Origin of the sequence: Chryseobacterium sp. ERMR1:04 (assembly GCF_001297705.1) — a bacterium.
In the GTDB taxonomy this organism is placed as follows: domain Bacteria; phylum Bacteroidota; class Bacteroidia; order Flavobacteriales; family Weeksellaceae; genus Chryseobacterium.
Map to the genome: position 1 here is coordinate 115,344 of NZ_LIRF01000003.1, position 57,671 is coordinate 173,014.

A 57,671-nucleotide genomic window follows, 5' to 3' on the forward strand; every position below is an offset into this window, starting at 1 on the left:
TTTAATTACGGGAAGCTCGATTCAATCTAAAAAACTTTCTACGGATAACAAACAAAACAACGGTTACGATTTCCATTTGGTTAAACTTAACCAACAAGGGGAAGAAGTCTGGGAAAAGTTCTTTGTCGGAAACAATCATGATTTCCTTTCTGCAACGGTATCAACGCAAGATGGTGGATTTCTTTTAGCAGGAACTTCTTACTCGGGAAAAGGTCTGGACAAAAAAGACGATTCTAAAGGAGGTTCAGATTTCTGGTTGATCAGATTAAATGAATTTGGAGACGAATTATTTCAAAAAACGTTAGGCAGTTCAGCAGATGAAGAAGCACGAGCTGTCATTCAAACAACTGATCTGGGATTTTTTGTAGCAGGAAATGTTCAAAATTCCGCAAAAGGACACGGAGCTAAGGATGTTTTGATCATTAAACTGGATAAGAACGGAAAAGAACTCTCGCAATCTATTTTTGGTGGAAAAGGATTAGATGAAGTAGAGAAAATGATTCCTACAAAAGATGGAGGTGTATTGCTAGGGATATATTCGCGTAGCGGAGCTACAATCATGAGTAATGAGCAATTGGTAATGGATAATGCCAATTCGGCTGCTTTAAAAATTACTGATTACTCATTACCGATTACTTATTATTCCAAAACGACTCATAATGAAGGCGAGGGAGATTATTGGATTATCAAACTCGATAAAAATGGAAAGACTGAATGGGAAAGGAACTTCGGAGGTAAAGGAGACGATCATTTAAGAACATTAGCATTGACTTCAACAGGGTTTTTAATTGGAGGAGAATCAAGATCTGAAAGATCCGGAAATAAAACAGTAGGAATTGAAGAAGGAACTGATCTTTGGTTAATTTCATCGAATGAAAGAGGCGAAGAAATCTGGCAAAAATCCTACAATGTTGGAAACCGAGATGTACTCATGGGAATGAGTGTTTTACGTGGTTCCGATGATAAAACTTCAAAAGGGATTCTACTAGGTGGATATACTCAGGCAGAAGGAAGGATCGAAAATGATGATGAAACATTCTGGATGCTTTATTTAGATCAAAATGGAAATGAGCAATGGCGTAAGCATGTCAAAGGTGAATCTCGAAAGAAAGAAGAAAGATTAGCTGATATTAAGCTCAACAGAGATGGGAGTATTGTTCTAGCAGGAACCAGTGCCGAAGAACTTGGTAAAGAAAACTGGAAGATCATTAAGCTGGGGGACAAACAAATCGATCAGTTAATCGTAAAACAAGACATCAAAATTTACCCAAATCCTGTATCAGATTATGCGTATGTGGAGATTGGGTTTGAATTTAAGGAAGCTGATATTACTTTGTATGATATGTCAGGAAGACAATTGCAAAGTTTGAAAACTAAGAATAAAGTGACAAAGATAAATACTCAGAACTTGATTCAGGGAGCTTATTTGATTACGATTAAAACGGATACTAATAAAACGGCTAATGCAAAACTTATAAAAAATTAACACATGAAGAAAAAGATACTCTTCTCATTTTTAATACTCAGTGCCTTTTACAAAGGACAATCAAATCTTGGGGAGCAGCCCAAGCAATTGGTACCTTTTCCTACAAGTGCAGAAACTTACAGTCTTTCAAAGATTGAAAAAATACCAATGGATTATTTCAGAGGGAAAGCCAATATCAGTATTCCCATTTATAACATTAGTATAGGAGGAATAAGCATCCCTATCTCTTTGTCATACAATACGGGAGGTATTAAGCTTAATGAAGTTTCAAGTAGTGTAGGATTAGGTTGGTCATTAAATATTCCTGGAAATATTTCCCATAATATGATAGGGTTAGATGATTTGTCATCACCATTTTTCTCTAAAAATATGGCTGACTATGGGGCTTATAGTGGGCTGTATGATGAGCAGGCCAGTAATAATCAGATGCGTATAAATCTGGCCAGTTTGTATGATAATCTTTATGATACGAAAAAAGATATTTTTGATTATAATCTACCTACTGCATCAGGATCTTTTCTCTTAAAGGATAATAATCAAACGTTTTTGATTCCTAATGATGATGTTATCATTACCCGAAATGGGAGTAAGTTTTATGTAAAAGATACACAAGGGACTGAATATTGGTTGTCTCCAAGAAATACAGCAGAATCAATGTATATTGGAGGCTCCTCTTCTCACGTATCTCTCTATAATTTAGACAGTGTTAAAGTCAATAATAATGTGGTTCAGTTTTCTTACTATAAAGGTAATATGTATACGGAAAGAAACATCAATCAGGTAGCAAATTTCAAAATAACGCCTAATTTAAGTGGTAATTTTGAACAACTGCCTCCTTTTCCCAAATATGAAAAAACAGAATCAACTTCAGGTTTTTCAGAATCTTTAATCAGTAAAATTCAGTTTGATGGTGGAGAAGTTACCTTCCTATATTCTAATGATGCTAATAATGCATTCTCTGATGGACTAACTTACAGAAAAGATCTCAATAATAACAATACAGGAATTGCGCTGCGAAGAATTATCGTAACGAATAGGTCAGGAAGTACAATAAAAGATATAACCCTTAATTACAGTTATTTTGAAAGTAACAGAGCCAATAAAACCTATGAAGATTACAGGCTTAAATTAATTAATGTACATGATAATCTTCAGAATTCAGATTACAGATTTGAATACAACGAGCAATTGAACCTTCCTAAAAGGAATACAAGCAATGACGACTATTGGGGATATATCAACGCTACTAATAATAATGAAGGAACTAATATACCCAATAATATTTCTGTGGAATATGGAATTCCTGCAGACGTATTAAATGCTGTTCAGAAAAGAGACAGAGAGCCAAATGAGACGTATGCTATTTTAGGCAGTTTAAAATCAATTCAATATCCTACCGGAGCAAAGAAAAATTTCGAATATGAGCTTCCTTACAATACAGAGAAACAATCTACCGGCTATACTTGGGGACATGTGGAGATTGGCAACATAGAAATGGATGAATCTGGGGATCCTATTTCTATTGCTCAAACATTCCCTATCACTGCTGCGCATATGCAGCAAATTGCCAATATTCCTGGTGCGCAACCTGAAAAATTAGAAGTCATTTTTAATAATATTTGTGATAATGCGAATAATTCGGGTCATAATAATGAAATTGAGCCGGGCGATGAAACCAGTTGTACAGGAACTGCTAGGTATAAAGATAATTTTTTTTCTCACTTTAATCCTAAGCAGGTTGATTGGAACATTACAGGACCAGCCCCTATAACATTAACATTAGACAGACTGGGAGCTTGTAGATGTAGTATGTATACCAGTATAAGATACAGGTATCCTACTTACACAGAAAATACGAAAAAATTTGGTAGTCTTCGTCTTCGAAAGATGGAAGATGTTGATGAAAATAACATTTCAAATGTATATCAATATGCATACGGAAAATACGAAAACGGAACATTTATTCCTGATTTTAGCTTGAACCAGCCTTATAATTTCTCTTCAGTTATTCAAAGATATGTAAGAGAATTCATGCAATTAGGAACTACCGGAAGCGTTCAGATAGGCTCAGCGTTAGAGAAATATTACCGTATTCATAATTCCAGTCAGGCAGGTAGTAGTTATGGAAGTTCTGATATTATGACGTATCCATCTGTAGTAGAAATAACAGGCAAAGGGAAAATCATTAGAGAATTTGATAATAATGCAGATTTAAACTATATGTACAACAAGTGGAAAAGGGGAAATCTGAAAAGAGAGATTTATCTGAATCAAAATAATGATACTTTGAGGATTGTGAATAATACTTATAAATTAAACACCTTAAAAAATAGCTTATCTGAATTTACAACCGCTATCCCTGAAGTAGTAGCTTTTTCTACAGATTTTAATATTACAAAAGGAAGTAAACAAGTACTACAAACACCAGTAGATATTTACTATGTTGACCACCTTATGTATCTCATAGAATCTGCTAAAGTTGAAAAAGACAAGACTGAAACCACAGAATACTTTAACGGTAAAAAGATCACTTCCAAAACAAAGTATGAATATTATGATACGGATATAAACAAACCGATTAACTTAAAAAATACAAAAAGTATTTTCCCTTCCGGAGAAATTCAGCAGACAGATTATAGTTATGCCCACGAAAAAGGCAACCAACTCATGATCACCAAAAACATGATCGCCATCCCACTGGAAACCACTTCCACTCAAACCATCGGAACTATAACCAAGACATTGGGAAAAACGGAAACTATGTATCCAACCGCTTTGCCTACTTCACAAGCAGGAAATTTAGTATTGCCATTATCTGTAAAATCTTATGATACGCTGAATCCAAGTACAGCTTCTACAGAGGTGAGTTATGATAAGTATGATGAAAAAGGAAACCTACTTCAATACACCACAAAACTGGGAACTCCTGTGACCATTGTTTGGGGCTATAATAAAACTCAGCCCATTACGCAGATTGAAGGGATGACGTATGATCAGTTGACGGGACAGGTTTCCCCATCGGCTATAGTTTCAGCTTCAGATGAAGATGCGACTGACCCAAGTAAAGAAGGATTGCTGCTCGATGCCCTAACTGCCTTCAGGAAAAATTCGTTTTTTGCAGACAAGAAAATAACAACTTATACGTATGATCCACTGATTGGGGTAACGAGTATTACGGCACCTACAGGAGTGAGAGAAATTTATCTCTATGATTCTGCCAACAGGTTAAAAGAAGTAAAGGTGAGAGAAAAAGACAGCGCAGGAAACTACGTGCTGAGAACAGTGAAGCAGTTCAATTACAACTATAAACCTTAAATGCACACATCATGAAAAAACAATTCATAAGAAAAGCACTTTCGATATTAGGCTTGATGGTCGCAGGAATATCGTATGCACAATCTAATACCGAAAATTATGTGCAGTCTAAAAACTGCTTAAATAATGATTGCAGCAAAATATCAGAAACGATTACCTATTTTGACGGATTAGGGAGGGCAAAACAAATTATCAATGTAAAAGCAAGTCCTACGGGAAAAGATTTGGTAACCCCTGTTACGTATGACGGATTCGGAAGACAAACAAAAAATATCCTGCCTACTCCTGTAGCTACTCAAAATTCACTGATTCATTCCGGAATTACGAATGAAAGTACAGCGAATTCATATTATGGTGTCACCAACGCATTTGCAGAAACAGAAATTGAAAACTCACCATTAGACAGGGTTTTACAACAGGCGAACGCAGGTGATGCATGGAAACTCAGTTCAGGACATACTCAGAAATTCAAGTATGAAGCCAATACAGAGGGTGAAGTGAGAAAATTTGTCACCAATACATCAACCCATATGGTAAACAATATTTCAAATACCGTTTCTTCTTTGTTTATTCCTTCTGATGGTTCAGGATATTACCCTGCAAGTGTACTGTATAAAAATACGGTAACGGATGAGGATGGAAATCCTGTGGTACAGTTTGAAAATGGACAAGGTCAAGTTGTTTTGATTCGCAGAACAGACGGTTCGCAGAATATTGATACGTATTATGTGTATAATGAATATAATCAGAAGGCATTCATTATTACTCCAAAAGCCGTAAAACAAATTGAGCAAAACAATAAGGTGATCACGGAGGGTATCTTAAATGACCTCTGTTATCAATATAGATATGACGGACAGGGTCGTGAAGTAGAAAAGAAACTGCCCGGAAAAGACTGGGAATTTACGGTATATGACAAACAGGACAGACCCGTTTTGGCACAGGACGGAATACTTAGAACCGTAAACAATAATTTCGGCAGCAAAGGCTGGATGTTTACCAAATATGATCAGTTCAACAGAGTGGTTTATACCGGTTTCTTCTCCAATGCGGCAACAAGACAGGTGATGCAGAATGCTTTAAACAGCATGACTGACAATGCCTCGAATAATGAAAAGAGAAGTTCAGCCTTTTTTACCTTACAAGGCATGGAGGTGTATTATGACAAACGGGCTTTCCCTACAGGGAGCATGACGCTGCTGACCGTAAATTATTATGATACCTATCCTCAAGGTGCACCCGCTGTTCCTTCCACTATTTTAGGGCAACATACTTTGTCACAAACATTGGGGTCAAATGATGATGCGTCTACCAATAACCTCCAAACGGCTTACTATATAAAAAACATTGAGGATAATAACTGGACCAAAAATTACAATTATTTTGATTCTAAAGGAAGACTTATTTCAACCAACACAGTCAATCATTTAGGAGGTTTTACCAAAACAGAATCGGAACTTGATTTTACGGGAGCTCCAAAAAACACAGTTACGAAGCATGCAAGAAGAGCTGATGAAGCAGGAATAACGGTAAAAGAACGTTTTGTCTATGATGATCAAAAAAGATTGGTTCAGCATTATCATCAGGTAGACAACAATGTTGAGCAATTGCTGGCAGACAATTCTTACAATGATATTTCTCAGCTGATTAATAAAAAAGTAGGTAACAATTTACAGAGTATTGATTACGATTACAATATCAGAGGATGGTTGACCAATATCAATAAAAACCAAATGAATACGCCAGATCTGGGTGGGAAATTGTTTTCTTATAAAGCAAAATACACAAGCAGAGACGGAATTGACAATCCTGATACCGGATTATTTTCAGGAAAAAATGTAGTTCCAAGATTTAATGGTAATGTTGCAGAGACAGATTGGAGAAGCTTTGAAACATTAGGTGCAAACCCTTTGCTTAGTCCAAAAAGATATGGATTTGCATATGATAAATTAAATCAGCTAACGGCAGGTTATTATCAGAATCCTAACAATCCTTACAGCAAAGAGAATACGGAATCACTAACCTATGATCTTAACGGAAATGTAACTGCTCTTTACAGAACCTCCGTAATGGAGTATGGAAGCGGTATTGCAACTGTTATTGATAATCTTGACTATACTTATGCAGGAAATCAGGCAATAAAGATCAAAGATAACAGCGGAAACCGTACAGGATATGAAGGAACGACAGGTTTCCCGATAGATTATGATGCTAATGGGAATATGAAAAATATGATGGATAAGCAAATTACAAAGATTGCTTATAACCATTTGAACCTTCCCAATACAGTAAACATTGGTTTTGATCAGGTTTATTCCCAAATTTTAACCAAATACAGGGCTGATGGTATAAAAGTAAGAAAGGAAAATACTAAAACGTCTGTTGGTGTAGCAGGGACAATTACCACAAAAGAAACTACAGATTATTTAGATGGTTTTTTGAACCTTCCCAATACAGTAAACATTGGTTTTGATCAGGTTTATTCCCAAATTTTAACCAAATACAGGGCTGATGGTATAAAAGTAAGAAAGGAAAATACTAAAACGTCTGTTGGTGTAGCAGGGACAATTACCACAAAAGAAACTACAGATTATTTAGATGGTTTTCAGTATTTTAACACAATGACTTCTGGCAGCGGTGGAGAAAGTTCAGAGATGATGGTGCAGTTAAAACGTGCTTTTGAACCACAGGCATTTACACCGATTGGAATTATTGAACCAACAATAGATCCTCCTTTTGGTAGCGGTGTGATCGCTGATCTTAAAACTCCCGATTTACAGTTTTTCCCGACAGCTGAAGGATTTTATGATTATACAAAAAATCAATATATTTACAACTACTCAGATCATTTAGGAAATGTAAGGGTAAGTTTCGCAAGAAATAGCGCAGGTGTTCTGGAAATTGTAGATGGTAATGATTATTATCCTTTTGGGATGAACCATCTGAAAACGGGTAACGCTTTCTTCGGACAAGGCAGTTTTAAAAATTACAAATTCGGTAAAAAAGAATTGCAGGAAACAGGTTTCTATGATTTCGGAAGCCGAATGTACATGAATGACGGAGTACGATGGATGAGCCCGGATCCTTTAAGCGAAGAGTTTTCTGATTGGTCTCCATATAATTACGCATTCAATAATCCAATAAGGTTTACTGATCCTGATGGTAATGCTCCTGAAGATGTAGTTCGCGAATGTTGTGCCCATTTAAAAGGTTTTGCCCTTACAATGGCAGACAATGTTATGGGAACAAATTTCCGTAATACGTATGCCACAAACTCTCAGGACTATAGAAATGGAGTGAGTAATGGTCATGGAGCTTCTATGATTTTGAGTGCTGCAATGGCACTAGATGGTGGAGGAAGCATTGGAGGGGGAACAATGGGATTGGTAGCTTCGGCTTCAGCATCGGGTTCGGGTGTAGGAACTTTACCCGGAGCAGCTGGTGCACTAGTTAGTGGTGCAGCCCTCGCAAAAGGAACGGTAGAACTTGCGGGTGCCGGTGTTATTATGAAGAATACCGTTGATAATATGAAGAGTGATAAAGATCTAAAAAATACAAAACATACGGACAATAGACATGTTGATAGATCGAAATATCCTGAAAAAAGTAAATATGCAAAACCCTCTCAATTAGAAAAACTTCAAAATAGAACTGTTAAAAATCCAGATAAGATTACAGAACAAGGAAGAAGAACTCGATATGATAAAGACTTTAAAAGAGTTATTGGTACAAAAGGAGAAACTTCTCATAGAGTAATCGTAGAGAAAAAAACAGGAAAAGTTGTAACTTCATTCCCTCAAAAAACTAACTAAGCATGGCAATTAATTTTTTAGATATTGAAAATAGGAATATAATTTTATTTAGTATAGCAGATTCTGATAATTTATATTATAATGATCTTATAGAATCATTTAATAAAAAATATAATAACTTATTTGATATATATAATGATTTTAGATTTTACAAAAATCATATTAATGAACTAATTGAGTTAATCGAAATTGAAAGAAAAAAGGAAAATTTTAATCTTGAAAAATTCTATAATTTTCTATTAAATATTCAACAAAATAATAAAACATTATTAATAATTGGAAACTAAAATTAAAATAGGACAGATATGGTCTGTCAAAAATGAAGAAAATGGAAAAGCATTCATTTTTGATTTAGATAAAGAAAATGAGATTGTTCATTTTGCTTATCTAAAAAATGACGAAGCTATTATTTTTCATATTCCTATTAATTATTCTCTGTTTATTCAATCAATTTTTGAATATACAGGAGATAAGAAAATTACCCCAGATTTTTTTGATGCAAAGAGAGTTTGGGAAGAAAATTCTGGAGGAGTTTGGGATATAGGAATTCAAAAAATAATAGATATGACTTTAAAAGATATTTAAAAAATATCTATAATCTTAAAATATAGCTGCCATTTGGTAGCTATATTTGAATATTATGAAAACGTTTAGAAAAAATGTTTAACGTAGATAACGTTCCAAAGGTTAGTGATATGAAAAATTTCAAACATGAACTTATTGAAAATATAAAATACCCTGATAATGCGTTAATCCTACATAGCTCTCCAAAAACTTTTATCCGCATTGCAAATATTGTATTATAGTACAAGTCAAGGTGGTATTATTGGAGGTATTAAAAGAAATGGAGCTCTTCCAAAAATTGGAAATTAATGATACAACATAAGAAAATTGTAATAAAAGTAATTGATAATTACATATATACAGAAGGTTTGATAGCCTATATTAATAAAGAAGTAAGATTAATTAAAGGAGATTTTCAAGAGATAGATTATATTGATGTTATTAAATATATCATTGATTATGTTGTTGATAATCAACCTGTAATTTCTGAAAATCAAAAAATTGGTTATTATTCATGGGCTTTACAATTTAAGATAGTTGACTCAAATTTCTTTGATTTATATGAAGCAAATATTAATGGTGAAGATATTAAGGAAGGTTGTGAGTTTGCAATTAGTCTTACTAAAGATCAATCAGAAATATGTGCAGAATATGGGCTGATTCCATTATTTCCAAATTTCAGTCAAATGATTGTTATATCAAAAGGTGTATACGAAGGAAAAGACATTGAAGCAATTAGATATGACTCACCTGAACATATGTCAGGATGGTGGTTAATTACAGATGATTATGATGATGATATCAAATCTTTAATGACCGTTCACTTTTACCATGTTGCTTTTAAACGTCCAGATATTTTGAAATATTTAGCTTTACCATTTGGATATAGATTTTTAATGGAAAACAATGAAATAGAAGTAACAAAAGATGAGGATGAATAATCTTTTTTTAATGTACTGTTGCTAACTTTTTAAGACAAAGTGTTTGCAATTCTATATTTTTCAAGTTTAAATAAATTATTTCGCAAGAAATAGTATAGGTGTTTTGGAAATTAACAAAGTAAAATATATGAATACACAGGATCCAAAAGAATTATTTAACATTCGAGAGGCAAAAGGAGAAGACTTTTATAAAATAATGATTGTAAATGAATCATTAAAAGACTTTAAAGAGAAAAAAAAATCCCTTGGTTTTTGCTAATTACTATTGATTTAGTAGATGTGATTGAACCATTTAGTCTTCCAACTGATAAAGAAGCAGAAATACTTAATTTAGTAGAAGATAATTTTACATCATTAATCAATAGAATTGTACCTTATCAATATATTGGTAGGATTACTGATAATGGTAAAAGAGAACTTTATTACTATGTGGAAACTCCTCAAGATATTCATGAAAAGCTAAACGAGCTTATTGAACAAAATACTTATACAAGAGAGTTTCAATATGATATTTCACAGGACACTGGTTGGGAAAATGTTTCTTACTTTTTTAATTATTAATCATAATATTGGCGCATTCACATTTAATGCGCCGATCTCTAAAGAAAAAAAATGCATATGGAAGATTTAGCTGTTATAAGCACAAAATTTGTTTTAGAAGATAATTCACCAATTATTTCTGTATTTAAAGATAATGAAGGAGATTGGCAATTTTTTGGAAAAGAAAAAGACATTACAGAAGAAGATGCAAGAGTAATAAGTTTAGGGGAAGTATTAAAAATTGATCAAAGTATTAAAGATATTTTAACTTTAAATAATGGAAGCCACGCGTGGCGAGAAGCAGTTGGCGAGGAATGGAAAATTGAAAAGTATGATGAATAAATAGTCAGATATATATATAATTTAAGAATTAGCGTATCTAATTATACGCTAGTTCTTAACTAACGCAATATAAATGAACAATAAAGAAGAGTTTTTCAATAAAATTAAAAATAATATTGAAAGAGATAATTTTCATATCACTGTAGTCCAAACAAGTGAGAATCCAAGATTTGCATATACAATTGGAAATTTAGAAAGGCTGCAATTTGAATTAGTCCTTGCCGGAAATGTAAACTATCTCTATGAAGATATTTTAAGAATTTTTAATTCCATCGTTCCTAAATTAACTGCAGACTTAAACATAAGAGAATTTTCTGTAGAAATAGAAGGACAGGGAGTATTTAAACTTATACAAGTTGATGAATCATGGAGCAAATTAATGATGCTTGGGGTTTATGACTATTTTAAAGTTGAAACTTTTAAGGCATATCAAATTTTATCTGACAATGATCATTATACATTAGATATTCCAAATATGTCGGAAAGATGGGACGCTAAAAATATAATCTGGAAGTGGTTGGATGATAAAGTTAAATGGGACTTGGACGTGCCTAGAGATTCGCAAGTAACAACCGAATTAAATGCTTTATTTGGTGAAAAAATAACTGAAGTAACAAGGTGGGAAGAAAATGAATGGGAAGCATTTACTCAAAATGGCGAAGATGTAGATAAAGATAATTTAAGAGTGGTTCCAATAGCTACTTTATTGGGGATCGATGATTCATTGAAAGCTATTTTAAAATTAAATATCGAAGATGGATTATGGAGAGAAGATGAGAATTCAGAATGGAACAATTGGGAATAAGATGAACCAAAAAGAAATTGAAAACGTAGTGTCATTAGAACCTATCGAAAGGTATAAATACTTTATCAAAAAGGTAGCAGATTGGGAAACATTTTTCACAATACTTGATGAAGATGGAGAATATGTACTTTCAGAATTAGATGACTACAAATTGCTTCCTTTATGGAGTGCAAAAGAATATGCCGAGTTGTGTAAAATTGGTGGTTGGGAGAAATATACAATTAAAGAGCTTAGTCTTGATGATTTAGAAGATGAAATTATGGATTTTATTACTGAAAGGGATTGTTTAATCAATGTTTTTCCAATTTACGATATGACAGGCTTTGTAGTAAATCTCCAAGAATTTACGCGAGATTTAAATGAAGAACTTGAAAAGATACAGTAAAAACATTACCAGGAAAGCCACAAATTATGGCTTTTTTAAAGCATTCATTAGATGAAGGTAGTAGAACATTTAGAAAAGTACATTGGTACAATATCCAGAGCTACAGATATTGTAGATAAAAAATATAATCTTACAATTTCAGTATATGATAATATTCCTTTCGAAGAGATTAGGACATATTCTACACTTGGAATGAATCGATATTTTATAGATTATTATTATGAATTTATTTTTGTCTGTATGGCAAAATATAATGAAAATGAAATAGCCTCATTTCTAACCAGCTTTGCTGAATATTTAATTGATGCAGGAAACGGTGTGCGTAGGGGTGACGTTTTATCATTTGATTTTACAATGACTTCACAAACTCAAATGAATTCATTATACTTTACTTTACCATTTTATTTTGATGATAATTTACAGCAACTAAAATTAGAAAACAAAAATGTAATTTTTCCTCTTATAATTCCTATTTATAATGAAGAAGCCCAATTGATAAAAGAGAAAGGATGGAATAGTTTTGAAGAATTTCTTGAGGAGAACGAAGTAGATAATTTATGGGATTTAAATAGGGATAAGTACTTTTGGTAAATCAATTTATATTAAAATTAGCATATCAAAATGATGTGCTAATTTTTAAAAATAAGAATGATGGAATATTAACTATTTATATACTGAAGGTTTGCACCACGGTGGTGCGAGGATCTTCCTCGTATCCCACTGTACATTAATTATACTTTATCAAAAATAGTATTAATACGATTGAGGTTGCTGGTTTTAATTCTTTATGGTTATTAATTGTGGATTAATACAAACATATTATATAAAAAATTAAGTTATGTCTCAACAAACTTCTGAAGAAAACAAAAAATTATCTGATTATATAACAAATATTGTCGGTATTAATAAAATGATTGATCGTCATTATGACAAAGAAAAAAAACAAATTATTGATATTTTCACATGTGATGATCCACTTTATCCAAAAATAAAAATTTGTGGTACGATAGGTGTTTCCGATTACCCCAATAAAATTGAAATGAATGATAATAGCTTTAAAGATATTCCAATAGAGCTTTTAATTGGCGGATACACCGAATTTAACATGTTGGCTAATATTCTTTCCACATCAGGGTTTTATATTATTAATAAGGGGTGGGAATGTCAACCAGGTTCAGTGTTCATGAGAATTGTTGAAATGTACTGTGAAACTTCTGAGATGAAACATATTATGTTTGTATCACCCTTTTTATGGGAGGATAAATTAGAACCATTGCAGCTTGAAAAGAAAACTGTACATTGGCTTTTGTGTATTCCGATTTCTGATAAAGAACTCGAATATAAAATGGAAAATGGTGCATCAGCATTAGAAGACATGTTTCAGGAAAAAGATATTGACATATTTGATATTAATAGAAAATCGGCTATTTAAGAAGCTATATTTTGGTGAGGGTATCAAAACCCACTTTTTAGATGATATTCGATTAAGAAAAATGATAACATACAAAGGAGTTCAAATAAATGTAGTAGATAATCTTTATGTGGAAACAAAAGGGTTAGAGTCTTACTGCCCAAGAGTTAGAAGTTCTAATTATTAAAGATATTGTGGAAAGATGCGGTAAGGATCCTGATAAAGTAAATGAAATTTTAAATCCAGAATGAGGTTTCGAACACTTATGGCGATATGCTCGCACCAGCGTAAAAAAAATAGAAATTTTAAAAGTTGAATAAAACAAAAACCACTGAACACTCAGTGGTTTTCCTATATCTTACCAATTCTTATCAATCATATAAATCAACTGCGTCATGGCCACTGCTCCTAAAAGAAGCTCTCGGCGGTTAACCTTTTCAAACGTATCTTCTTCGGTATGGTGAATGTCGAAATAACGTTGGGAATCGGGAACCAGCTCAGCGGTGGGAACTCCCATGTCATGAAGCGGATAGATATCTGTCCCAGAATATTTTCCTTGAAAATCATAGACTCCGTAGGGTAAAAATAAACCAGACCAGCTTTTAATCTGATTTCTTTTGGTATCATCCATTTCCAAGGCAATTCCTCGTGGCGTAAAACCTCCGGCATCTGTTTCTATCGCAAACAGGTGTTTTTCATTATTTTCTTTGGCTGTTTTACCATATTGAATTCCTCCTTTTACCCCGTTTTCTTCATTCGCGAAGCAAACTACTCGTATCGTATGGTTATTTTGAATTCCTAATTTTTTGAAGGTTCTTAAGACTTCAATACTTTGCACGATTCCGGCACCGTCATCATGGGCACCTTCACCTACGTCCCAAGAATCTAAATGTCCACCCACAACGATTACACTTTTATCTTTTTTACCTGTGATTTCACCGATAACAGAGTGGGAGAGTTTGTCGGCTTTCATTCCGCAATTGGAATTAAGTTTCGCAGAAATGGTTTGACTTTTTAGAAGTTTTTCCAATTCATCTGCTGTGGTATTTCCGATGGCAACGGCAGGGATTTTATTGATTTTATCCTCGTAGCGCATGGCACCTGTATGAGGCACGTCATCAAAAGCAGAAGAAAGTGAGCGGATAATTGCAAATTTACCTCCTTTTTTAGCGGTTAATGTAGCAGCATTCACTCGGTATTTAGCGGCATCACTATATCCTTTAAAAGTCTCTACAAAAGACTGGCTGAAAGGGTAGTTGAAGAAAACGATTTTATCTTTCACTTTTTCAGCAGGAAGACTTTCGTATTCTGCCATAGATTTCACCATGATAATGTCTCCGGAAATATCTTTTCCACCTGTTCCTTCAGAATTTCCTAAAGACAGCATTTTAAGGCTTTTCCATGTTCCGTTGGAGGTTTTTATCTGTAAAGATTCTTTCCCTCTTTCCCAGACCGGGATCATCACTTCCTGAAGCCAGACTTTATCAGCGCCTGCTTCTTTTAATTTTTGTACTGCCCATTTTACGGCCTTTTCATAAGATTCGGAGCCGCTTAAACGGTGACCAATATTTTTAGTTAAATCTCTTAATTCTGTATAGCCTTTTCCGTTGTTTAAAATCTCTACAGAGATCTTACTGAATTGTATTGAGTCTTCTTTTACCTGACCAAAAACGGTCAAGCTAAGAAGTAATAATGATGTTCCTAATAGTTTTTTCATTTTACCAGTTTTTATCAATCATAAAAATCATTTGAGTCATGGCCACTGCGCCTAAAAGAAGTTCTCTTTTGTTTACTTTATCGAAGGTATCTTCAACCGAATGATGATAATCGAAATATCTTTGGGTGTCTACCACCATTTCTGCCAAGGGAATATCCAGTTTTTTCAAAGGAGAAATATCCTGAATAGCATCCGTTTGATCAAAATCATAAATGCCATACGGGAGAAAATAGTTTTTCCAGTCAAATATCAACCTTCTTCTTTGAGGAGACATATCTAATGCAAAACCTCTTGGCGAATAACCTCCTGCATCGGTTCCTAACGCGAAAATGTGCTTTTCGTCTCTCTTTTTAACGTAAGCTGCGTACATTTCACGGCCTTGTCCGCCATTTTCACTATTTGCATACAATACCACTCGGATCGTATGGTTATTTTCAAAGCCTAAGGCTTTTAATGTTCTCAATACTTCAATACACTGAACCACTCCGGTTCCGTCATCATGAGCCCCTTCAGCAAAATCCCAGGAATCTAGCTGAGCTCCCAAAACAATCACCTTAGAATCTTTTTTACCTTGAATTTCAGCAATGATATTCGGATTGGTGGTGTCGCCTTTTGATTCGGCAGACATATTGAGTTTTGCCGTTATTTTCTGTTTCTTTAATAATTTTTCCAGTTCATCTGCTGATTTTACGCCGATAGATAGCGCAGGAATTTTCACCTTGTCGTCCGGTTCGTAATACACCATTTTTGCATGTGGAGTATCATTAGATGCGGTGGTTAATGATCTTATAATTAAAGCTTTTGCACCAGTTTTAGAAATAACAGAAGCGGAAATTAACTTTGATTTTGCGGTAATTAAATACGAATCACTTGTATTAATGATTTTAGGATCTATCGGAAGGTTTACGAAAACAATTTTGTCTTTTAATTGTCCGATCGATAAAGCGTTAAGCTCAGAAGTGGTGTTGATTTGAACAATCTCACCCACAAGATCTCTTCCTCCGGTTCCTTCAGAATTCCCAAAAGAAAGCATTTGAATGTTTTTCCAATCTCCATTCGCTGCTTTTATTTGCAGAGATTCTTTTCCTCTTATCCAAACCGGAACTTTTACTTCCTGTCTCCAGATCATTTCAATACCGGCCTCTTTAAGCTTTTTTTCTGCCCATTCTACCGCCTTTATATAACCGGGAGTCGCACTAAAACGAGATCCTACTCCTTTGGTAAGTTCGCCAAGATTTTCATAGGCAGCGCCGTTGGTCATGATTTCATCAGAGATCTTTTTAAACTCATCATGATAGTTTAATTTGGTAACGATTCCTTTTTTGACAGGCTTTTTCTGAGGTTTTTTTTGAGAAAATAAAAATCCACTCAAAAAGAGTGGAAGTATGATAATGAATATTCTTTTCATTTGTTGGGTACCTTTTCTTTTCCGTGCATAAAAGTAGGAAAAAATTAAGAATATATTATTGTTTCATGTCGTACATTAAAAGGGCTGTAACCAATTTAGGTTCAATGAATGTACATTTTGGAGGCATGCTTAATTTCAGATCTGAAATTTTGATCATATCATTAAAACTTACCGGATAAATTCCAAAGCCAACACGACCCTCACCATTGTCTATTTTATCTTTTAAAATATTGATTCCCTGAATGTTTGAAGTCCCTTTTACATAAGAGATTTTATCTGAACTGTCCGGATCATCAATTTTTAAAATACTCTTAAAGATATATTTATCAATAAGATGGTGGTCTAGATTATCCAATGACATCTCTTGAGAACGAAGCTCATGTTTTACGTGAAGAGAATAGAATTTACCATCCAGATACATCGAAATGTGAAACTTTTGAGAAGGATAATATGCCGTTCCATCTTTCTCGTGAATTAGAAAATATTGATCTAACTGTGCTAAAAAATCCGCTGTTTCTAAATTATTAAGATCGCTTACAATTCTGTTGTAATCGTGAATTTTAATAGACTGGTTGGAAACTATAAAACTGTACACGAAGTTATACGCTTCTGTACCGTTGTGTCTTTTGTTCTTGTCTTTATGAAACTTAGCATTCAATGCAGTGGAACCAATTCTGTGGTGCCCGTCCGCAATATAAAATGCGTCGATCTGATCGATAACTTCTTTAAACTGTTGTAATTTCAAACGGTTATCAATTCTCCAGATCTTGTGTCTAATGCCTATGGTATCCACATGATTGAAAATCGGAACATTTTTCTCCTCGTGATTCATTAATAATTCTATCTTTGAATTGGAAGGGTAGGTAAGCAATACAGGTTCTGCCTGCAGGTTTACTTTTTCAAGATAATGTGCCAGTTTCTCCTTTTTCTGAGGAATGGTACTTTCATGTCTTTTGATCTTTCCGCTCCAGAAATCCTCTATACTTGCTAAACCAAGCAATCCTCTAAAGATCTGTTTATTAGGGTAAATTTGTTCATAAAGGTAATATGCCGAACTATCCTGAACCAATTTTTTATCTTCCAGTAATTCTTCAAAAGTAGATCGAATCTTCCTTAGATTTCGGTCAATATCTTTAGATTTACTTACAACATAAGGTTTAATCATGTTGATGTAAGTATTTTCAACTTGAGCTTTCTCTGCGATTTCTTCCTGCGTAAAATTATCAAGAGGATGCGTAGGGAAAGTGCTCTCAAAGTCTTTGTGAGGTCTTATTCCGCGAAATGGTTTAAAAATAGGCATATTTTATTTTATAGTTTCTTTTTGTAGCTTAATAATTTGTTCTGCAAGTTCCAGTCCGATTTTTTCCTGAGCATCTATGGTGTTTCCTCCAACATGAGGAGAAAGAGATAATGCAGGATTCATCAATAAAGGCAACTCGGGGGTAGGTTCGTTTTCAAAAACGTCTAAGGCTGCACCAGCTACTTTTTCTGATTCAATAAAATCAATTAAAGCAACTTCATTCATAACGCCACCTCTTGCAGTATTCACAATATAAACACCGTCTTTCATTTTCTCAAACTGTTCGGTGTCTATGATATATTCGTTTGTTTTTGACGTGTTAATGCTAATGAAATCAGTGTCTTTGTAGAAAGCATCTGAGTCATTTGTTGAAGTGATTTCAAAGTTAACCGTCTGTCCGTCAAAAAAGTCTAAGGTAACAACTTTTGTTTTGGGTTTTCTGGTTAATACTTTAATTTTCATTCCCAATGCAATTCCCATCTTCACCACTTCCTGACCAATACTTCCGAAGCCGATAACCCCTAAAGTTTTACCGGAAAGTTCATACGCATTGCTGAAAGATTTTTTCATTGCATTGAAATGCGTTTCTCCTTCCAATGGCATCAGTCTGTTGGATTCGTGAAGGAATCTTGCCAGTGAAAAGAAATGGCCAAAAACCAATTCTGCCACCGATTTTGAAGAGGCATCCGGCGTATTGATTACTTTAATGCCTTTACTTTGGGCATATTCAACATCAATATTATCCATCCCGATACCGCCTCTTCCAATGATTTGAAGATTCGGACAGGCATCGATCATATCTTGCTTTACTTTCGTTACACTTCTTACCAAAAGGACATCCACATTATTTTCGTTGATAAAATTAATAACGTGATCTTGGGCAACACGGTTGTCCAAAATTTCAATTCCGGCATCTTGCAATGCTTTTCGTCCTGCTTCGGAAATTCCGTCGTTAGCTAAAACTTTCATATGATTAGTTTCTCAATGTGCAAATGTAACAATTTAGCATGTATATAAAATTCAATGATAAATTGTTACAATGCTATATTTTTTAAATTTATATAGATTTCATTACGTCTACCAATACCTGTACACTTTCAATAGGTAAGGCATTGTATAAACTCGCTCTGTATCCTCCTAAGCTTCTGTGTCCGTTTAATCCACTGATTCCGGCAGTTTTCCAGGCATTATCGAACGCTTCTTTTTTGCTTTCGTCTGTTATCTTGAAAGAAACATTCATCAAAGAACGGTCTTCTTTTACACAAAACGTCTCAAATAACGGATTCGTATCAATCTCATCGTATAAAAGTTTTGCTTTTGCTTCGTTTCTTGCCTCAGCAGCAGCAATTCCTCCATGTTTTTCTAAATACTGTAAAGTCAATAAAGACGCATACACAGGGAAAACCGGTGGGGTATTATACATTGATTCTTTTGAAATATGCTGAGAGTAATCTAAAATAGACAACATATTTTCTCTTCCTGTTTTTCCAAGGATCTCTTTTTTGATGATCACTAAAGTAACACCTGCCGGACCCATGTTTTTCTGAGCTCCTGCATAGATCAAATCAAATTTAGAGAAATCTAGCTGTCTGGAGAAAATGTCAGAACTCATGTCGCAAACCATCAAAGTATCTACTTCCGGGAAAGATTTCATTTGAGTTCCGTAAATGGTATTGTTTGAAGTACAGTGGAAATAATCGTATTCTGAACCTACTGTATAATCTTTAGGAACGAAAGAGTAGTTTTCTTCTTTTGAAGAACCTACAACATCCACATCACCTAATTTTTTTGCTTCCTTGATGGCTCCTGCAGCCCAAGTTCCTGTGTTTAGGTAAGCCGCTTTTCCTCCAACTTTCAATAAATTGTAAGGAACCATTGCAAATTGCAGACTGGCGCCACCTCCTAAATACAAAACCTCATACTCGTCACCAAGGTTCATTAATCTTTTTACAATCGCACGCGCTTCGTCCATTACCGCTACGAAATCTTTGCTTCTGTGAGAGATCTCAAGAAGAGATAAACCAATACCGTTAAAATCCAAAATAGCTTCTGCCGATTTTTCGAATACCTCTTGTGGTAAGATACATGGTCCTGCGCTGAAGTTGTGCTTTTTGCTCATATTTTTATTTTTTTTGGTTTTTACAAGAACTTTCGTGCTTGCACTTTGATTTTTACTATCTTAATTTAGATTTTTGAAATATATGCTTAAAAAAACCGTCTCATACTGGCTGAGACGGCGTTTTTTATTCACCGTGTAAAAATGCTTTCTTATTAAGCAGGGCTTCTTCAGATTCTACATGATCCTCATCAGGAACACAGCAATCTACTGGGCAAACCGCTGCACACTGTGGCTCTTCATGGAATCCTTTGCATTCCGTACACTTATCTGTTACAATAAAATAAACATCATCATTCACAGGCTCTTGTGGTGCATCTGCATCCACTGTAAGTCCTGATGGCAATGTGACAGTACCTTTAAGCTCAGTACCCTCGGAAGCTTTCCAATCTACTGCTCCTTCATATATTGCATTATTAGGACACTCTGGTTCACAGGCCCCGCAATTAATGCATTCATCAGTTATTTTAATAGCCATCGCTAATTTTTTTTAAATTTGCACAAAATTACAAAATATTCCCCAATTTTACAGTAATTATGAATATCGAAAATCAAGTTTTAGGACTTATTAACCTAAGTAATTGGATAAAAGAGTTTTTAGCAAAAAATTCAGCAGACTATAATGAGAATGATTCTGATTTTGAATTATTATTAAGAAAGTCTGAAATGGAAAACCCGTGGTTTACCATTGATAATCAGAAATTTGCTTTACAGCAATGGTCGGATCTCCTCACGGAAGAAAATATAAAGAATTGGCTTAAGGAATATTCTGTCTCTAAAACAACAAAAAGAGTAGGGTTGATCTTAGCTGGAAACATTCCTTTGGTAGGATTGCATGATGTGATTTCTGTAGTGTTGAGCAACCATATTCCGGTTATTAAATTGTCTTCAAAAGACAAATTGATGGTTCCTTTTTTATTAAAAAAATGGAAAGAGCTTTCTGATAATAACGTTGAATATGAGTTTATTGAAAGGTTAGAAAACTTTGATGCGGTGATTGCAACAGGAAGCAATAATACGGCAAGGTATCTAGAGTATTATTTTAAAAAGCATCTGAATATTATCCGTAAAAACAGAACGTCAATTGCTGTTTTAAAAGGTGATGAAACGGTGGAAGAATTGAAGCTTTTGGCCAATGATATTTTCCAGTATTTCGGGTTGGGTTGCAGAAATGTAACAAGAATTTTAATTCCACAGGATTTTGTAATCGACAGATTATTTGAAAGTTTTGTAGGCTTTCAGGATGTCATCAATCATAATAAATATGCAAACAATTATGAATACAACAGAGCGGTTTATCTTTTAAATCAGGATAAATTCTGGGATAATAATTTTGTGATGATGAAGGAGGATGATAAATTATTCAGTCCACTTTCTGTGATTAATTTCAGCAGATATTCTTCTTTGGATGATGTTAAAAGTTTTATTGCTGAAAATGAAGAAAATATTCAGTGTATTGTGGCTAAAGAAGAACTTGGCTTAGATTCTGTATATTTTGGTCAAGCACAAAATCCAGGTTTGGATACCTATGCAGACAATGTAGATACGATGAAATTTTTAGAAGTAATTTAATTCTTCGTATCTTCAATATAATTACACTCAATCACGAAATTTATGAAAAAAACAATTTTAATCCTTTCTGTTCTTACGGCGCAGGTCTTTTTTTCGCAGAAAGTAAAAAGTCTTACCATAAAGGAGGCTAAAACAACAGAGCAGAAGCTTGAACTCAGCAAAGAGAAAAAAGAATTGTTCAATGGAAAGTTCTTGCAGTTTATCAGTGCGTTGAAATCTTCTGACAGAAAAGCAATGGATGCTTTACTTTCTGATAAATCAAGGCAGGTTGTTACAGATGAAGTGTATAAGAAGCTATCGGAAGATATTGATTCTAATAAGAAGATGGAGATCTTTAAGACCGGGTATAAATCATTGGTGAATGGAGGTAATTATCCTATGATTCAGTATAAATATTCGGACGATAAATCTCAGGATCCGAAAGAAATTATTACCGCTGTTTTTGAAGAAGACGGAAAGATCTTAGGGATTAAGCCGTATAAGGCTGGGAAATAAGTTAAAATTTAATTATATTTAAATAAAAAATATAAACTATGATGACAGATGTTTTAGTAGCTCAATCTACAGATGTAGAAAAGGCTAGTTTTTACAAGAAGACGTATTTACACGTTGCTTTAGCGATCCTCGCATTTATCGGGGTTGAAGCGGTTTTATTGAAAGTGGTACCTGAGCAATTAATTGTTGCGATGTTCGCTCAAAGATTTGCTTGGTTGTTAATTATCGGAGTATTTTGGCTGGCTTCAGTGTTGGCTGCAAAATGGTCGCTTTCACAAAGTAAATCAACGCAATATATGGGACTTGGATTCTATGTTTTGCTTGAAGCGGTTATTTTCTTACCGTTAATTTACATTGCGATGGTGTATTCCGGAGCGCAGGTTATTTTTCAGGCTGCGACATTAACAGTGGCTATGTTTGCAGGAATTTCGGCAGTAGCTTTTACTTCTAAAAGAGATTTTTCTTTTTTAAGAAATATTATTGTGATCGGTGGATTTATCGCGCTAGGATTGATTGTTGCCGGAATGATTTTCGGGTTCAATCTTGGACTTTGGTTCTCTGTAGGAATGGTAATCCTGGCTTCTGCAACTATTTTGTATCAAACAAGTAAACTTAAAGAGTCTTACGCTACCAATCAGTATGTAGGAGCTGCATTACAGCTTTTCGCATCTATTATGCTATTGTTCTGGTATATCTTAAGTATTTTAATGAGCAGAAGAAGCTAATATAAAGTAAAGAAATTTTATAAACCCAAAAAATCCTGATGTCTTTTCATCGGGATTTTATTTTTGGTGGTTTAAACACAAATGAAACTAATTTTGTCACAAATAAACCCTAAATTTTTATAAGCTTAATTGGTGTAGATTCGTGAAATATTTGTGGTATTAGTGTTTAAGTTTTATTTATCAATTGATCCTAAAACCTTTTGAGCAAAAGAATTTAAAGCATCTTTTTCACTCATTCCGTTTTGAACGTTAGCGTGAACTTCCAATGCTCCACAGATGTTTGTAATCAATTCACCTGTAACGTTTAGGTCTTCTTCGCTTGTTCCTCTGAATTCGCTGAAACTCTCTAAAACTTCTAACGTTTTTTCAAGATTTTCAGGGGTTTGATTTTGGTAAAATTGTCTTATTACGGGTAACTTCATTATGCTAATTCATTAAAAAGGTTAATTAAACTTTCTGCTTGGTTAGATTGAACCTGGTTGACCAATTCGCCATTTTTGAAGATCGCAAAAGTAGGTAAGTTGTCCACTTTAGCTAATTTTCTACTTTCCGGTAATTTTTCTGCATCTACATAAAGAAAAGGAATGCTGTCGTTTTCAGAAGCTAATTTTTTGAATTTAGGCTTCATAATTCTGCAGTTTCCACACCATGTTGCTCCGTATTGCACCACAACTTTTTCGTTGTCTGCTACTATATTTTGTAACGTATCTTCTGTTAATTCTGTATACATTGTTTATTTTTTAGAATAAAATAAACAATGTAGCAATCTAATAATTTACCAGTGTAACAATAAGATTCTTCACTTCGTTCAGAATGACAAGAATTGCTACATTGTTAGATTGCTACATTGTTATATTAAAATTAGATATTAATTTTTTGATAAATATTCAGCAGTTGAATTTCTATCAGCTTTCATTGCATCTTTTCCTTCTTCCCAGTTTGCAGGACAAACTTCACCGTGCTTTTGAACGTGCGTGTAAGCGTCAATCAATCTTAAATATTCTTTTACGTTTCTTCCTAAAGGCATATCGTTTACAGACTCATGGAAAACTTTTCCAGTTTCGTCGATTAGGTAAGTCGCTCTGTACGTTACATTAGAACCTGTGTAAACTTCTTCTCCATCATCGTTATATTCGAAATCCTGATCTACAATTCCTAAGATATTAGCCAATTGTCTGTGGGTATCAGCTAAAAGTGGATAAGTTACTCCTTCGATACCTCCGTTATCTTTTGAAACGTTCAACCAAGCGAAGTGTACTTCGTTTGTGTCACAAGAAGCACCAATTACTTTGGTGTTTCTCTTTTCGAATTCACCTAAAGCCTCCTGAAAAGCGTGAAGCTCAGTTGGACATACAAAAGTGAAATCTTTTGGATACCAGAACAAAATAACTTTTTGTTGGTTTTTAGTTGTTTCTTCAAAGATGTTGATTTTAAGATCATCACCCATTTCAGACATTGCGTCTACCGTTACATTCGGGAATTTTTTTCCTACTAAAGACATAATTTTCTCGTTTTTATATTTAAATTTTCTTAGGCAAAGATAAGATTATTTCATCTATCGAACAAGCTTGTTTTGATAAATAAAATCTATAATTGTTTTTGATTTGTTGAAAGAAAAAAGCTCTGGAAACAGAGCTTTTCATTTATTTTAGTAACCGAATATTTCGTTTAAATTAAGTTTTTTTACATCACCTAATTTTTTCATATCCGCCTCATTTACTTTATCTTGAGAGGCAACTAAACAGTATGTAAAGCTTTTGCCTTTCATCTCCTTATCATGGAAGGTATTGATATCTGTAAACGTTAGTTTGGGAGCCTGTTCGTAAACATTCTTTCTGATATCGAAGTTGTTTCCAAGCTTTTGCGCTTTCAGATAAGAGAAGATAATCCCATCCTGCGTAATTCTTTCAGAGGCAATAGATTTTTTCAATCCATTCTTCGCTGTTTCAAATAACTGGTCAGATTTTGGAAGCGTTGTTAGAAGCTCGTTCATTGCTAAGGTAGAATCATTAAATTTATCTGCCTGAGTTCCTACATAAGCGGTCACGATATTTTTATCTTCTTTTTTACTAGGAAGCGAGAAGTAAGAATATGTAGAATACGCTAATGCTTTAGACTCTCTGATGGTCTGGAAAACAATAGATCCCATTCCGCCACCAAAATAGTTGTTGAATAAACTTACTGTAGGCGTAATAGTAGGGTTGTACTGCTCTGCATTTCGTACCCAGAAGATTTCAGCCTGTACCATATCATAATGAGCAAATAAGACCTTGTTTTGATCTGTTGAAACTTGCGCAAAAGTTTTAGACTTCGGTAATTCCTTTAATGTTGCAGGAAGTTTATGAACCGGAGTTAAAGAAGCGACAACTTCATTTCCTGTTTTTGGTCCATAATACAATACCTTATGTTTGAAGTTGAACAAATCATGAAGAACATTAATTAAGTCTTCTGCTTTTAAAGCATCCAATTCGGCATCACTTAAAACATTGTTGAATGGGTTTTGAGCACCATACTGAGCATAGCTTCTCAATCCAGCCATGATCGTTGCTTTATTTTGTTTTGCGTTAGCTCTGGATTTCTTTAGTCTTGCTTTGTAAGATTCCAGTGCTTTTGGATCTGCCTGAGCATTTTTAATTAGGTCTTCGAATAAAGAAACTGTTTTATCGAAATTTTCATTTAATCCTTCCAAAGTAACATAGGTTTCTTCATTCCCTGTGCTTACATTGAAGCTTGACGCTAACTTGTAAAATTCTTTACTGATCGCCTCTGAAGATTTATCTTTTGTTCCTAAATATTCTAAATATTCTGCTGCTAAAGGAAGGATTTTGTTGTTCCATTTCCCGGAGTCAAAATGATAGTACATTCTGAATAAAGCATTGTCTGTATTTTTTACAGAAAGAACATCAATGTTTCCTAATTTATTTTTAGCAATGTCTTTATCGTAGTTCAACCAAACCGGAGCAATAGCCGCTTCAGGCATTTCATCAACCTTTTTAAGGAAAGGAGATTGGTCTTCTCTGTTCACAGAAATCGGAGTAATAGTAGGCTTGTCTACTTTTACAATGTTTTTGTCTTCGCCTTTTCTCTTGTAAACCGCAACGTAATTGTTGTCTTGAAGATATTTTGAAGCAAAATCCATAATGTCTTTCTTCGTAAGCTTGGAAATTTCATCAATATATTCTAACGCTACTTTGTGATCTACCTCAGATGTAAATTCGTCCATTAAAATATCTGCTCTTGAAGAATATTTCTCATCTTTCTGGATCAGGTTTTTCTTTTCGTTAGATACAATAGATTGAATAAGATCATCGGAAAATTCCCCTTTTCTTAATTTATCAATTTCCTGAAGCAATAACGTTTTAACTTCATCCAGCGATTGACCTTCCGTAGGGTTTCCCTGTAGTAAAAGAACCGAATAATCTTTTAAAACATACGGGAAGGCGTAGGCGCCCAATAATTTTTGTTTTTTTACTAAATCTAAATCTATCAATCCTGCCTGACCATTGGTAAGCATGCTTCCTACAAGATTCAATAATCTCGCATCTTTTGTGGTAGCGCCCGGGAATCTGAAACCGATTGTGATGTTTTCAGGAGTCGGACCGAAAACTTCTCTTGTAATAGGAGCGGTAATTGGTTTTTCCTGACCTATTTTATATTCAGGAACCGGCTTCGACTTCATGTAAGAAAAAGCTTTATCTATTTTTGCAATCATCTCATCCGGATTGAAATCTCCAGACATGATAATTCCCATATTATTAGGAACATAATAATTGTTGAAATATTCTCTGATAGCTGTTAAAGAAGGGTTTTTCAAATGCTCAACAGTTCCGATAGTTGTTTGTTTTCCATAATTGTTGTTAGGGAAAATAGCAGAAAACATAGATTCGTATACTTTTCTCGGATCGTTATCTAGCCCTCTGTTTTTTTCTTCGTAAACAGCTTCCAGTTCTGTATGGAAAAGTCTTAAAATAGGTTTTCTGAATCTTTCTGCCTGTACGGCTAAAAATTTATCCGTAACATTGGCAGGGATATCTTCTGTGTATACCGTTTGCTCAAAAGAAGTGAAGGCATTGGATCCGTCTGCACCCATTCCCGCCATCATTTTGTCGTATTCATTGGCGATAGCAAATTTTGAAGCCTCTCCTGAAACTTTATCAATTTCTTTGTAGATTTCTTTTCTTTTTGCCTCGTCTGTCGTTTGATTGTATTTCTCATAAAGAGCATCAATCTTGTCTAAAAGGGGTTTTTCTTTTGCCCAGTCTTTAGAACCGAATTGATCTGTTCCTTTGAAAAGCATGTGCTCCAAATAATGCGCAAGACCGGTGTGGTCAGAAGGATCAGTTTTGCTTCCCGCCTTTGTAGCGATATAGGTCTGGATTCTTGGGTCTTTGCTGGTTGGGCTTAAAATCACGGTTAACCCATTTTGCAGCTTGTAATATCTTGCTGAAGTAGGGTCGTTTGTTACGTATTTGTAAGAGTATCCGTTAGATTTTGCTTCTTTCCATTGAAAGTCCTGTCCGAAAGTGTAGCCTGTGAAACTTGCCGCTGCAATACTGGACGCGATGGTTATTTTTTTGAAAAAGTTCATTCTTTTATGGGTGGTTATGTTTTAATTTTTTTTTGCTTCAACGAAAAAACCTTGACTACAAAAGATGCAAAAGTTATCTGTTGAAATTCAGTTATTGATAAGGGTACTATTTCGACTCTGCTCAATACAATAAGATTTTTTTTAATTGGTATGCTCTTATTGGTAGCTTAATAATAAACTTAAAATAACTGATATGATAATTTCTGGCCTCTTTTGTGGTCAAAGTGAAAGTTTAAGTATTCGTAATTTGATTAATTGAACTTGCTTAATAAATCTTTAATTCTTCTCATTGCCTCTTTTAACTCTTCTTCTGAAGCAGCATAAGAGAATCTGATGCATTCAGGGCTTCCAAATGAAACACCACCTACGCATCCTACGTGAGCATTTTCTAAGATAAACATGGCAAAATCATCAGCATCTTTAATTTCTGTGCCATCTAGTGTTTTACCGATGTAATGAGAGATATCCGGGAAGAAATAAAACGCTGCTTTAGGTAAAAGAACTTTAAAACCAGGAATTTCCTTCATGAGATCATACACCAAGTTTCTTCTTGTTTTAAAGGCATCAATCATGTATTTGTATTCAGAAGGATCAGTCTGTAAAGCTACGATAGAGGCTCTTTGAGCTACTGTGTTCGCACCGCTCGTCATTTGACCCTGAATTTTTTCACAAGCTTTTGCCAACCATTCCGGACATGCAGAATAACCGATTCTCCAACCTGTCATTGCGAAAGCTTTTGACATCCCGTTGATTACAGCTGTCTGCTCATATACTTCAGGAAACTGAGCTATAGAAGTTGTTTTTGTTTCGTAGTTGATGTATTCGTAGATCTCATCAGAGATAATTGTGATGTGAGGATATTTAGCAATAACCTGAGCTAAAGATTTCAACTCGTCATATGTATAATATCCACCTGACGGATTACAAGGAGAACTAAATAATACCGCTTTTGTTTTATCAGTAATGGCTTCTTCTAATTGCTCTGCAGTAATTTTAAAATCATTTACATATGAAGTGGCAATTATAGCAGAGTTTCCTCCCATCATTTTTACCATTTCATCATAACTTACCCAATACGGCGCAGGAAGTATTACTTCATCACCATCGTTAATGATGGCTGCTAACACGTTAATGATGGCCTGTTTAGCCCCATTAGAAACACAAATCTGTGTAGGCTTATAGCTTAAGTTGTTATCTCTTTTTAATTTGTGAGCAATAGCTTCACGAAGTTCTAAAAATCCCGGAACGGGAGAGTAGTGACTGTAATTTTCATTAATGGCATCAAAAGCCGCTTGTTTTATATTGTCTGGAACATCGAAATCGGGTTCTCCAAGCGTTAAACTTATTACATCTATTCCATTCGCTTTCATTTCTCTTGCCTTGTTAGACATTACAAAAGTTTGTGAAAAGCCTAGTCTTGTTACTCTATCTGAAAGTTTGCTCATGTAGTATTTTTTGTATTCTAACAAATATATAATAAAAACGTTTTGTCGGGAAATAAAAGTATTTCTATTTTAATGATTTTTATCTAGTTTATTTTTAATCACGAGATTTAGATTACTACTTATTTGTTAACTTTTTTGACGGTTTTTATAGCTAAAATTAATATTCAAGCTTAATTTTTTATAATTGATGTTTTTTTATTCGGCCTAGAACTACAGTTTTATGATTTTGGGGGATTTCAAAATTTGAATAACGCCAATAAAAACTTATTTTTGCCAATTATAATAATTCACATGTCTATATCGTTACTATTAAAATACTTTCCTGATCTTACAGAAACACAGATTGAGCAGTTCACAAAATTGGAAGCACTTTACAATGAGTGGAATGAAAAAATCAACGTGATTTCCCGAAAAGATATGGAGTCTCTGTATGAAAAACATATTTTACACTCGTTGGGAATCGTAAAAGTGATGGAGTTTGCTCCCGGAACTAAAGTCCTGGATATTGGAACCGGTGGTGGTTTTCCTGGAATTCCTTTGGCTATTTTATTTCCTGAAGTACAGTTTACATTGGTAGATTCTATCGGGAAGAAAATAAGTGTAGTAAATGCGGTTGCAGAAGGGGTTGGACTTACCAATGTTACGGCGATCCACGGAAGAGCCGAAAAAGTAAAAGAAAAATTCCATTTTGTGGTAAGCCGAGCGGTGACTCAGATGCCGGAATTCCTGAGATGGTTGAAAGGCAAATTTGAAAAAGAACAAATCAATACAAAACACAACGGGATTTTATATTTAAAAGGAGGAGACCTTGCAGAGGAGCTTGCCGGACTTAAATGTGAGATCTACAATCTTAAAAACTATTTTGATGAAGAATTTTTTGATACTAAAAGGGTAGTTTATCTATCAAAAGGTAATTTTAATTCTTAATTTATAGTAATTAATGAATAATTTTTGCTAATTATGTATTAATAATCAAAAATTGTAAAGTGTTATGAAAAAACTTTTAAAAATTGGGTTTTCAGCAGTAGTTTTAGGATTATTCTTTACTTCCTGTAATGACGAAGATGATTATCAAACCATCGAATCCATAGCTAAAATAAAGATTGATAGTGTGAAAGTGGTGAAAGATACGATGGCTGTTTTCACGGTACAAAGTATTAAAACATATTCTGCATATTCTTCACAATGTGAGGGCTTTTACGGGTATGATTATATCTATAACAACAATTTAGCAAGAACAGTTACCGCCTATAAATTTATAACGGGCGGGCCTTGTATACAGGGAAATCACGTGGTGGCAAGTCAAATAAATTTTAGTCCACAAAAGATTGGGACGTATAGTTTTAAATTTTGGAATGGGGGGAATAACTGGATCACCAAAACAATTGTAGTTCAATAATAATGAAATGGATTTTTGTAGTTTGTTTATTGATAACCAATATTTTATTAGGACAAAAGATTGTTTGGAAAGAAGACATAAAACTCAACTGGAATAATTTTAAAAGCAATATAAATAATCAACGCGGGACCAACGTTGTTGCTTATACAAACTGCGGTTGGATATATTCTGTGGTAAAATCCTCCAACCCAAAATCTCCTGTCACCATTAAAATTGAAACTATTTTCAACGAAGATAAATCCTGGAAAGATGCCAAAAAAATCAATGATTATATTTTAGGGCATGAGCAGAAACATTTTGATATTGCAGAAATATTTGCGCGCAAACTGAGAAAAGAAGTTCAGGAAAAAATAAAGACTTCAGGCGATTTTAATAAAAGTTTTCAAGGTATTTATCATCGAATTTCCAATGATTACAAAAGCTTTCAGGTGGTATATGATAAAGATACCAAACATGGGATGGATGAAGCTAAACAAACTGAATATGACCGCACAATCGCCGAAGAATTAGAAAATCTAAAAAGTTATAAAGCCTCTTGAAATTCCTCAATAAAATAATCAACGAATTATTAGCTCAAAATACAGATCTTTCTGCATTTAATATTGTTTTGCCCGGAAAACGTCCTATCGTTTTTATCAGACAGATTTTAGAAGAAAATAATTACTCCGGGTTTCTTCCCAACTTTTTTACAATCGAAGAATTAATAGATCAGATAGCAGATAAACAGCCAATTCAGGGCATCTCAGTTTGGCTTTTTGCATTTGATGTATATAAAAGCCTCAATCTTATTCCCAACGATGATTTTGCCGATTTCTTGAAATGGTTTCCTACGTTGCAAAAGGATTGGGATGATATTTTAAAATTTTCTGAAAGTGATCAGGCAGTTTTACAATATATGTTTGATGAAGAAAGAATCAAAGAATGGGCTCAGGATCTGGGAGAGGATGATGATGTTCCCAGAAAAAAATTCCTTAATTTTTGGAGAAATATGAATGTTTTTCTTCCTGTTTTAAAAGAAAAGCTACAGGAAAAAAATTGGGCAACATCCGGAATGATTCACGAAACAGCTAAATCGAAGATCATTGATTTTGCTAAAAACACGCCCGATAAATTTGTTTTTTGTGGATTTAACGCCTTTACTCCGGTTGAAGAAAAATTAGTAAGAAGTCTTTTGCAGTGGGATAAGGCGCAATGCTTTTTTCAGGCAGATCATTATTATTTTGATGATGAAAGGCAGGAAGCCGGAAAGTTTCTGAGACATCATAAAACATGGAAAGAATTTAATGACAGCAGAGCTTTTCAATGGATTGAGGATGACTTTAACCAACCGAAAAATATAAAAGTTTACGAGGTTTCAGGGAATGTAACCCAGACAAAAATTCTTCCTGAAATTTTTAAAGAAATAGAGAATAAAACCTATTCAAATACCGCAGTTGTTTTGTTGGATGAAAACTTGCTTCCTGCAAGTTTAGATGTGATGAACGCTGTTGAAAACCTGAATATTACCATGGGTTTTCCTTTGAAGAATTTGTCGTTTTCTAATGCGATAAAACAACTGTTTTATTTGCAGAAACAATTAGAAAAAAATAAATCTTCTTATTACTACCGAGATGTTTTTCCTATTCTTGAAGAGCTTCCGAAATCTATTGAAGATGAGCAGATTATCATTCAGTTTAAATCTAAAATAGAGGAGAGGAATATCGTTTATATTTCAAGAAAGTTATTGCATGAGCTTTTAAGTGAGCTTTCTTATTTTAATTTGCTTGAAAAAGCAAATTCCACGAATGTCTATCTCGATTTGCTTATCGACTTTTGTAAGAAGATCAAGTGGCTGGAAATAGATGATATTCAGTATGAAAACGTTTCTCATTTTGAAAATGCGTTTAGAATTATAAAAAATCAGGTGACTCCGTATGATTTCCAAATTAAAATGGAAACATTGGAAATTTTGATCAATCAACACGTGAATACGGAGAGTATTGATTTTCAAGGGGAACCTTTGCGTGGGTTACAAATTATGGGACTCTTGGAAACCCGTCTTTTGAATTTTGAAAATGTGATCATGCTTTCTGTGAACGAAGGAAAATTACCTTTGGGGAATTCTCAGAATACCTACATTCCTTTTGATATCAGAAGGTTTTTCGATCTTCATACCTTCCTGGAAAATGACAGTATTTATGCCTATCACTTTTATCGATTGATACAGGATGCACAGAATGTTCATTTGTTATTTAATGCGTTAAGTTCAGGGGTGAATACAGGGGAAAAAAGTAGATTTATCACCCAGATTGAAATGGAAAGTTCTCATGATATTGAACACTTAATTATTGAGAATTCTTCCGAGCCTATTACCACTCAGCCTATCGAAATTCCAAAGACTGATATTGTCTTGGAACGTCTTGAGAAATGGAAAGAGAAAGTATCGGCATCGCACCTTACAAGTTACCTTTATAATCCTATTGATTTCTATTTGTCAAAGATTCTGAAGACCTCTGAAACAGACGAAATTGAAGAAGAATTATCTGTAAAAAATTATGGAAATTTAGTTCATTATTCACTTCAAGAGGTTTATGAAGTGTTAAAGGGTAAGGTGTTAAAAGAAAACGATTTACTAGAATCAATTAAAGCAATAGATAGGTATATTGATGTGGCGATAGAAAAGCTTAAACATCAGCCTGAGTTCTATGAAAAAGGGATGAACTTTATTCACAAGGCCATTGCTAAAAAGGTCATTGAAAGTGTCTTAAGAGTCGATCTTGAATTGGTGAAAAGTGGAAGTAAATTAGAGATTTTAGATATCGAAAAAAGGTTTGAAAATGTTGATTTTTATTTGGATGAAAATAACACCAACCGAATTTCTTTCTTAGGATTTATTGATAGGATTGACCGCCTTAACGGGACTTTAAGAATCATTGATTATAAGACCGCGAAAATTAAAAACCTAACGGTAAAAATCGATGAAAATAATGTAGACAACTATTTCCTTAACAGCGAAAGAAAACAAGCTTTACAGTTGTGTATTTATCAGTATGTGGTTCAGAATCTGCCTGAGTTTTGGGGGCTCCCTATAGAAACGGGAATCTGGAGTTTTGCTGAAGCTAGAAAAGGCGTCGTTTCTTTACAATTTGAGAAGGGAAGTATAGATGATGCGATGAAGTCTATCAGAAGTCTGATTCTGGAAATTTTAGATCCCAATCTTACTTTTATTGAGGATGTAAAGTCTTATTAAATAAAATGCACTCCATTGCTGAAGCGCATTAATTATAAAAAATTATTGAAAAGGTTAAATATTATAATTTCACTTTTTTACTCATTATTTTTCCATTCGTTTGAGTGATTTGTACCACATAAACTCCTGATTCCAAATTATTTGATTCAAACTGTGAGGTGTTAATTTCCTGATTTTGAATTAAAGCTCCGGAAATATTGTAAATACGAATGTTTTTCAACGCACTTTTAGCTTGAACAATGATTTGAAGGGTTTTTGTAAAGATTTCAGGGCTGTCAGTTAGTGTGGCATCACCAATTTTTTTCTTAAACTGGAGGCTGTAAAACTGGGTGATGATTTCAAAGGTATGGTTTTGATTATCAATGGTGTTTAAGTCAATTCCGCCGTCTTTAACATACTGTTCCTGAGATATGGTTTTTACTAAATTTTTATTTTCATCAAAAATATTAATGACCGATAATTCTTCCGGATTAATTTTCAAGCTTAGAATATTATTGTTATCAGACTTTATAATCTCATTTTCAGTAATTTCCGTAGGTGTATTTTTGATATAGGGAATTAATTTGTTCTTATTATCCTCTGATACTTTTAATAAATAAACACCGTCTTTCAATGTATTTAAATTGTTGTTAACCATTGTTTTACGTACTGTACTTTCTTTGTTGAAATCTGTGACTTCAAGCAACTGCATACCTTGTAAATCAGGCTTAATTTGAGATGAAAACAATGTATTGACTTTAGGATTATTCTCAGTGTTTTTTGAAGTCAATATCGCCCATTGATTCAACAGTCCGCCACTTCTTAATGTATTAAACTTGGCATTGGATGCCAATACAAAAGGAAGAATTCCTCCTACATGACCTACAGGCCCCCAATAGAATGCATTTAATTTGTATTTATTCAGATCCCACCAAGGATAATATCCTCTTTGTACTTCAATTGTTTTGGATGTGTTTTCAGGGTGAATGGCCAGATCTACAGTAGCATGACCCAAGGTCATCGGCGTTTTATTGTACCAATCATAGACATCACTTGCTCTCAGACATTGTCTTAATTTATTGTTGTTGTTATTGGTGACATCATTCACAAAGCTTTGGGTAAATAGTTTCCTCCAGATGAAAGGCCCCCATAACAGCCCGCCATTATCCTGGATGACATGGTAATTGTACTTGTCAAGATATTCTGTAGAAATGACCTCAGAAATAGTGTTGTTGTAGGTTTTGTAGCCAATATTATTACAGGTATTAACAACGTTGGCAAGAAAGGAAGTAAAAGGATATACCTCTTTTTCTACGACCCCTTTTTGAAGCGTAACTCCGGAAAAATCATAGGGGCCATCTCCCATATAAGCATATTTAAAACTTAGCTGAGTGGGATTGGAACTGCTTAATTTTTTTAAGGTAGACATGGCTGCATGCGCACCTTGTGAATAGCCGGCTAAAAAATATTCATCATACCGTTTTATATTGAGTTGCGATAAAACTTTATTGGCTGCCGTCACAAAATCAATATTGGCACTTGCCTCAGTAGGATAGTGAACGTAAGGGTGAACGCCGTCACCGGAACCCATACCTACATAATCTGGAGCCATCAGGATATAACCGTTTAAAACATAAGATAATTCAACAACAAAACCAGCTTCTAATGTTCCTTTTAAATTAGAAGGAACGTTATTTCTGCTATCGGTTGTCCCATGGTCTGAAACAACAGTAGATAGCTTGTAATTAACGTTCGGGTACATAATCAGTCCTGTAGCTTTTACTAGGGTGTTGTTTTCGTTTTTGGTGTAGTATGTTATTTTATAGGCTTTTAAACCTACATTGAAACCGTTAAGGTAACTCACAAAATCTGGAGGGCTCTGTTGGCCAAGACTTGTTGAAATAAAATTTACAACTCCTTGTGGAGTAAGATCTAACTTTTGTTCAACGTTTGCAACATCTCCCGCTTGTTGAGCAAAATAGAAAGGAGCGGAGAGTCCTAATAAAAAGAATGTAATTTTTTTCATATTAATATTTTAAGTTTTGATTAAGGTAGATACTTTTAATAAATCACTCAAAATATTATTGACTCAATAATTATTCATTGAATATCAGTTCCCGGAATTGTGATTAAAATAAAAGAGTCTGATCATTCGATCAGACTCTTTTATTTATCAATATTTTTTAATTTCTAGAAAGCGTTAATCCCTGTGATATCCATTCCTGTAATTAATAAATGAACATCGTGAGTTCCTTCATAAGTAATAACAGATTCTAAGTTGGCAGCGTGTCTCATCATTGGGAATTCTCCCATGATACCCATTCCTCCAAGAATTTGGCGAGATTCTCTTGCGATCTCAATAGCCATGTTCACATTATTTCTTTTAGCCATTGAAATCTGAGCAGGTGTTGCTTTATGATCATTTTTAAGGTGTCCTAACTGTAAGCAAAGCAATTGAGCTTTAGTTATTTCCGTTAAAAATTCAGCTAGTTTTTTCTGTTGTAACTGATAAGAACCAATTGGTTTTCCGAATTGTTTTCTTTCTTTAGAATACTGAACAGCAGTACAATGACAATCAATAGCTGCACCAATAACACCCCAAGAAATACCATATCTCGCTGAATTTAAACAAGAAAGAGGTCCTCTTAAACCTGTAACTCCTGGGAGTAGGTTTTCTTTTGGAACTTTTACGTCATTAAATACCAACTCTCCTGTCTTTGAAGCTCTTAAGCTCCATTTATTGTGTGTTTCAGGAGTAGTGAAGCCTTCCATGTCTCTTTCTACAATAAGTCCCTGAACTTTTCCTTCTTCATTTTTAGCCCAAACAACAGCAATATCGCATAAAGGTGAATTTGTGATCCACATTTTAGCACCATTTAAAAGATAATGATCTCCCATATCTTTAAAATAGGTTTCCATGGATCCCGGATCTGAACCATGATTAGGCTCTGTTAATCCAAAAGAACCGATCATTTCACCAGAAGCTAATTTGGGTAAATATTTTCTTTTCTGTTCTTCAGAACCAAACTCGTTAATAGGAAACATCACCAAAGAACTCTGTACAGAAGCTGCAGAGCGAACAGCAGAATCTCCTCTTTCCAATTCCTGCATGATAAGACCGTAAGAGATCTGATCTAAGCCTGAACCGCCATACTCAACCGGAATATATGGACCCAAGGCTCCAATTTTTCCTAATTCTCTCATCAAACCCGGAATGTCTGTATGGTCTTGTGCTGCCTTATCAATCTGTGGCATCACAAAACTTTCAACCCAGTCTCTTATTGATTGACGAATCAGTTTATGTTCTTCGGTAAGTAAAGCATCAATTCCATAATAATCAGGAATGCTTGTAAGAGGATAATATGACATGTAATTTAATTTTTCTAAAAATAGCACTTTTCATTATTCCTGAGAAATTTTTTTTAGGTGTTATTTTTACTATGTTTATTAGGTTTTTAAATTGATTTTTTAGAAATGAATATTAAACTTCATCTCCTTCATCGTTTGAGATAGGGTACTGATTAGTAGGATTGTAAATCCTTGTTTTAAATTTATAAAGATAAGGCGCCTTGTTGGCAGAGCCGTCATAAAGCTTCTCCAATCTTTCAAGAATATTTAAACTCAAAATTTTTCGCTGAAAATTATTTCTCCTGAATTTCTCTCCCAAAATGGTTTCATACAGGGATTGAAGATCTTTCATGGTAAATTTCTCGGGAAGAAGGTTACTTGCAGCTACTTCGGTATTGATATTCATTCTTAAATATTCAAGGCCGGTTTCTATCACTCTGTCGTGGTCAAAAGCCATTTGAGGTAATTTGTTGACCTCGAACCATTCACAGGTTTCATTAAAAGAGTCAGGGAACGTATTGGCAATAGAAAAGTCAATCAAACTACAATATCCTACAGTGATGAATCTTTGAAAGATCCAGTGGTCTTTAGGAACTTCAATTCCTTTATTGTTGAGCAAGATTTGGTGTACATTATTTTCTGTACGGTCTATTCTTCCAAAAGTATGGAACTGTTTTAGAAATAAATCTTTAAGATGGGTTCTCTCATATAAGACGCGGGCAGCAGCTTCACGAAGATCTTCGTCGTTAAAAACGAATCCACCGGGGAGAGACCACAAATTTAGGTCGTGATACTTTAATAAAAGAACTTTCAGGATGTTATTATGAAAACCAAATATGGTGCAGTCCACCGATATGTGTGCTACAAAGTCTTTTGTATCAATTAGTTCCCGAAGCGTTTCTTTATTTTTTGTGTCTTTGATTTCCATGGGAGTAAAAGTAAAATTATTTTCTAAATATTTTTATTTGCAGCCTTAAAATAAATCAAACTTATTGTAAAAAGCACAGTTACAGCGAGTAAAATGTATAGTGGATACAAATTAAGCAGCTGTTTTCCGAACAATACCGACATAATAATTGAACTGACAGAGCTACCTAGCGATGAAAAAATCACAATAAGTGAGGTAAAGAGGTTCGCTTTTTCTTTATCAATCTTCGCAATCATTTTAGAATTGATCACAGGATACAGCGGAGATAAGAAGAAACCAATAACCGGAAATAAAAATAAAAGGGCCATTGAATTGTCCGAATCAAAATATTGTAATCCTAAAATGATGATTAAAACTAAAATAATTAATGAAAGACATAAAACGTAATATTTTGATAGAGAAAATCTGTGAATAACATTAGCAGTGATGGTTCTTCCTATGTAAGAAAAAAGAGCGAGAAAAGAGGAGGCTTGCAATGCAAAGAAAGAATTGACCTTCAAATGATTTTTGTAAAACGAAGGTAACCATGAATTGAAACTTTGCTCCACAAAAACGATACAGAATACTACCCCTAAAAATAACATAATTAATGGGTTAACTAATTTTGATAATTCTGAAATGATCCCTTGATTACCGGATTGTACAGGTTCTGCAATTTTTATTTTTGAAAATAAAAAAATGGTGATGATGGATAAAAGTGAAATCGATAAAAATCCAAATTTCCAATATTCAGAGAACTGACTGGAAATAAGCCAACCAAATCCTGTATTGACCACAAAAATACCAATCATAAAAGTGGCTTCTACATTACTCATAATCTTTGCCAGAGATTTTTCGTCGGAAATATTATTTCTGATAATTCCAAAAACACAAATCTTTCCAATCGCAAAACAAGTTCCGATAATGGCGAACCAAAGTTTGTAAAACCAAAATACTTCTACAAAAGGTAAAATACTTGAGCAAATGCCAACAATTGTTAAAGCCAAAATCAATGCTTTTTTAGTCCCGATTTTGCTGATAAAATTAACGGCAAAAAGTGAAATAAAGGCAATCGGAAGATCCTTAAAAGACTCCAGAAAACCGAGCTTTTCATAGGTGATTTTTGCCTCCGAAAGTTGCAGTATCACAATGCCCATGCAGTTCAGAACCATGGAGAAAATTAGAAAAGTAAGTTTCAACGGAAGAGAGATTTTGGTGAGCTTGGTATTCATTTCGGGGATTATTTTCATTTACTTTTTGCAATATTTTATGATTTTTTACATAAAATTTATGCCTTTAAACCCCCAAAAATAAACGAAAAATTAAAATATTTATTAATATAATGTTAATTATTTAAAAAAAAATATATTTTTATTGTCTCAATTTGAGAATTAAAAAACTAACTGTAATATGAATGTTAAAATAACAAGAAGTTTAGGACTGGTTGCTGTCCTCTATTTCACAGCAAATTTCAGTGCTCAGAAGAAGGCAAATGACACCCTTCCAAAAGAGCAAAAAATCGAGGAAGTGGTAATGATCGGTTATGGTACTCAGAAGAAGAGTAATGTGACCGGAGCAATATCAAGTATAAAAGCTTCCGACATTGAAAATTCTCCTGCTGCAGGAAGACCGGAACAAATCATGCAAGGACGAGCTGCTGGTGTTTCGGTAATTTCAAATTCAGGACAACCCGGATCTACTGCTACGGTAAGAGTTCGTGGTATTACCAGTTTTGGGGCTGGGAGTAATGATCCTCTTTGGGTAGTTGATGGAATTGTAGTAGATAATATCGGATGGTTAAATCAATCTGATATCGAAGGAATGGAAATTCTTAAAGATGGTGCTTCCTCTGCCATTTATGGAGTTTCTGCTGCAAAAGGTGTTGTTTTGATTACTACTAAAAAAGGAGCTAAAGGAAAATTAAACCTTTCTTATAACGGATTTTTTGGTGTTGGAAGTGCGGCTAATAAGCTAGATCTTTTGAATGCTAATCAATATGCAACCATTATCAATGAAGCGAATAGGAATGATGGCCGTGCCGCTCCTTACGCAAATCCTGGCTCATATGGAGTAGGAACAGATTGGCAAAAAGCAATTTTCAACAGTGCACAACGTCAATCTCATGAATTCAGCATCAATGGTGGAAGTGATAAATCAACCTACTATGCTTCTTTTGGTTATTATGACCAAGAGGGTATTGTATTGAGAGATATTTCTAATTATAAGAGAATGAATGCAAGATTGAACTCAAACCATAAAGTATTAGACTTTTTAACGGTAGGACAAACTTTTGCATATACTCACACAAAATCTGCGGGAATTAATGCAAATGGTGAATTTGGAGGTCCGTTAAGTTCAGCGATCAACCTTGATCCATTAACACCCCTAGTAGTTACTAATGGAGTAAACAATCAGCCTTTCCCAAGTGATTATCTTAATAATCCTAATATTGTAAGAGACCCCAACGGAAATCCTTATGGAATCTCACATTATGTAAGTAAAGAAATGTCTAATCCACTGGCTTTTCAACAAACCCAATTAGGAAGATACAATTGGTCTGATGATATTATTGCTAACGTTTATGCTGACTTAAAAATTGATAAACATATTAATTTTAAAACAAGCGTCAATGGAAAGCTTTCTTATTGGGGAAATCAAGGTTTTACTCCTGTTAATTATTTAAGTTCTGCAACTAAAAATGATTTTAATACTTTATTCAGACAAATTGAGAAAAAATTTGAGTGGAGTACAGAAAATACAGTGACGTATCAAAATAAATTTGGGCAGCATAGCTTAAATGTATTGTTAGGACAGGGATATTACGAATATAACATCTCTTCAGGACAAAATACAACCTATAAAAATCTTCCAACAAATGATTGGAGAGAGGCTTCATTCAATTTTGATATTCCACAAACCGACAGAGCGACAAGAGCATGGGATGGAATACAAACGCATAAAGCTTCTTATTTTGGAAGAGTAGTGTATGATTATGCGAATAAATATCTATTTACAGGTACAATTCGTAGAGATGGTTCTTCAAGATTTGCAACTGCTCATCATTGGGGGAACTTCCCTGCAATGTCTGTGGGTTGGAATGTCTCTAATGAAGATTTCTGGCCTGAAAACAAAATCGTTAACAGCTTGAAATTAAGAGGAGGATATGGAGTATTAGGAAACGACGGTATCGATAATTTCCAGTTTGCTAACTTTTTAATTCCTGGAAGTAACTATACTTTTGGAGATGAAGTGATTCATGTTGGGTATGCTCCAAGTACATTAGAAAACCCTGAACTGAAGTGGGAAAGAACTTCACAGTTCAACATTGCTGCAGATCTTAAAATATTCAAAAACTTCGACTTATCAGTAGATGTTTACAGAAAAAAAAGTAGTGATATTTTGAGAAAAATTGATATCCCTGGATATATTGGTTTAACTAACAATCCTTGGAGAAACATTGGAGATATGAACAATGACGGAATTGAGGTAAGCTTAGGGTACAAAAAGAACTGGGGAGATTTTGGATTCTCAGCAAATGGTAATTTCGCGTATTTACAAAATGAAATTACAAGACTTGAAGATGGTAAACCTTATGTTAATTTTGCTTCATTCCAGTCTATGGGACCTGTTTCCAGATTACAGGTTGGATCTTCTTATGGTTCATTCTATGGATATCAAAACTTAGGCGTTTTCCAAAATCAAGCGGAAATTGATGCTTACAGAAATTCAAACGGAGGGTTAATTCAAGCTAATGCAAAGCCGGGAGATTTCAAAAGATTGGACGCGAATGGGGATGGTAAAATTGATGACAATGATTACGTTAATTTAGGTAATTCTGTGCCAAAATATACTTTTGGATTAACATTGAATATGAATTACAAAAACTTTGACATCATGGTATTTGCTCAAGGGCAGGCAGGAAATAAAATTTTCCAGGGTCTGAGAAGATTAGATATTCAGGAAGCCAACTATCAAACTACAATTCTAGATCGTTGGACAGGAGAAGGAACATCTAACAGCGTAGCAAGAGTAAGCCAGGACGATCCTAATCAGAATTATACAAGAATGTCTGATTACTATCTTCAAAAAGGAGATTATTTACGTTTGAAACTGGTTCAGCTTGGGTACACACTTTCTAAAGATGTTGCACACAGTATAGGCGCTTCTAAAATTAGATTCTATGTAACAGGAGAAAACTTGGTGACTTTCACAAAATATACAGGGTATGATCCGGAAATTGCTGGAGGAGATACTTTTGGTATTGACAGAGCGTATTATCCACAATCCAGAACTTTCCTTTTCGGAGCTAATGTTCAATTTTAATTAAGATAAAAAATGAAAAATAAAAAATTTATATATAGAAGCTTATCTGTGTTATTATTAGCAGGAGTGAGCTTCGGAGCAGTATCTTGTGACAGAAGTAATCTTGAAGATGTACAAAACTCAGGGACATTTGAACCGGATAATTTTTTTAGAAATGAAGAACAGTCTTTTAGTGGTTTAGTAGCTACTTACGATATGTTGAGAAAATATTCAGGAGGGTTTGAAAATGATGTAACCTTCTTTAACGGAGCTTCTGATGATTTTTATGCAGGGGGAGGGAGTTCTACAGATGGAGCAGGAATCCAAGGGTTTTCTAATTATACGATCAATCCTATTATCATGCCTTTAAGCTATTGGAAAGATTATTATCAGGGTATTGCAAAAGCTAACCTTTTGTTAGAAAGAATCCCTGGTGCAGATATGAATGACCAAACCAGAAAAAGATTTGTAGCAGAAGCAAAAGTATTGAGATCTCTATACTATTTTGAGTTGGTAAGGATGTTCAAAAATATTCCTCTGATTTTAAAACCAATTAAACCTACTGACGATTACTATAACATTGCGCAGGCAAAACCTGAAGATGTTTATACACAGATAGAAGGAGATATTCTTTCGGCTCTTAACGATCTTCCTTTTTCTATTCCATCTGCCAATAAAAGTGAAACCGGAAGAATTACGCAAGGGACTGCGCGTGCTATTTTAGGAAAGATCTATTTGTATAATAATAAAAATACGGAGGCGGCTGCACAGTTCGAGATGGTCAATGGAACTCCTGGAGGAACCAGTCAATATGGATATAAGTTAGTTGCTAACTTTGCAGATTTATGGAAAGTAGATAATAAATTTACCACTGAATCTATTCTGGAAGTAATGCATACCAATAAAAGTAATGCAGAGTGGGATTTTTGGGGAACAGGAAAAGATGAAGGGAATTCTATTAATCAGATGGTAGCTGTAATATCGTATGGACGTGTGGGAACTCCACCAAGTCCTGATGCGCCAGACATTTATAAAGGATGGGGATTCAATCCGGCAACAGATGATCTGTTTAACTTTATGCAGGGAGATCCTCGTTTAGATGCAACGATTTTTAATGCTAAAAAATTAAAAGAAGAAAATAAAATCACTTACACTTCCGGTTATAAAGACACAGGTTATTTCTTAAATAAGTACTTACCGAGAAATGCCGATAAAAGTAATTTACCGGGAGCTACAGAGTTAAACTTTCATCAGAATTATATCGTGATTAGATTGGCAGATGCCTATTTAATGGAAGCAGAAGCATTGGGTAGTTCAGGGGCAAGAGCTCAGGCGTTATTGGATGCAGTAAGAGCAAGGGTAGGATTAGCTTCCGTACCTGTTTCTAAGCAAGCGATTAAGGATGAAAGAAGAAGAGAATTAGCCGGGGAAGGACACAGATGGTTCGACTTGGTAAGATGGGGTGATGCACCTGCAAAATTAGGATCAAGAGGATTTGTTGCAGGAAAGAGTGAGATTTTACCAATTCCTTTTAACGAATTAGTAAATACAGCAATAAAACAAAACCCTGGTTACTAACATATGAAGTTTCACAATTTATATAGTTTCTTTTTAAAAAGTACTACACTGCTGTTTGGCGGTGTGGTACTTTTGCCTTTAAGTTCTTGCAGATCTCATCTGGCAAGTAATGGAAATCAAGTTCAGATCTGGCTTACAAAAGGGGATGAAAGCGTAAGATTGCAGCAACAGACTCCGATTAGTTTTGTAAATAATTCCAACAACTTTCAAAATATTGACATTGATGATACGCAGAAGTTTCAATATATTGATGGTTTCGGATATACATTAACAGGAGGAAGTGTTGAGGTAATTAACCGACTTTCTCCTTCAAAAAGAAAAGCCTTATTGAATGAACTTTTTGGGAATGATAAAAATTCTATTTCTATAAGCTACTTAAGATTAAGCATTGGTGCCTCCGATTTGGATAGCCAGGTTTTCTCTTATGATGATTTACCGGAAGGGCAAACAGATCCTTCTCTTTCAAAATTCAGTTTAGCGAGAGATAAAGATTTGATTGCGATGTTAAAAGAGATTTTAGCAATCAATCCAAAAATTAAGATCATTTCAGCACCGTGGTCGGCTCCGGTTTGGATGAAAGACAACGGGAAATCAAAAGGAGGAAGTTTAAAACCTGAATTTTACGATGTATATGCAAAGTATTTCGTGAAGTACATTCAGGAAATGCAGAAAGAAGGAATTACCATTGATGCGGTTACGCCTCAAAATGAACCATTACATCCCGGAAACAATCCGAGTTTGTATATGCCTTCAGACCAACAGAAAGATTTCATTAAGAAAAGTTTAGGTCCGATTTTCAAATCAAATCATATTAAAACTAAAATTGTGGTGTATGATCACAATTGCAACAAGCCTGAATATGTTACCAATATCTTAAGTGATGCTGAAGCGTCTCAATATATAGACGGTTCAGCTTTCCATTTATACGAAGGTGAAATTTCAGCTTTAGGTACTGTTCATGCCGCTTTTCCAAATAAAAATTTGTATTTTACCGAGCAATGGACAGGCGCGAAGGGAACTTTTAATGAAGATTTAAATTGGCATACCAAAAACGTAATCATCGGTTCTATGAGAAACTGGAGTAAAATTGCTCTGGAGTGGAACGTAGCCAATGATACACAATATAAACCTCACACAGACGGAGGTTGTACAGAATGCAAAGGGGCAATTACCGTTTCAGACAGTGAAAACTTTACAAGAAACGTTGCCTATTACATCATTGCACATGCCTCAAAATTTATTCCTGCTGATTCAAGAAGGATAGCTTCTACACAAACCGACAATCTTGCTACTGCGGCTTTTATTACGCCTGCAGGAAAGAGAATTTTGGTTGTACAGAACGGAGCGAAAAATGAAGAAACATTTAATATAAAATATAACGGAAAAACAGCAACAGTTGCCCTTTCAGGAAATTCGGTTGCGACCTACGTTTTTTAAAAAAAGAACAGACATGAAGAAGAAATATCTTGTATTATTACTCGTAGCAATCGGTGTGGGTACTTCTGCACAGAAATCGATAGACCAAAGAGTTTCAGAGATCTTATCTAAAATGACTTTAGAAGAAAAAGTAGGTCAGTTGGTTCAATACAGCGGTTTTGAATATGCAACGGGGCCTCAAAACTCCAATTCTGCCAGTGTTTTAGATGAAATAAAAAAAGGTAAAGTAGGTTCTATGCTGAATGTCGCAGGAGCTGAGGAAACACGTTCTTTTCAAAAATTGGCACTACAGTCTAGGTTAAAAATTCCATTGTTGTTTGGTCAGGATGTTATTCACGGATACCGAACAACTTTCCCTATCAATCTAGGTCAGGCAGCAAGCTGGGATCTGGGTTTAATTGAAAAATCTGAAAGAATTGCCGCTATAGAAGCTTCGGCTTACGGTATTCACTGGACATTTGCTCCGATGGTTGATATTGCGAGAGACCCAAGATGGGGCAGAGTGATGGAAGGTTCCGGAGAAGATACGTATTTGGGAACGCAGATTGGATTGGCAAGAATCAAAGGTTTTCAGGGGAAAGGCTTAGGAAATCTTGATGCTATCATGGCTTGTGCAAAACATTTTGCGGCATACGGAGCAGCGGTTGGCGGAAGAGATTACAATTCCGTAGATATGAGTTTAAGACAACTTCATGAAACTTATTTACCACCTTTTAAGGCAGCTTCGGAAGCGGGAGTAGCTACATTTATGAATTCTTTTAATGATATTAATGGAATTCCGGCAACGGCTAACAAATACATTTTAAGAGATCTTTTAAAAGGAAAATGGAACTACCCAGGTTTTGTAGTTTCAGACTGGGGAAGTATCGGCGAAATGGTTCCTCACGGTTACGCAAAAGACAATAAAGAAGCGGCTGAAAAAGCAATTATTGCCGGAAGCGATATGGATATGGAAAGCCGTGCTTATATGGCTGAACTTCCAAAATTGGTTCAGGAAGGAAAGGTTGATCCAAAGTTGATTGATGATGCAGCAAGAAGAATTTTGGTTAAAAAGTTCGAAATGGGATTATTTGATGATCCTTACAGATTCAGCAACGAAAAAAGACAAAAAGAACAGGTAAACAATCAAGATAATAGAAAATTCGGAAGAGAATTTGGTTCAAAAAGTGTGGTATTGTTAAAAAATCAGACTCAGCTTTTACCTCTTTCAAAATCAACGAAAACGGTTGCGTTAATCGGACCTTTCGGAAAAGAAACAACGGCCAATCATGGTTTTTGGTCCGTTCCTTTTAAAGATGACAGCCAAAGAATTATTTCTCAGTTTGACGGAATTAAAAATCAATTAGATAAAAATTCAACCTTATTATATGCAAAAGGAGCTAATGCTGATGATCAGGACAGATCAATGTTTGCTGAAGCGGTAGAAACGGCAAAAAAAGCGGATGTTGTCATCATGACATTGGGTGAAGGCCACGCCATGAGCGGTGAGGCGAAAAGCAGAAGTAATCTTCATTTTTCAGGAGTTCAGGAAGATCTTTTAAAAGAAATTGCTAAAACCGGAAAACCGATTATTTTAATGATTAACGCAGGAAGACCTTTGGTTTTTGATTGGGCAGCAGATAACATTCCTACCATTGTCTACACTTGGTGGTTGGGAACGGAAGCTGGAAATTCTATTGCTGATGTTCTTTTCGGAACGGTAAACCCAGGTGGAAAATTACCAATGACATTTCCAAGAACAGAAGGACAGGTTCCTATTTATTATAATCACTACAACACGGGGAGACCTGCAAAAAATAATACAGACAGAAACTATGTTTCAGCTTACATCGATTTAGATAATGACCCGAAATTTCCATTTGGTTATGGGTTGAGTTATACTCAGTTTAAATACGCTGATATGAATCTAAGTTCAACAAATCTTACAGGAAATCAAACGCTAAACATCACTGTGAATGTTTCCAACACCGGAAATTATGATGGGGAAGAAGTGGTACAATTATACATCAGAGATCTATTCGGGAAAGTGGTGAGACCTGTGAAAGAATTGAAAAGCTTTCAAAAAGTATTCATCAAAAAAGGAGAAAGTAAAACGGTCAACTTTACGTTGACTCCGGAAAATTTGAAATTCTATGATGATGAATTAAATTATGACTGGGAAGCCGGAGAATTTGATATTATGGTAGGAACGAACTCTAAGGATGTTCAGACAAAAAGGATCAACTGGTCAAAATAAATATTAGTTTACAAAAACTGAGAGCGGGATAAAACCCGCTTTTGGTGGTAAAGGAAGGTGAGTTTTAAATCAACATAATCTTTGTCATTTTGAAAGAATCTAAATGATTTTAGCATGACAAACTTTGAAAATAAATTCGCGTTTGTCATTCAGAACGAAACAAAGTGTAGTGAAGAATCTACTTTAAATATAATAGAGATTCTTCCTTCGTCAGAATGACAAACTTTGAAAATAAATTAATTTAAATAAAATTTTGAAAATAAAATTCCAATATATCATCACCATTTTAGTCAGCGGAACTTTAGCTCTTTCTGTTTCAAATTGTGCTTCAAATAAGCCCGATTCCAAAAGAAAACTCATCTGGAATGATGAATTTAATGGAAAAGGTTTACCCGATGCCGCTAAATGGAATTATGATGTGGGAGGCGATGGATATGGAAATAATGAAGCTCAGTTTTATACCAAAGACCGTTTAGAAAATGCAAGAGTTGAAAACGGAAATTTAGTCATTGAAGCTAAGAAAGAAAATTGGGAAAAGAGCCAATATACGTCTGCAAGGCTTTTAACAAAGGGAAAGTTTTCCTTTCAATATGGAACGGTTGAGGTTCGTGCAAAACTTCCAAAAGGCAGAGGAACATGGCCAGCCCTTTGGATGATGAGCGAAAATATGAAGAAATGGCCGGATGATGGCGAACTGGATATTATGGAACATGTGGGTTATAATCAAGGCTATGTTCATGCTTCCGTTCATACGAAAAAGTACAATCATAAAATCGGAACGCAGAAAACCGATACGTTGATGGTGAAAGAGGTAAGCGAAAAATTTCATGTGTATAAAGTAGATTGGACCCCTGAAAAAATTGATGTTTATATTGATGATCAAAAGTTTTTCACGTATGAAAATAAAGAAAAAACCTATGAAGCATGGCCTTTTGATCAGCCGTATTTTATCATTTTAAATCTGGCAGTCGGTGGTTTTTGGGGTGGAAAAGAAGGAATTGATGATTCTGTCTTTCCTCAGAAATATTACATCGATTATGTAAGAGTTTATCAAAATAAATAATGAAGGGAGAGTGGTTTTCTCTCCATAAAATAGAAAGAAATTATGAAGAAACTAGTAGTAAGTTGTTTTTTAGTAGGGGCTTTTTTTAATGCAAATGCTCAGAATTACTGGAAAAAGAATGCAGGAAAAACAGCGAAAGTAATTTTCACCAATGCTAAGACCAATGAAAAAATGGTGGATAAAGGAATGGTGAAATTCGAAAAAATGGATCAACCCAAAGAAACAGATGCCTGTGTTTTTGTAGATCCTGATTTTAAATACCAAAAACTGATCGGAATCGGAGGTGCTATTACCGATGCGTCGGCTGAAACTTTTTATAAAATGCCAAAAAATAAGCAGAAAGAAATTCTTGACGCCTATTATGGAAAAAATGGATTGGGATATACGGTTGTTCGTACGAATATGAACTCTTGTGATTTCTCAAGCGATTCTTATACGTATGTAACGGAAAATGATCAATCATTAAAATCATTCAATGTTGCGCACGACGAAAAGTATAAAATTCCAATGATTAAAGCAGCTCAAAATGCTATTGGAAAAGATTTTACCTTCTATTTTTCTCCTTGGAGCCCACCGGCTTGGATGAAATCTAATAAAAGTATGTTGAAAGGAGGTAGATTGGAAAATGCGTTCTATCAAACTTGGGCAGATTATTACGTGAAATTCATTAAAGAATACGAAAAAAGAGGAATTAATGTTTGGGGGCTGACCGTTCAAAACGAACCAATGGCAACCCAGAGCTGGGAATCTTGTATTTATACGGCTGAAGAAGAAGGAGAGTTCCTGAAAAATAATTTAGGCCCAACCCTTTGGAAAAACGGATTCAAAGACAAAAAAGTAATGATCTGGGATCATAATAGAGACTTGATTTACCAAAGAGCAACCACAACATTAAGTGATCCTGAGACTTCAAAATATGCAGCAGGAATCGGGTACCACTGGTATGAAACATGGAATAACAAAACACAGCTTTTTGATAATTTAATTGAAACGCAAAGAGCTTTTCCGGATAAGTTTTTAGCGTTTACGGAAGGGTGCAAAGAGCAATTTGATCTATCTAAAATCTACGATGTAAGCCTAGGTGAACTGTACGGGAAAAACATGATCAACGATTTCAACAAAGGAACCGCTTTATGGACAGACTGGAATGTTCTTCTAGACGAAACGGGTGGACCAAACCATGTTGGGAATTTCTGTTTTGCACCAATCATTGCAGATACAAAAACTGGGGAAGTTCATTATACGTATGAATACTATTATGTAGGTCACGTTTCGAAATTCATTAAGCCCAATGCGCAAAGAATCGGAAGTTCATCAAACAGAGCTGCTTTAACATCGACCACTTTTATGAATGAAAATGGACAGTTAGTTACCGTTATCATGAACGACTCAGACAACGATATTGATACCAATCTGTGGATCGAAGGAATGTCTGCGAAGCTTTCTGCACCGGCACACTCAATACAAACCGTAATTTTATAAACTTCATATTAATATTTTTTATTAGAATCGGCGGGCTCATTTGAGCCCGCCGATTTGTTTTTGACCATTTCATTTCCAACCCACTTCAATAAAAAAGCATCTCTTATATAATACGACAAGTTCTGTCGCATTGAGGGGTTAGCTTTGCATAATAAAGAAAATGGGGTAATAATTTTCAAGTTAATTATTTTTAACAAGCCTCAGTTAGGTGAATTAAAATGATTATTTTTGCATCGCTTAAAAACTAACAATCAAAGAAAACGATATATGAGAAAATTCTATATTGGTGCATTTTTTATGTGTACTATTGGGCAAATTTCGGCCCAGGAAGTGGTTTGGCAAAAAGACATTAAATCCAATACTCAGGATTTTCTAAGTCAGGTCACCACAACCATCGATGGACAGTATTTAATTACCGGAAGCTCCATCCAATCTAAAAAACTTTCTACGGACAATAAACAGAACAACGGTTACGATTTTCACTTAGTTAAGCTAAATCAGCAAGGCGAAGAAGTTTGGGAAAAGTATTTCGTCGGAAACAATCATGATTTCCTTTCAGCAACGGTTGCTACTCAGGAAGGAGGTTTTCTTCTTGCAGGAACTTCTTACTCGGGAAAAGGTCTGGACAAAAAAGACGATTCTAAAGGAGGATCTGATATTTGGTTGATCAGGTTAAATGAATTTGGAGACGAATTATGGCAAAAAACATTTGGCAGTTCAGCAGATGAAGAAGCTAGAGCTGTGATACAAACAACCGATTTAGGATTTTTTGTGGCTGGGAATGTTCAAAATTCCGCAAAAGGGTATGGATCAAAAGATATTTTGATCATCAAACTGGATAAAAACGGAAAAGAACTCTCACAATCTATTTTAGGTGGAAAAGGATTAGATGAAGTAGAGAAAATGATTCCAACACGTGACGGAGGTGCTTTGCTTGGGATTTACTCCAGAAGCACGATTGGTGGATCAAAAAAGACTGAAAACTTTGGCGAAGGTGATTATTGGATTGTCAAACTTAACAAGGACGGAAAAGTCGAGTGGGAAAAGAACATTGGAGGAAAAGGAGATGATCATTTGAGAACATTAGCTTTAACATCAACAGGATTTTTAATTGGAGGTGAATCGAGATCTGAAAGATCAGGAAATAAAACCGTTGGTATTGAAGAAGGTACGGATTTGTGGTTGATTTCTCTGAATGAAAAAGGAGATGAGATCTGGCAAAAGTCTTACAACTTCAAAAACAGAGATGTATTAATGGGAATGAGTGTTTTACATGGTTCGGATGATAAAACTTCAAAAGGTATTTTACTAGGTGGTTACACGCAAGCTGAGGGCAGAATACAAACCGATGACGAGACATTTTGGATGCTGTATTTAGATCAGAATGGAAATGAGCAGTGGAGAAAACATGTAAAAGGCGAATCCAGTAAAAGAGAAGAAAGGTTATCTGATATTAAGCTTAACAGAGATGGCTCCATCATTTTAGCAGGAACCAGTGCTGAAGAATTGGGAAAAGAAAACTGGAAAATTGTTAAGCTTGGAGACAAACAAATTGACCAATTAATTGTAAAACAAGATATCAAGATCTATCCAAATCCTGTATCAGATTATGCGTATGTGGAAATTGGTTTTGATTTCAAGGAAGCTGATATTATTTTGTATGATATGATTGGAAGACAATTGCAAAGTCTAAAAACGAAGAATAAAGTAACGAAGATGAATACGCAGGCTTTGATTCAGGGAGCTTATCTGATTACCATAAAAACTGATACAGGCAAAGCTGCCAATGCTAAACTGATTAAGAAATAAACGGAGATGAAAAAGATAATACTATTATTATTGCTTGGTACATTCTACCAAGCACAGCTTACTGTTGGTGAACAAGTTAAATCGGTTGTTCCTTTACCTGCAAGTGCAGAGTCCTACAGCCTTTCAAAAGTTGAAGCTATTCCTATGGATTATTTTAGAGGAAAAGCGAATATGAATATTCCGATTTATACCATCAATATAAATGGAATCAACATACCCATTTCTCTTTCTTATAATACGGGAGGGATCAAATTAAATGAAGTAGCCACTACAGTAGGATTGGGATGGTCACTTAATATTCCCGGGACGATTTCTCAAAATGTTGTAGGCTTAGATGACCTGGAAGTTCCTTTTTTTTCTAAAAATATAAACGAATATGCAGCTTATACCGGGAATATTAGTATAAATTCCAGTAATGAGGAGCGGGCTAAAATCGAAAGTTTATACAATAACCATTATGATACCCAAAAAGATATTTTTGATTACAACTTGCCAACTGCATCAGGTTCTTTTTTAATGAAAGATAATAATCAGACTTTTCTAATTCCCGATGATGATGTTCTGATCACAAGAAACAATAATAGGTTTTATATAAAAGATACCCAGGGGGCCGAATACTGGATGTCTCCAAGAAACGGGATTACCCCTGAGAGTATGGGTGGTCCTAGCGTGTTGCATAAAACATTATATAATCTTGATGAGCTCAAGATTAATAATAAATCGGTTCTGTTTTACTATAATAAGAGCCATGGTTATGATGAAAGAAATATTAACCAGGTTGCTAATTTTAAAGTAAGTACCCAGCCCAGTGGAAGTTGGGAAGTATTGATTCCTCTTCCTAAATATGAAAAAACGGAGACATCCACTTTCTTTACGGAATCTCTGATCAGTAAAATCAGTTTTGATAATGGGGAAGTTAATTTTTTATATTCCAATGATGCTAATTCTGCGTTTTCTGATGGTTCATCATACAGGAAAGATCTAAGCAATGGTACCGGAATTGCCCTTCGTAGAATTATAGTGACCAATAAAGCCGGTATTACCGTCAAAGATGTCAGTCTCAATTATAGTTATTTTGAAACGGATAATACTGACAAAACTTATGAAGATTACCGGTTAAAACTTATGAGTGTTCGGGATAATCTACAAAACACAGATTATTCATTTGAATACAACGAAAAGTATAAAATTCCTAAACGAAGCAGCAGTAATGATGACTACTGGGGGTATATCAATGATATTTATAATGGAGAAACAGCGAATATACCAAGCAAAGTTTTTGATTATAATATACCTTCAGAAGAATTTAATACTATTGCCAAAAGAAACAGGGAATCTAATGAAGAATATGCTGTTTTAGGGAGTTTGAAATCTATAAAATATCCTACCGGGGCAAAGAAAAATTTTTACTATGAGCTTCCCTATAACACGGTAAAGGAATTTATAGGATATAACCAAGGAGCTTTACCAATAGGAGCAATTAGTACAAAAGTCTCGGAAGATGAATTTGATGGAACACTAACATTCCCTGTTACAGAAGCGCATATACAGCAAATACAAGACTTAGGGATTGATGCAGAACTTGATAAAATTCAAATAACTTTTGCCAATACCTGTAAGAATGCAAATAACACTGGAAACGGACAGACTATAGCTGAAACCCAATGCACGGGGACTGCAATATATGGATCCAGATTTTTCACTCATTGGCGTCCGCAAACTGTTGATTGGCCAATAACAACAAACAGAAATCTGGAATTGAACCTGTATAAAATGGGATCATGTAAATGCAGCCTCTCGGGAAGTATGAGGTATAAATATCCCTCATATACAGGGGCTATGAAAAAATATGGAGCACTCCGTATCCGAAAAATTGAAGATGTTGATGCCAATAATGTTTCCAATGTATACCAATATGCATATGGAAAATATGAAAACGAAGTTTTTGTTCCTGATTTTAAACTGAATCAGAAATATAATTTTTCATCTATTATCAAAAGACAGCTAAGAGAATTTACTGATGACGGGCATCTTACTCAGGATGGTTATAGTTTTGAAAAATATTACCGTATCCATAATTCCAGCCAGGCTAATACCAGCTATGGAAGTTCGGATGTAATAAACTACCCTTCTGTAGTAGAAATTACAGATAAAGGCAAAATTATCAGGGAATATGAAACTTCCAGCGGTTCAAATTATTTCTATAATAAATGGAAAGGCGGAAAACTGAAAAGGGAAATTTATTTAAACAAAGTCAATGATACTTTAAGAATAATAAAAAATACCTATCAGTATAATACCCTAAAAAATGGTTTATCAGAATTTACCACCAATATCCCGAAAGTAGCCGCTTTTTCTACGGACTTTACGATTACAACAGGTGTTATGCCTGTTTTAGACATGCCTGTGGAAATTTATAATGTAGAATATAAGATGTACATGATTGAATCTGCAAAAGTACAAAATGACACTACTGAAAATACAGAATACTTTAACGGTAAAAAGATCACTTCCAAAACAAAGTATGAATATTATGATACGGATATAAACAAACCGATTAACTTAAAAAATATAAAAAGTATTTTCCCTTCCGGAGAAATTCAGCAGACAGATTACAATTATGCCCACGAAAAAGGCAATCAATTAATGATTAGTAAAAACATGATCGGCATCCCATTAGAGACAACTTCAACCCAAACGATTGGTTCCAAAACCAAAACCTTATCAAAAGGTGAAACTATTTATCCGTTAACTCAAAGCGAAGCTGATACAAAAACATCAGGATTGGTAATGCCTATCTCTGTATTATCTTATGATATTCAAAATAACACTCCATCAACAGAAGTAACTTATAAAAAGTATGACAGCAAAGGTAGTTTACAACAGTATACCACAAAAGACGGGATTTCTGTAGCAATTATCTGGGGTTACAACAATACTCAGCCTATTGCAAAAGTTGAAGGGGCAACGTATTCTCAGGTAGAAAGTTTTGTATCAGCGATTTCCACTGCTTCCGATACCGATGCTTTAGCGGGAAGAAACAACGATGAAACTGCATTTTTATCTGTTTTAAAAACATTCAAAGATAATTTGCAACATTATCAGGTTACTACGTACACTTACGATCCGTTGATTGGAGTAAGAAGTATTACCCCACCATCAGGAATCAGAGAGGTTTATCTTTATGATACCGCCAACAGATTGAAAGAAATAAAACAAGAGATGAAGAATGCCAACGGTAGCTTAGAGTATAAGATCCTTAAAGAATTCAACTACAATTATAAAAACTAATACATGATAAAAAAGATACTCTTCTTTGTACTACTTAGCGTCTTTTACAAAGGACAATTAAGTCTTGGGGAGCAGCCCAAGCAATTGGTACCATTTCCTACAAGTCCGGAAACTTACAGTCTATCAAAGGTTGAAAAACTCCCGATGGATTATTTCAGAGGGAAAGCCAACATTAGTATTCCTATTTATACCATTAGTGTAGGAGGAATAAATATTCCTATTTCTTTATCCTATAATACGGGAGGAATTAAGCTTAATGAGGTTTCAAGTATTGTCGGATTAGGCTGGGCCTTAAATATTCCCGGAAATATTTCTCAGAATATGCAGGGATTAGATGATCTTACATCTCAGTTTTTCTCTAAAAATATAAATGATTACGGAGTTTACAACGGGGGATTTAATGAATTACCTATTAATAACCAGATGCGTGCTAATCTGGCCAGTTTGTATGATAATCTTTATGATACAAAAAAAGATATTTTTGATTATAATTTTCCTACTGCATCGGGGGCTTTTATTTTAAAAGACAATAATCAGACTTTTCTGATTCCCAATGATGATGTTATCATTACCCGAACAGGTAATAAGTTCTATGTGAAAGATACACAAGGTACTGAATATTGGGTATCTCCAAGAAATACTACGGAATCAATGTATATTGGTGGTTCTTCTTCTCATGTATCTCTTTATAATTTAGACAGTCTTAAAGTGAACAATAATATAGCTAGATTTTCTTACCATAAATCTAATATGTATACGGAAAGAAATATCAATCAGGTGGCAAATTTTAAAATAACTCCTAACCTGAGTCAGAATTTCGAACATTTAGTTCCTCTTCCTAAATATGAAAAAACGGAATCAACTAGTGGTTTTTCAGAATCTTTGATCCGAAAAATTCAGTTTGATGGTGGTGAAGTTACTTTTTTATATTCTGATGATGCCAATAATGCATTCTCTGATGGGTTAACTTATAGAAAAGATCTGAACAATAACAATACAGGAATTTGCGCTGCGCAGAGTCATTGTAATAAACAAAGCAGGAAAGACAATAAAAGATATAAGTCTTAATTACAGTTATTTTGAAAGTAACAGAGCCAATAAAACCTACGAAGATTACAGACTTAAGTTAACTAATGTACACGATAATCTTCAAAATTCAGATTACAGATTTGAATATAATGAGCAACTGAATCTTCCTAAAAGGAATTCAAGCAATGACGATTATTGGGGATACATAAATGCTACTTATAATAATGAAGTTTCTAATATTCCTAATAATATTCCTGCGTCATATGGGATTCCATTAGACGTATTAAATGCTGTTCAGAAAAGAGACAGAGAGCCGAATGAGACATATGCTATTTTAGGCAGTTTAAAATCAATTCAATATCCGACCGGAGCAAAGAAAAATTTTGAATATGAACTTCCTTACAATACCGAAAGAGAATCTTCAGGGTATGCTTGGGGATATGTGGAAATTGGTAGTATTGTAGATGAATCTAATGATGACTTTTCTGAATTAAAGTCATTTCCAATTACCTCTGCTCATATGCAGCAAATAGTAGACTTGGGTATTGATGCAGCTCCTGAAAAACTTGAACTGAATTTCAGTCACTCATGTGATAATGGTGATAATCCGGGACCTGGTCAAGTTATAGACCCGGAAGATGTAACCAGTTGTACAGGAACTGCCAGAAATGGACAAAAATATTTTTCAGACTGGCGTCCAAAAACGGTAGATTGGAATATTTCAATGGGTTCCCCTTTACAATTATCAATTTATAAAATAGGGGCATGTAGATGTAATATCTATGGAGCTATAAGATACAAATATCCTACTTACACAGATCATACAAGAAAATATGGAGGTCTTCGTCTTCGAAAGATGGAAGATGTAAATGAAAATAACATTTCAAATGTATATGAATATGCATACGGAAAATACGAAAACGGAACATTTATTCCTGATTTTAGACTGAACCAACCCTATAACTTTTCTTCATTTATTAAAAGATATGTAAGACAATTTACAGGCGATGTAGGCGGAGGCTCTGGAGCAGGTACAGGTAACGGAGAACAGGTTCAGATAGGATCAACTTTTGAGAGGTATTACCGTATTCATAATTCCAGTCAGGCTAACAACAGTTACGGAAGTTCTGATATTATGACCTATCCTTCTGTGGTAGAAATAACAGGCAAAGGGAAAATTATTCGAGAATTTGAAGAATATACATCTTCCAATTATGTGTATAATAAATGGAAAGCCGGAAACCTGAAAAGAGAGATTTATCTGAATCAAAATAACGATACCTTAAGGGTTGTGAATAATACCTATAAGCTCAACACCTTAAAAAACAGTTTATCCGAGTTTACCACTAGTCTACCTGAAGTAGTGGCTTTTTCTACGGATTTTGATATTATAAAAGTAATGGAAACTATTTTGCAAACCCCTGTAGATACTTATTTTGTTGAGCATCGTATGGATCTTATAGAATCGGCAAAAGTTGAAAAAGACAAGTCTGAAACCACAGAATACTTTAACGGTAAAAAGATCACTTCCAAAACAAAGTATGAATATTATGATACCGATATAAACAAGCCGATTAACTTAAAAAATACAAAAAGTGTTTTCCCTTCCGGAGAA

General features: G+C 34.5%; 45 protein-coding genes (2 of these 45 cut by a window edge). 30 read left to right on the top strand and 15 right to left on the bottom strand.

The annotated features are described in order from the left end of the window. The 13 genes from AMQ68_RS00625 to AMQ68_RS00680 form a co-directional block, all read left to right on the top strand. On the top strand, nt 1-1,486 hold the 3' portion of the coding sequence (locus AMQ68_RS00625) for a T9SS type A sorting domain-containing protein (RefSeq protein ID WP_054508706.1). Its footprint begins 140 nt before the window's first position; only the last 1,486 of its 1,626 coding nucleotides appear in the window; its start codon lies off the left edge, out of view; its stop codon occupies nt 1,484-1,486. Nucleotides 1,487-1,489: 3 nt separating this feature from the next. Then, nucleotides 1,490-4,801, top strand: a complete 3,312-nt coding sequence (locus AMQ68_RS00630) for a hypothetical protein (RefSeq protein ID WP_054508707.1) — start codon at nt 1,490-1,492, stop codon at nt 4,799-4,801. A gap of 11 nt (nt 4,802-4,812) precedes the next feature. Next, nucleotides 4,813-8,613 (top strand): DUF6443 domain-containing protein, encoded by a 3,801-nt coding sequence (locus AMQ68_RS00635; RefSeq protein ID WP_054508708.1) that lies wholly within the window; start codon nt 4,813-4,815, stop codon nt 8,611-8,613. A 2-nt stretch (nt 8,614-8,615) separates the two neighbouring features. Continuing rightward, entirely contained in the window at nt 8,616-8,900 is a 285-nt protein-coding gene (locus AMQ68_RS00640) for a hypothetical protein (protein WP_054508709.1), read from the top strand. Continuing rightward, on the top strand, nt 8,890-9,198 hold the full coding sequence (locus AMQ68_RS00645; RefSeq protein WP_054508710.1) for a hypothetical protein: 309 nt from the start codon (nt 8,890-8,892) through the stop codon (nt 9,196-9,198). Before AMQ68_RS00640 ends, AMQ68_RS00645 begins: the two co-directional genes overlap by 11 nt. Nucleotides 9,199-9,485: 287 nt before the next feature. Beyond that, nucleotides 9,486-10,118, top strand: coding sequence for a hypothetical protein (locus AMQ68_RS00650; protein WP_054508711.1), 633 nt, complete (start codon nt 9,486-9,488; stop codon nt 10,116-10,118). Between the two features lie 127 nt (nt 10,119-10,245). Next, nucleotides 10,246-10,377, top strand: coding sequence for a hypothetical protein (locus AMQ68_RS25780; protein ID WP_262483887.1), 132 nt, complete (start codon nt 10,246-10,248; stop codon nt 10,375-10,377). Beyond that, complete coding sequence (locus AMQ68_RS00655; protein WP_054508712.1) at nt 10,371-10,679, top strand: DUF695 domain-containing protein; 309 nt, start codon at nt 10,371-10,373, stop codon at nt 10,677-10,679. Before AMQ68_RS25780 ends, AMQ68_RS00655 begins: the two co-directional genes overlap by 7 nt. Before the next feature lie 57 nt (nt 10,680-10,736). After that, nucleotides 10,737-11,000 (top strand): hypothetical protein, encoded by a 264-nt coding sequence (locus AMQ68_RS00660; protein WP_123905568.1) that lies wholly within the window; start codon nt 10,737-10,739, stop codon nt 10,998-11,000. A gap of 73 nt (nt 11,001-11,073) precedes the next feature. Further along, nucleotides 11,074-11,805, top strand: coding sequence for a DUF4262 domain-containing protein (locus AMQ68_RS00665; RefSeq protein ID WP_054508714.1), 732 nt, complete (start codon nt 11,074-11,076; stop codon nt 11,803-11,805). Continuing rightward, the gene (locus tag AMQ68_RS00670) at nt 11,756-12,190 is read left to right on the top strand and encodes a DUF2750 domain-containing protein (RefSeq protein ID WP_241775015.1); all 435 of its coding nucleotides are present in this window, start codon (nt 11,756-11,758) and stop codon (nt 12,188-12,190) included. The genes AMQ68_RS00665 and AMQ68_RS00670 overlap by 50 nt, the downstream gene beginning before the upstream one ends. Nucleotides 12,191-12,241: 51 nt before the next feature. Continuing rightward, nucleotides 12,242-12,781: a suppressor of fused domain protein gene (locus AMQ68_RS00675; protein ID WP_054508715.1), complete on the top strand. Its 540-nt coding sequence runs from the start codon at nt 12,242-12,244 to the stop codon at nt 12,779-12,781. Between the two features lie 247 nt (nt 12,782-13,028). After that, complete coding sequence (locus tag AMQ68_RS00680; protein ID WP_054508716.1) at nt 13,029-13,622, top strand: suppressor of fused domain protein; 594 nt, start codon at nt 13,029-13,031, stop codon at nt 13,620-13,622. 337 nt (nt 13,623-13,959) lie between these two features. On the opposite strand, the gene AMQ68_RS00685 is transcribed toward AMQ68_RS00680, so the two are convergent. From AMQ68_RS00685 to AMQ68_RS00710, 6 genes are all read right to left on the bottom strand, one after another. Continuing rightward, on the bottom strand, nt 13,960-15,318 hold the full coding sequence (locus AMQ68_RS00685; RefSeq protein WP_054508717.1) for a M20/M25/M40 family metallo-hydrolase: 1,359 nt from the start codon (nt 15,316-15,318) through the stop codon (nt 13,960-13,962). A gap of 1 nt (nt 15,319) precedes the next feature. Then, nucleotides 15,320-16,726 carry a M28 family peptidase gene (locus tag AMQ68_RS00690; protein ID WP_054508718.1) on the bottom strand — a complete coding sequence of 469 codons (1,407 nt, stop codon included), beginning with the start codon at nt 16,724-16,726 and terminating at the stop codon, nt 15,320-15,322. Nucleotides 16,727-16,781: 55 nt separating this feature from the next. After that, nucleotides 16,782-18,026, bottom strand: coding sequence for a DUF1015 domain-containing protein (locus AMQ68_RS00695; RefSeq protein WP_054508719.1), 1,245 nt, complete (start codon nt 18,024-18,026; stop codon nt 16,782-16,784). A gap of 3 nt (nt 18,027-18,029) precedes the next feature. Continuing rightward, nucleotides 18,030-18,995 carry a D-2-hydroxyacid dehydrogenase gene (locus AMQ68_RS00700; RefSeq protein ID WP_054508720.1) on the bottom strand — a complete coding sequence of 322 codons (966 nt, stop codon included), beginning with the start codon at nt 18,993-18,995 and terminating at the stop codon, nt 18,030-18,032. Nucleotides 18,996-19,083: 88 nt separating this feature from the next. Beyond that, nucleotides 19,084-20,145 (bottom strand): 3-phosphoserine/phosphohydroxythreonine transaminase, encoded by a 1,062-nt coding sequence (serC, locus tag AMQ68_RS00705; RefSeq protein ID WP_054508721.1) that lies wholly within the window; start codon nt 20,143-20,145, stop codon nt 19,084-19,086. A gap of 124 nt (nt 20,146-20,269) precedes the next feature. Next, nucleotides 20,270-20,620: a 4Fe-4S dicluster domain-containing protein gene (locus AMQ68_RS00710; RefSeq protein WP_054508722.1), complete on the bottom strand. Its 351-nt coding sequence runs from the start codon at nt 20,618-20,620 to the stop codon at nt 20,270-20,272. A gap of 59 nt (nt 20,621-20,679) precedes the next feature. Between AMQ68_RS00710 and AMQ68_RS00715 the strand changes: the two genes are divergently transcribed. Genes AMQ68_RS00715 through AMQ68_RS00725 form a run of 3 tightly spaced genes read left to right on the top strand, consistent with a single transcriptional unit; the run spans nt 20,680 to nt 22,934 of the window. Then, on the top strand, nt 20,680-21,714 hold the full coding sequence (locus AMQ68_RS00715; RefSeq protein ID WP_054508723.1) for an acyl-CoA reductase: 1,035 nt from the start codon (nt 20,680-20,682) through the stop codon (nt 21,712-21,714). Nucleotides 21,715-21,756: 42 nt separating this feature from the next. Further along, nucleotides 21,757-22,209, top strand: coding sequence for a hypothetical protein (locus tag AMQ68_RS00720; protein WP_054508724.1), 453 nt, complete (start codon nt 21,757-21,759; stop codon nt 22,207-22,209). Between the two features lie 38 nt (nt 22,210-22,247). Further along, nucleotides 22,248-22,934, top strand: a complete 687-nt coding sequence (locus AMQ68_RS00725) for a Bax inhibitor-1 family protein (RefSeq protein ID WP_054508725.1) — start codon at nt 22,248-22,250, stop codon at nt 22,932-22,934. Between the two features lie 173 nt (nt 22,935-23,107). Here the strand turns inward: AMQ68_RS00725 and AMQ68_RS00730 are convergent, their stop codons facing one another. The 5 genes from AMQ68_RS00730 to AMQ68_RS00750 form a co-directional block, all read right to left on the bottom strand. After that, nucleotides 23,108-23,356: a hypothetical protein gene (locus tag AMQ68_RS00730; RefSeq protein ID WP_054508726.1), complete on the bottom strand. Its 249-nt coding sequence runs from the start codon at nt 23,354-23,356 to the stop codon at nt 23,108-23,110. After that, the gene (locus AMQ68_RS00735) at nt 23,356-23,664 is read right to left on the bottom strand and encodes a co-chaperone YbbN (RefSeq protein WP_054508727.1); all 309 of its coding nucleotides are present in this window, start codon (nt 23,662-23,664) and stop codon (nt 23,356-23,358) included. The genes AMQ68_RS00730 and AMQ68_RS00735 overlap by 1 nt, the downstream gene beginning before the upstream one ends. Before the next feature lie 138 nt (nt 23,665-23,802). Beyond that, complete coding sequence (locus tag AMQ68_RS00740; protein WP_054508728.1) at nt 23,803-24,435, bottom strand: peroxiredoxin; 633 nt, start codon at nt 24,433-24,435, stop codon at nt 23,803-23,805. Nucleotides 24,436-24,582: 147 nt separating this feature from the next. Beyond that, the gene (locus AMQ68_RS00745) at nt 24,583-27,522 is read right to left on the bottom strand and encodes a pitrilysin family protein (protein WP_054508729.1); all 2,940 of its coding nucleotides are present in this window, start codon (nt 27,520-27,522) and stop codon (nt 24,583-24,585) included. Between the two features lie 251 nt (nt 27,523-27,773). Then, nucleotides 27,774-28,967, bottom strand: a complete 1,194-nt coding sequence (locus AMQ68_RS00750) for a pyridoxal phosphate-dependent aminotransferase (protein WP_054508730.1) — start codon at nt 28,965-28,967, stop codon at nt 27,774-27,776. Nucleotides 28,968-29,258: 291 nt separating this feature from the next. On the opposite strand from AMQ68_RS00750, the gene rsmG reads away from it, so the two are divergent. From rsmG to AMQ68_RS00770, 4 genes are all read left to right on the top strand, one after another. Further along, nucleotides 29,259-29,894, top strand: a complete 636-nt coding sequence (gene rsmG / locus AMQ68_RS00755) for a 16S rRNA (guanine(527)-N(7))-methyltransferase RsmG (protein WP_054508731.1) — start codon at nt 29,259-29,261, stop codon at nt 29,892-29,894. A 64-nt stretch (nt 29,895-29,958) separates the two neighbouring features. Further along, nucleotides 29,959-30,366: a hypothetical protein gene (locus AMQ68_RS00760; RefSeq protein WP_054508732.1), complete on the top strand. Its 408-nt coding sequence runs from the start codon at nt 29,959-29,961 to the stop codon at nt 30,364-30,366. Nucleotides 30,367-30,368: 2 nt separating this feature from the next. Then, the gene (locus tag AMQ68_RS00765; protein WP_054508733.1) at nt 30,369-30,905 is read left to right on the top strand and encodes a hypothetical protein; all 537 of its coding nucleotides are present in this window, start codon (nt 30,369-30,371) and stop codon (nt 30,903-30,905) included. Next, nucleotides 30,902-33,595, top strand: a complete 2,694-nt coding sequence (locus tag AMQ68_RS00770; RefSeq protein WP_054508734.1) for a PD-(D/E)XK nuclease family protein — start codon at nt 30,902-30,904, stop codon at nt 33,593-33,595. Before AMQ68_RS00765 ends, AMQ68_RS00770 begins: the two co-directional genes overlap by 4 nt. Before the next feature lie 61 nt (nt 33,596-33,656). Here AMQ68_RS00770 and AMQ68_RS00775 read toward each other — a convergent pair whose 3' ends face one another. The 4 genes from AMQ68_RS00775 to AMQ68_RS00790 all read right to left on the bottom strand — a co-directional run bounded on the left by AMQ68_RS00775 (nt 33,657) and on the right by AMQ68_RS00790 (nt 39,079). After that, nucleotides 33,657-35,600: a T9SS type A sorting domain-containing protein gene (locus AMQ68_RS00775; protein WP_054508735.1), complete on the bottom strand. Its 1,944-nt coding sequence runs from the start codon at nt 35,598-35,600 to the stop codon at nt 33,657-33,659. 164 nt (nt 35,601-35,764) lie between these two features. After that, the gene (locus AMQ68_RS00780) at nt 35,765-36,943 is read right to left on the bottom strand and encodes an acyl-CoA dehydrogenase family protein (protein ID WP_054508736.1); all 1,179 of its coding nucleotides are present in this window, start codon (nt 36,941-36,943) and stop codon (nt 35,765-35,767) included. Nucleotides 36,944-37,055: 112 nt separating this feature from the next. Then, the gene (locus tag AMQ68_RS00785; protein WP_054508737.1) at nt 37,056-37,850 is read right to left on the bottom strand and encodes an NUDIX domain-containing protein; all 795 of its coding nucleotides are present in this window, start codon (nt 37,848-37,850) and stop codon (nt 37,056-37,058) included. Between the two features lie 23 nt (nt 37,851-37,873). Beyond that, on the bottom strand, nt 37,874-39,079 hold the full coding sequence (locus AMQ68_RS00790) for a sugar MFS transporter (protein ID WP_241775016.1): 1,206 nt from the start codon (nt 39,077-39,079) through the stop codon (nt 37,874-37,876). Between the two features lie 160 nt (nt 39,080-39,239). Between AMQ68_RS00790 and AMQ68_RS00795 the strand changes: the two genes are divergently transcribed. The 10 genes from AMQ68_RS00795 to AMQ68_RS00840 all read left to right on the top strand — a co-directional run. Continuing rightward, the gene (locus tag AMQ68_RS00795; protein WP_054508738.1) at nt 39,240-42,152 is read left to right on the top strand and encodes a TonB-dependent receptor; all 2,913 of its coding nucleotides are present in this window, start codon (nt 39,240-39,242) and stop codon (nt 42,150-42,152) included. A 12-nt stretch (nt 42,153-42,164) separates the two neighbouring features. After that, on the top strand, nt 42,165-43,709 hold the full coding sequence (locus AMQ68_RS00800; protein WP_054508739.1) for a RagB/SusD family nutrient uptake outer membrane protein: 1,545 nt from the start codon (nt 42,165-42,167) through the stop codon (nt 43,707-43,709). Nucleotides 43,710-43,712: 3 nt separating this feature from the next. Continuing rightward, nucleotides 43,713-45,146 (top strand): glycoside hydrolase family 30 beta sandwich domain-containing protein, encoded by a 1,434-nt coding sequence (locus AMQ68_RS00805; RefSeq protein WP_054508740.1) that lies wholly within the window; start codon nt 43,713-43,715, stop codon nt 45,144-45,146. 13 nt (nt 45,147-45,159) lie between these two features. Next, a complete protein-coding gene (gene bglX, locus AMQ68_RS00810; RefSeq protein WP_054508741.1) occupies nt 45,160-47,382 on the top strand; it encodes a beta-glucosidase BglX in 2,223 nt (740 codons plus the stop codon). A 253-nt stretch (nt 47,383-47,635) separates the two neighbouring features. Next, entirely contained in the window at nt 47,636-48,445 is an 810-nt protein-coding gene (locus AMQ68_RS00815; protein WP_054508742.1) for a family 16 glycosylhydrolase, read from the top strand. Nucleotides 48,446-48,487: 42 nt separating this feature from the next. Further along, nucleotides 48,488-49,927 carry a glycoside hydrolase family 30 beta sandwich domain-containing protein gene (locus AMQ68_RS00820; RefSeq protein ID WP_054508743.1) on the top strand — a complete coding sequence of 480 codons (1,440 nt, stop codon included), beginning with the start codon at nt 48,488-48,490 and terminating at the stop codon, nt 49,925-49,927. Nucleotides 49,928-50,194: 267 nt separating this feature from the next. After that, nucleotides 50,195-51,736, top strand: coding sequence for a T9SS type A sorting domain-containing protein (locus tag AMQ68_RS00825; protein ID WP_054508744.1), 1,542 nt, complete (start codon nt 50,195-50,197; stop codon nt 51,734-51,736). 6 nt (nt 51,737-51,742) lie between these two features. Next, nucleotides 51,743-55,027 (top strand): hypothetical protein, encoded by a 3,285-nt coding sequence (locus AMQ68_RS00830; protein ID WP_123905569.1) that lies wholly within the window; start codon nt 51,743-51,745, stop codon nt 55,025-55,027. A 3-nt stretch (nt 55,028-55,030) separates the two neighbouring features. Beyond that, nucleotides 55,031-56,095 (top strand): hypothetical protein, encoded by a 1,065-nt coding sequence (locus AMQ68_RS00835; protein ID WP_054508746.1) that lies wholly within the window; start codon nt 55,031-55,033, stop codon nt 56,093-56,095. A gap of 403 nt (nt 56,096-56,498) precedes the next feature. Continuing rightward, a protein-coding gene (locus AMQ68_RS00840; RefSeq protein WP_054508747.1) for a hypothetical protein crosses the window boundary here: on the top strand, nt 56,499-57,671 show its 5' portion. It continues 705 nt past the right edge of the window; only the first 1,173 of its 1,878 coding nucleotides appear in the window; the start codon lies at nt 56,499-56,501; its stop codon lies beyond the right edge, outside the window.

Bases quoted from the DNA above. Each gene is read 5' to 3' on its own strand.
- AMQ68_RS00630 (WP_054508707.1), top strand. From the start codon at position 1,490: ATGAAGAAAAAGATACTCTTCTCATTTTTAATACTCAGTGCCTTTTAC.
- AMQ68_RS00635 (WP_054508708.1), top strand. From the start codon at position 4,813: ATGAAAAAACAATTCATAAGAAAAGCACTTTCGATATTAGGCTTGATG.
- AMQ68_RS00640 (WP_054508709.1), top strand. From the start codon at position 8,616: ATGGCAATTAATTTTTTAGATATTGAAAATAGGAATATAATTTTATTT.
- AMQ68_RS00650 (WP_054508711.1), top strand. From the start codon at position 9,486: ATGATACAACATAAGAAAATTGTAATAAAAGTAATTGATAATTACATA.
- AMQ68_RS25780 (WP_262483887.1), top strand. From the start codon at position 10,246: ATGAATACACAGGATCCAAAAGAATTATTTAACATTCGAGAGGCAAAA.
- AMQ68_RS00660 (WP_123905568.1), top strand. From the start codon at position 10,737: ATGGAAGATTTAGCTGTTATAAGCACAAAATTTGTTTTAGAAGATAAT.
- AMQ68_RS00665 (WP_054508714.1), top strand. From the start codon at position 11,074: ATGAACAATAAAGAAGAGTTTTTCAATAAAATTAAAAATAATATTGAA.
- AMQ68_RS00670 (WP_241775015.1), top strand. From the start codon at position 11,756: ATGGATTATGGAGAGAAGATGAGAATTCAGAATGGAACAATTGGGAAT.
- AMQ68_RS00675 (WP_054508715.1), top strand. From the start codon at position 12,242: ATGAAGGTAGTAGAACATTTAGAAAAGTACATTGGTACAATATCCAGA.
- AMQ68_RS00680 (WP_054508716.1), top strand. From the start codon at position 13,029: ATGTCTCAACAAACTTCTGAAGAAAACAAAAAATTATCTGATTATATA.
- AMQ68_RS00685 (WP_054508717.1), bottom strand. From the start codon at position 15,318: ATGAAAAAACTATTAGGAACATCATTATTACTTCTTAGCTTGACCGTT.
- AMQ68_RS00690 (WP_054508718.1), bottom strand. From the start codon at position 16,726: ATGAAAAGAATATTCATTATCATACTTCCACTCTTTTTGAGTGGATTT.
- AMQ68_RS00695 (WP_054508719.1), bottom strand. From the start codon at position 18,026: ATGCCTATTTTTAAACCATTTCGCGGAATAAGACCTCACAAAGACTTT.
- AMQ68_RS00700 (WP_054508720.1), bottom strand. From the start codon at position 18,995: ATGAAAGTTTTAGCTAACGACGGAATTTCCGAAGCAGGACGAAAAGCA.
- serC (WP_054508721.1), bottom strand. From the start codon at position 20,145: ATGAGCAAAAAGCACAACTTCAGCGCAGGACCATGTATCTTACCACAA.
- AMQ68_RS00710 (WP_054508722.1), bottom strand. From the start codon at position 20,620: ATGGCTATTAAAATAACTGATGAATGCATTAATTGCGGGGCCTGTGAA.
- AMQ68_RS00715 (WP_054508723.1), top strand. From the start codon at position 20,680: ATGAATATCGAAAATCAAGTTTTAGGACTTATTAACCTAAGTAATTGG.
- AMQ68_RS00720 (WP_054508724.1), top strand. From the start codon at position 21,757: ATGAAAAAAACAATTTTAATCCTTTCTGTTCTTACGGCGCAGGTCTTT.
- AMQ68_RS00725 (WP_054508725.1), top strand. From the start codon at position 22,248: ATGATGACAGATGTTTTAGTAGCTCAATCTACAGATGTAGAAAAGGCT.
- AMQ68_RS00730 (WP_054508726.1), bottom strand. From the start codon at position 23,356: ATGAAGTTACCCGTAATAAGACAATTTTACCAAAATCAAACCCCTGAA.
- AMQ68_RS00735 (WP_054508727.1), bottom strand. From the start codon at position 23,664: ATGTATACAGAATTAACAGAAGATACGTTACAAAATATAGTAGCAGAC.
- AMQ68_RS00740 (WP_054508728.1), bottom strand. From the start codon at position 24,435: ATGTCTTTAGTAGGAAAAAAATTCCCGAATGTAACGGTAGACGCAATG.
- AMQ68_RS00745 (WP_054508729.1), bottom strand. From the start codon at position 27,522: ATGAACTTTTTCAAAAAAATAACCATCGCGTCCAGTATTGCAGCGGCA.
- AMQ68_RS00750 (WP_054508730.1), bottom strand. From the start codon at position 28,967: ATGAGCAAACTTTCAGATAGAGTAACAAGACTAGGCTTTTCACAAACT.
- rsmG (WP_054508731.1), top strand. From the start codon at position 29,259: ATGTCTATATCGTTACTATTAAAATACTTTCCTGATCTTACAGAAACA.
- AMQ68_RS00760 (WP_054508732.1), top strand. From the start codon at position 29,959: ATGAAAAAACTTTTAAAAATTGGGTTTTCAGCAGTAGTTTTAGGATTA.
- AMQ68_RS00765 (WP_054508733.1), top strand. From the start codon at position 30,369: ATGAAATGGATTTTTGTAGTTTGTTTATTGATAACCAATATTTTATTA.
- AMQ68_RS00775 (WP_054508735.1), bottom strand. From the start codon at position 35,600: ATGAAAAAAATTACATTCTTTTTATTAGGACTCTCCGCTCCTTTCTAT.
- AMQ68_RS00780 (WP_054508736.1), bottom strand. From the start codon at position 36,943: ATGTCATATTATCCTCTTACAAGCATTCCTGATTATTATGGAATTGAT.
- AMQ68_RS00785 (WP_054508737.1), bottom strand. From the start codon at position 37,850: ATGGAAATCAAAGACACAAAAAATAAAGAAACGCTTCGGGAACTAATT.
- AMQ68_RS00790 (WP_241775016.1), bottom strand. From the start codon at position 39,079: ATGAAAATAATCCCCGAAATGAATACCAAGCTCACCAAAATCTCTCTT.
- AMQ68_RS00795 (WP_054508738.1), top strand. From the start codon at position 39,240: ATGAATGTTAAAATAACAAGAAGTTTAGGACTGGTTGCTGTCCTCTAT.
- AMQ68_RS00800 (WP_054508739.1), top strand. From the start codon at position 42,165: ATGAAAAATAAAAAATTTATATATAGAAGCTTATCTGTGTTATTATTA.
- AMQ68_RS00805 (WP_054508740.1), top strand. From the start codon at position 43,713: ATGAAGTTTCACAATTTATATAGTTTCTTTTTAAAAAGTACTACACTG.
- bglX (WP_054508741.1), top strand. From the start codon at position 45,160: ATGAAGAAGAAATATCTTGTATTATTACTCGTAGCAATCGGTGTGGGT.
- AMQ68_RS00820 (WP_054508743.1), top strand. From the start codon at position 48,488: ATGAAGAAACTAGTAGTAAGTTGTTTTTTAGTAGGGGCTTTTTTTAAT.
- AMQ68_RS00825 (WP_054508744.1), top strand. From the start codon at position 50,195: ATGAGAAAATTCTATATTGGTGCATTTTTTATGTGTACTATTGGGCAA.
- AMQ68_RS00830 (WP_123905569.1), top strand. From the start codon at position 51,743: ATGAAAAAGATAATACTATTATTATTGCTTGGTACATTCTACCAAGCA.
- AMQ68_RS00835 (WP_054508746.1), top strand. From the start codon at position 55,031: ATGATAAAAAAGATACTCTTCTTTGTACTACTTAGCGTCTTTTACAAA.